The organism is Nocardiopsis terrae, assembly GCF_014651695.1.
Lineage (GTDB): Bacteria > Actinomycetota > Actinomycetes > Streptosporangiales > Streptosporangiaceae > Nocardiopsis > Nocardiopsis terrae.
On sequence record NZ_BMXJ01000003.1, the window covers coordinates 254,674 to 312,344 of the forward strand.

Genomic DNA, 57,671 nt, shown 5'->3' on the forward strand with positions numbered 1-57,671 from the left:
CCGGCACCGGCCTGCGCCCCCTGCTCGCCAAACTCGTCGCACCCTCGGGTCCGCGCAGCGCCAAGGCCCCCAGCGGCGACGACGAGGTCTTCCTGCACACGGTCGGTGTGCCGCCGGAGGAACGGGGCGTGGTCCTGGTGGGCCGTCCCGAACCGCTCGGCATCGCCGACCGCGCCGTCCTGCGCACCGCCACCGCCCTCCTCGACCTGCTCTGCCGCACGGTCGAGGAGGAGCCTCCCGTCCCCGGCCGGCTGCTGACCCGGCTCCTGCTGGACGGCGGCCCGGATGAGGAGACCGCGCCCCTGCTCGCCGCACTCGCGGACGCACGCGCCGACCAGGGGCGGGGGCAGGACCCGCGCGGCACCGGAACCGGGGCCGCGCACCGGGCGCATGCGCACGCACACGGCCGGGGCGGCGAACCCGGCGCCTACCGGGTGCTGCGGGCCCTGCCCCTGGCCCGGGGGCGGAACACCGCTCCGGGGGACCTCCCACTGGGCACACAGCTGGTCGACCGGCCCGGGAACGGCGCGGGCCCCGACGGCGGGCCCCTCGTGCGGGCCGTGCTCACCGACCGGGAGGAGGCGGCCCACCGCGAGCACCTGGATCTGCTCCGAGCGCACGGATGGGTCGCCGTGTTCGGGCCGGCGGTCCCGCCGCAGGAGCTGCCCGAGTCCGACCGGAAGGCGGCCTCTCTTCTGGCCCGTGCCCGTGTGGTGGGAGCACCGATGCTCTGGGCCCGGGACACCGACCCGTTCGAGGCACTGGTGGACCCCGCCGAGGCGCACGGTCTCAGCCGCGACCTCCTGGGGCCGCTGGCCGGTGAGACCAAGGCGGCCCGCACCCTGCGCGCGACCCTGCACGCCTGGCTCGCCCGCCACGGGAACTGGGACCGCGCCGCCGCCGACCTCGGCGTCCACCGAAACAGCGTCCGTTACCGGATCGGCCGGATCGAGCGGGAACTGGGTGCGGACCTGGCCGACGCCGAGCAGCGCATGAGGCTCTGGTTCGCCCTCACCCGGTACGTACAGGAGGGGCCGGGCGCCCCCGGAACGGGGTGAGCGTTCGGACCCGTGCGCGGCGGCGGGGGCCGACCAAAAGGACTTCCCGGGCGTCAGTTCCCACAGGAAACAGAAGAGTTTGTCCGAAAAACCTTCCGAAACGAGCGAGTATCCCGGTTCTGTTGGCCTCGCCGAAGCCGAGGCAGGAAACTTGTGGATACCGGGCGGGGCCCGGGGCCGCGTGACGGGGCCCCGGTCTCCAGGAGGTGACCTCGACCTCAGCGCCACCACTGCCCACGGGCCCGTCCGGGGCCTCCGGCCGCGGGTGCGTCCGCCTGTTCCCACGTGCTGACGGTGACACCTACACCACACAGAAGGAGGTAGGGGTTTCCCCCGTTCGACGACGGGGGCGTCCGCCCCGAACACCAGATGACGTTTCCTCTGTTGGATACGGCCCTGCCCTCCGGGGCGGACGCACGCGAACACGCCGTCCTGCTCCGCCGTGTCCACGACGCGCTGCTCACGGGACGGCCGACACCCGCCCCGCTGCGCCCGGTGATCGAGGACTCCTGGGGGCGGATGCGTCGCTTCGGTATCGACCCGGACAGCGCACCACCGCCGAGGATGGCCCGGCTGGACGAACTCCAGCGCCACCGGGACGCCTCGCCGATCGCGGAGGTCCTCCCGCTGATCCGCCGATCCCTGGTCTCGGTGGCCGACGAGGCCGAACACATCATGCTGGTCACGGACGCCGCCGGCCAGGTGCTGTGGCGGGAGGGCTCCCATCGGATGCGTGCGGTCGGGGACCGGGTCGGCCTGGTCGAGGGCGCCTACTGGAACGAGGGCAGTACCGGGACCAACGCCATCGGGACCGCTCTCGTGGTGGGACGGCCGGTCCAGGTCTACTCGGCCGAACACTACGTCCGGAACCTGCACGCCCTCACCTGCGCCTGCGCCCCCGTGCACGACCCCCGTGACGGGCGCCTGCTCGGAGCCATCGACGTCACCGGACCGGTCTCCACCATCCACCCCGCCACCCTGGCCCTGGTCAACGCGGTCGCCCAACTGGCGGAGGCGCACCTGCAGGGCATCCACCACACCCACCTGGAGCGGCTGCGCTCGGTGGCCGCACCGCTGCTGGCGGGGCTCAGCTGCCCCGCCCTGGTCGTGGACGACACGGGGTGGACCGCGGCCGCGGTCCACATGGAACCGGTCCGGCGGGTGCTCCTGCCCAAACACTGTGAGAGCGGCACCGCCTGGCTCCCCGGACTGGGGGAGTGCGCCCTGGAACCGCTGCCGGGCGGATGGCTGGTCCGCCCCCGACCGGTGGAGGGGGCCGCCCCCTCCACCGTCACCCTGGACCTGGCCCGGCCCGGCACCCCCTCGGTGTCGGTGGCCGGGGACAGCGGTGAGTGGGTCCAGCGACTGTCCCCGCGCCACACCGAGTTGCTCCTGCTGCTGGCGGTGCACCGGGAGGGGCGCTCCGCGGTCCAGCTGTCCCGGGACGTGTTCGGCTCCGACAAACACGTGGTGACGGTGCGGGCCGAGCTCTCCCGGGTCCGGCGCAACCTGGGCGGGGTGATCGAGAGCCGTCCCTACCGGTTCTCCGACGAGGTGCGCGTTCGTGTCCTGGGCCCCGATTCGCCACTGGACCTGCTGCCCGGTTCGCTGGCGCCAGGGGTGCGGGCACTGAGGGACCGCACCCGCCCCGAGGACCTTTTTGATTGCTCTGGGCGATGACTCCGCAACCTGTTGCAACCGTTGCCGCTCCGGTCCGGATGGGATCAACTGGTGGTGCGCGGCCCGCCCATCGGTGGGCGGCTTCCGGGCAAGAGAGGGCACGGCGGCTGTTCACCGGTGCGGGGCGCTCCGCGTCCTTCCTGCCTTGAGGGGGGTAGCGGGGGCGTAACGCGGACGCGCGACGGGCTGGAGCTCCGGAAGGACCGGGGGAACCTCCGGGGCCCCGCGCACATGACGGTACGGCCTGGAGGCACCGGCGCCTCCGGGCCGTACTGTTGCTCCGGCCGGGCTCAGCCCCCGTCGCCTTCCGAGGCCTGCGAGGGCGTCGGTGAGCACTGGAAACAGTCCATGGCGAAGACCTCCTCCCCGTCGACGCGGCCGGTGAAGTCACCGCGCAGGCTGTCGTCGCCCTCCTCACGTTCGGCCAGGGCCCCGCGCCGCAGTCGGCCCTCGAAGCTGACCTGTTCACCGGTACGGCTCTGCCCGGTGCAGAACACCTCCAGGCGGCCGCCCCGAACCCGGGGCGCGCCCTCGGTCGCCTCCTGATCCGCCGCGGTGGCCCGCGCCCCGTCCGCGGTGACCGACTCCCCGCCGCCCTCGGACGGATCCGGGGAGGGGCCGTCGGCGGGCGCGGTGGTGCAGCTGAGCGAGCCGTCCACGGGGTGGCCCTTGCGGGCGAAGGCGCGCTCGGCGCCGGGGCGCAGGATCGTCACGGAGAGGGCGTCGGCGGCCTGCTCCAGCTCCAGCAGAGCGGTGTCGGCCTCCTGCTCCGGTGCCTCCTCGGTCGAGCACGAGGTGAGCGTCGCGCACAGCAGCAGTGCCATCGACGCGGTGACGGCGGTCGAGCGGACTCCCATGGCTTCCCCCCGGGTCGGTTGCGTTCCCCATCCGGAAACGCGGTCCACCGGACCAATGTCGCTGATGGTCTCCAATCGGCCTATGTCCGACTCGGTGTGAAAGTGTGAAAAGTGCTCAATGTTCTGGTCATCCTCCTGTGAGTCGCACCACTCATCGGGGTACCTTGCCCGATGGAACACCCGGTGGCCCCGCGGTCACGGGGCGTTTGACCAGCGGGCGGAAAGCCCCGATCGAACGCGCCCGCACCACCGCTGGGCTACACTCGGGACATTTACCGAACCGTGTTCGAACACGGTTCGCACAAGTCGAACACCCCACCGGAGAGCGCCCGGGGCCCAGCCGTCAACGGGAGCATCCGGTGAACCAGGGGGCCCGACGAGGCGTCGAACCAGGGACCAACGACGATCCCCGGATCGTCCCGTACCGACGGCCCCACAGACCGTCCTTCCTTCGGAGGTGGATCGTGTCCGCTGACCACCGAGAGCAGCAGCCCAGCCAGCAGGGTTCGCGTATCGACCCGCACGTCAGCCGCTACGCACTCCGAGCACAGGGCATGGTCGCATCGGAGGTCAGGGCACTCTTCGCCGTCGCGTCCCGACCGGAGATCGTCTCCCTCGCGGGCGGTATGCCCAACGTCGCGGCACTGCCCCTCGAACAGCTCGGCGACCTGGTCAAGGACGTCGTCTCCGAGGAGGGCGCGACGGCCCTGCAGTACGGGTCGGCCCAGGGGGACCCCGTCCTGCGCGAGCAGATCTGCGACTACATGACGCTCGAGGGCGTCCGGGCCAGCCCCGACGACGTCATCGTCACGGTCGGCTCCCAGCAGGCACTGGACCTGCTCACCCGGGTCTTCGTCGACCCCGGCGACGTCGTCCTCACCGAGGCCCCCACCTACGTCACCGCCATCAACACCTTCGCCGCCTTCCAGGCCGACATCCGCCACGTGGGCCTGGACGATCAGGGCGTCGTCCCCGAGGAGCTGGAGGAGGCGCTCGTCCGCGCCGAACTGGACGGGCGACCGGCCAAGTTCTTCTACACGATCCCCAACTTCCAGAACCCCGCGGGCATCACGATGAGCGCCGAGCGCCGCGCCCGGGTCATGGAGGCCTGCGAGCGCCACGACGTGCTCGTCATCGAGGACAACCCCTACGGCCTGCTCCGCTACGACGGCGAACCCGAACCCACCCTGTACTCCCAGGGCAACGGAAACGTCATCTACCTCGGCTCGTTCTCCAAGACCCTCTCCCCGGGCCTGCGCATCGGCTGGGCCCTGGCCCCCTCGGCCGTGCGCGCCAAGCTGGTCCTGGCCGCGGAGTCCGCGATGCTCAGCCACTCCACGTTCAACCAGCTCGTGGTCCGCCGCTACCTGAAGACCTTCCCCTGGAAGGAACAGATCAAGGCCTTCAACTCCATGTACAGTGAGCGCCGCGACGCGATGCTCGGCTCCCTGGAAGCGATGATGCCCGCGGGGTGCACGTGGACCAGGCCCGAGGGCGGATTCTTCGTGTGGGCCACCCTGCCCGAGGGCATCGACGCCAAGGCGATGCTGCCGCGCGCCGTCAACGAGCGCGTGGCCTACGTGCCCGGCACCGGCTTCTACGCCGACGACCGCGGCCGTGACAGCATGCGCCTGAGCTTCTGCTATCCCACCCCCGAGCAGATCCGTGAGGGCGTGCGACGCCTCGTCACCGCGATCGAGGGCGAGATCGACCTGCGCGACACGTTCGGCCCCGCGATCACCCCGACCACCGAAGGCAGCCAGGCACCCACCCCTGACCTGCCCTGACATCCCCGCGTAAGGCCAAGAGCACCATGACAGCAGCACAGAAGGAGGTCCGCGCCGTGGCTGACCTTGACCGGGTTCTCGTTCTCGCCGGAGGCCTGTCCCCCGAACACGAGGTGAGTGTCCACTCCGGCCGCAGCGTCGCCGAGGCCCTGCGCCGACTCGACGTCGAGGTGCAGGTCGCCGACGTCGGCTCCGGTCTGTTGGACCGGCTCGCCGCCGACCCGCCCCAGGTGGTCTTCCCCGTCCTGCACGGGGCCGCCGGGGAGGACGGCGCGATCCGCGAGGTCCTGGAACTGGTCGGCGCGCCCTACGTGGGCGCCCGCCCCGACGCCTGCCGCCTGGCCTACACCAAGCCCGCGGCCAAGGCCCTGCTCTCCGAGAAGGGCGTGCGCGTGCCGCGCGGCGCCACCCTGCCCAAGTCGGCCTTCCACGACCTGGGCGCTCCCGCGCTGCTGGGCCGTCTCGCCGACCGGATCGGTCTGCCGCTGTTCGTCAAGCCCGACCGCGGCGGTTCCGCCTTCGGCGCGACCCCGGTGGCCTCGGTCAGCGACCTGTCGGCGGCGCTGGTCTCCTGCTTCGCCTACAGCGACTCCGCTCTCGTGGAGGAGCAGGTCCAGGGCACCGAACTGGCCGTCGGCGTCCTCGACACCGGGGAGGGCCCCGTGGCGCTGCCTCCGGTGGAGATCGTCCCGGACGGCGGCGTCTACGACTACGCTGCCCGCTACACCGCGGGCCGCACCGAGTTCTTCTGCCCGGCCCGGCTGGAGGAGCCGGTCCTGGCCGCCGCCACCGAGGTGGCCCTGACCGCCCACCGCACCCTGGGGCTGCGCGACTTCTCCCGGACCGACCTCATCGTGGACGCCGGCGGCGAGCCGATCTTCCTGGAGACCAACGTCGCCCCCGGCCTGACCGAGACCTCCACGTTCCCGATGGCGGCCGCCGCCGCGGGGCTGGACTTCGCCCTCGTGTGCCGCGAACTCGCCCACCAGGCCTACCTGCGCGGTTAGGAGCCGTTCCCGGACACGTCGCAGGTGTGACGGGCCGCGGGGGCACACCCTCACCGGCCGAGCAGGGCGGGCCCCGGGCGCAGGGGAAACCCCGGCCCGGGCCCTGGCACGGATCTTGCGGCCTCCAGGTGTACCGCCGCCCGGTGCGGGTGGCGGGGCGACCCCACTGCCGACCTGGGAGGCGACGATGGACCGGGTGCGATGGCCGCGGGCGTCCGCGTGTACCCCGGCGGGAACGGGACCGCCGGTGGGCAGCCCCCTCTCGATGTTGGAGTCGGAGGCCGTCGCCCTGCTGGTCCGGCTGGAACACGTGCAGCCGTTCTCCCTGAGCGAGACCATGGTCCCGGCTGCCGCGCTCCACCCGCGTGCGCTGTGTCGGCTGGAGTACTTCCTGCACCACGGCCAGGCCCGGCTCCGCCGACGGATCAAGCGCTACCTGTCGTGGCTGCGGTCGGACGCGGGGGAGGCCGACGCCGCCCGTGCCCAGCGGGCCTTCGTCGTCCTGCGCCTGGAGTTCAACACCCTGCTGTCCCAGTTCGACCTGTTCGCCGACGTGGTCACCCAGCGCAGCGAGCACGGAACGGGTGTGTGGCTGGCCGGGTTGGACGTCGCGGCGGCGGACGGGTTGCGGACCGGCACCGTGGCACCGGGGGTGCGGGAGCGCCTGCCCGAGGTCGCGTGCTACCTCGACCGCGGCCCCGGGGCCGCCATCCGCCGCGCCAGGACCCGGCTGCCCGGCGGGGCCGAGAACCCGGTCGCCATCGTGCGCGTCCCCCGCGAGCGGATGATCGGCAGCGGCGTCGCCTCCTCCCTCATGCACGAGGTCGGCCACCAGGGCGACGCCCTGCTCGGACTCAGGGATTCCGTGGCCGGGGAGGTGGCGCTGCACGCGGCGGACGCGCCCGCGCGCGACCGTGCGGTCTGGCGCCTGTGGGAGCGGTGGCTGGGGGAGATCATCCCGGACCTGTGGGCCGTGGCGAGTGTCGGCGTGTGCAGCACGCTCGGCCTCATCCAGGTGGTGAGCCTGCCCAGGGCCTTCGTCTTCCGGTGGGGAACGGACGACCCGCACCCACCGCCCTGGATCCGCGTGCTGCTGAGCGCCGCCGTCGGCGCACGCCTGTACCCCCACCCGCAGTGGGAGCGCCTGCGCCGGACCTGGGTCGAGCTCTACCCCCTCGGCTCCGGCCGACGGGAGGAGTTCGCGCGTTTGGCGGCCACCATCCCCGAACTGGTGGAACTGCTGGCCGGGCACCGGTCGTCCGCGCTGGGCCCACGGACACTGGCCCAGGCGATGGCGCTCACGGACCGGACCCCGCAGCGGCTCGCGGCGATCGCCGAGCGGTGGCGGCGCGACCCCCGCACCGCGGCCCTCCTGTCGCCCTCCCTGGCCTTCGCCGTGGTCGGACAGGCCAAGGCCGACGGGACGGTGGGCCCCCGTGACGAGGGCCGCCTGGTCGAGGGGCTGCTGCGCTCCTGGGCGTTCGGCCGCGCCCTGGGCCGGGAGCGGGCCGCCGCCGACCCGGCCGTGCCCGCCTGCCCCGCGCGGCACGTGAGATGCTCGATACCTGACCGGGGCTGAGGCGTGGAGGTCGCCATGCACCTTGTCATGGGGCAGGTGCCCCTCGCTCGTATGGAGGCGCGCTGCTCACCCGAACAGGTCCTGGCCGCGCAGCTACTCGCGCTGGACGCGACCGGGTTCGAGGCGGCCGTGGCCGCCGAACTCGACGCCAATCCGGCGCTCGAGCGCGTCGACGCCCCCTGCCCGGTGTGCGGCGGCGTCGTTCCGGGGCCGTGCTGCCGACCCGGTCGGCGGCGCGCGGACACGGACCGCACACTCACCTCCGACCCCGGCGAGTACGCCCCCGCCACGGTCACCACCGCCGAGGTCCTCCTGCGCGACCTCTGTGCCGCACTCCCCGGAGCCGAGGCCCGGGTGGCCCGCTACGTGGTGGCGAGCCTGGACGAGCACGGCATCCTTGACACCGGGCCCGCGGAGATCGCCGGAGCCCTGGACGTCGACCGGCGGCGCGTGGACCGGGTGGTCGCCGCACTGCGCTCGCTGACGTGCCCGGGCGCGGCCGCGACGAGCCTCGGTGAGCACCTGCTGCTCGACCTGGCCGCACTCGGGGACTCTCCCCTGGTGGAACTGGCCCGCGAGGTGGTGGCGGAACCGGGCCCGCTCACCCGGGGCGGTGTCCCGGCCGCGGCGCGTGCGCTGGGCAGGGACCCGGCCGAGGTGGCCGCGGCCAGGGACCTCATCCGCACGGCCCTGCACCCCTATCCTGTCCTGGACGTCGACGGGGAGTGCTCCGAGCCGGTGCCGTTCGCGATTCCCGACCTGGCCGTTCTCTCGGACGGTTCCTCCGTCGCGGTGCGGGTCGTGGAGGCCGACCGGGTGCGCCTGGGCCTGGACGAACGCTTCGCGCGGCTCGCGTGCGGTCAGGGCCCGGGAGAGGCCGAGGCCGAGTACGTCCGGGGCGCCGTTGCGGCGGCCCGGACCTTCCTGAACCGGGTCTCACGGCGGTGGGAGACGATGCGCGCGGTGGCGGAGGCCGCCGTGGACCACCAGCGGGAGTTCGTGCTGCACGGGGCCGCGGGCCTGCGCCCGCTGACCAGGGCCGCGTTGGCCGACCGCTTGGGCCTGCACGAGTCCACCGTGGGGCGCGCGGTCAGGGACCGCCGGGTGCTCCTGCCCTCGGGGACGGTGGTTCCGTTCGCGGACTTCTTCCCCACCGCGCCGCGCGTGCGTGAAGAGCTGCGAACCATCCTCGAGGCGGAGCGGCGCCCGCTCACGGACGCCGAACTGGCCGCGGAACTGTCCCGGCGCGGACACAGCGTCGCCCGGCGCACGGTGGTCAAGTACCGCCTCCAGCTCGGGTTCGCCTGCGCCTCCGAGCGCGGCTGAACGGCGGGTCCGCGCCGTCGCGCAGCCCGTTGCGCGTTTTCGCCCCCGCAGCCCGACCCGTGCGCGAGCCGTTGCGCGTTCTGGTCCCCGGGCCCGTGGCACGCCTCTTGCGGCAGTGGAGTGCAAGGGCATCCGTTGCGCGAGGAGGGATCACCGATGCACGACCTCGATCTGATTCGTATGGAGTACGCGGCCCAGACGGAGGAGCCCGACGGCTGGGCTCCGTCCGACACCTCCACCGAGGAGACCGAACTGGCCTACGAGCTCATCACCGTGGAGGACCCCGCCGAACTCGACCAGTTCATCGGCAAGGTCCTCAAGGGCGCGGCGAAGACCGCCGGTCGCGCCCTGCGCTCCGACGTCGGCCGGGCGGCCGGAGGCCTGGTCAGGGACGCGATCGGGAGCGCGGCGCGCAAGGCCATCCCCAACCTGGGCGGAGCCGTCGGCCGAACGGTCGGTCGGCGCCTGGGGTCCGGTAGCGCCGGAGAGCGTATCGGCCGGCGGATCTCCCAGGCCGTGCTGGACCGGGCGGGGCAGGGCGAGATGGAGTTCGGCGGGGTGGACGAGGAGGTCAGCCTGGAGGTCGCCCGCGGCCTGGTGCGCTTCGCCGGTGACACCGCGCGTCTGGCCGCGCAGGCGGGGCAGGGCGAGGACCCCGGGAAGGCGGCGCTGACCGCGGCGCTGAGGGCGGCCCGTGAACAGGGGGCCTTCTCCGGTACCGGACGCTCGCTGTCCGGGGGAGGGGAGCCGGTGGACGAGTTCGGGTTCCCGGAGGACTCCGGTAACGGCGGACAGGACGACGGTTCCGACGAGGACGCCGAAGCCGTTGAGGCCTTCCGCGGCACCGAGGACATGGACGAGGGCGAGGAACTGGAACTGGCGGCCGAGGTGCTGGAGGCCGGCACCGACGCCGACCTCGACGAGTTCCTGGGCAAGATCGCCAAACGCGCGGGCCGGGCCGTGAAGCGGGCCGTGCGCAAGCCCGTCGCCAAGAAGATGGCCGGCGTCCTGAAGGGGGTCGCCAGGAAGGCGCTGCCGATCGCCGGGGGCGCCGCCGGAACGGCGCTCGGCGGGCCCCTGGGCGGTACGGCCGGGGCAGCGCTCGGCTCGGCCGCGGGGAACATGTTCGAGCTGGAACTGGAGGGCCTCTCACCCGAGGACCAGGAGTTCGAGGTGGCCCGCAGGTTCGTGCGCCTGGCCAACGAGGCGGCCGTCCAGGCCGCCCTGACGCCGCCGGACCTGGAACCGGAGGCCGCGGCGCGCCAGGCGCTCGAAGCCGCGGCGGGCCGGTACGCGCCCGGTCTGGTGCGCGCTGAGTCGGAGCTCGCCACCACGCCCCGCTCGGGGCGCTGGGTGCGCCGCGGCCGCAGCATCATCATCACCGGAGTCTGACCGGTACGGACCCGAGAGGGGGTAGCACGATGTCCGACACGACCAGGCGCCTGCTCTGGCTCATCCGCGACGATTCCACGGTGGCGGAGAGCCTGAGCCAGGCCCTGCTGGCAGACATCATCAGCGAGCACGGCGACGAGAAGCCGGCCCGCACGAAGCAGGAGCAGGTCCGGCAGGTGCTCGCGATCGCCGGGGCCGCCGAACCGGTCTTCGACGAGCCCAGGCGCGTGAACTTCACCGAGCCCAGGCGCGTGAAGATCGAGGGCCCGGTCACCACGCAGCGCGAGGAGGACGTGGACACGTCCAACGAACTGCTCTTCGCCAAGATCCGCGAGCGCTCGGCTGCGCTCTCCTACGACGCCTACGACGCCTACCTGAACAGGGTGTTCTCCGAGGAGTACGACTCCGCCGAGGACGGGGGCCCGGGGGGCACGGCACGGTCGCCGTACTTCGGAGCCGACGCCTACGAGCACCTGCGCGAGGCCACGGAGAAGTTCCTCATGTGCGAGGTGGGTACCGCCCGGGAGAGGGCGCGATCCACCGAGGCCGCGAACGAGGAGAGCGTCAAGCGGCTGCGGCACCACGACCTCGCCGACTTCCAGGAGCTCGACGAGAGCTACCGGAAGCGGTACCTGGTCGACCTCGCGCAGGAGAACGGTGTCGATCTCACGGAGGAGAACGGCGCCTCCCGGGGCAAGGTGCTGCCGTACACCGAGCGGATCATCCGGGCCCTCGCCGAGCTTCCGCTCAAGGGCAGCGCCCCGCCCGGGCGCTACGGCATCGTCCGTTCGCGCCTGTCCCCGGACTGCCTGCTGGAGCTCATCTGGTCGTACTGGCAGGAGCAGGGCATGCTCGTGCAGACCATGCAGGCGGTCAGCATGCGCTTCCAGAACCGGGTGGTCGGCCGGGGCAACCCGCTCGCCAACCTGGAGATCGACCCCCTGCGTCCGCTGAACAACCTGATCTGGGGGTACATCCAGGACGAGTCGCGCCGGCTGAGCGTGCTGCGCCGCGCCTACGAGTACGACCACCACTACGGGCTGCGGCTGCGGGGCAAGGCGGTGCCCCAGATGCGCACGGCCGACAGCCGCAGCAGGTTCCTGGAGGCCTTCCACAACCTGATGCACCTGGCGACGGTGTTCTTCAAGGAGGACGACGACACCAACTACCGCGCTGACGGGTTCCCGCTGCTGAACGCGCTCAAGGAACTGCACCTGATCCTGGCGCAGGGAGCGCACAACCAGTTCGGGGACCTGCCCTGGCAGGCACGGCAGGAGATGCTGATCATGCAGTGGCTCCTGGCCCGCCCGGAGATGCGTGACTTCCTGGGCGGGCGGGCCATGGTCCCCTACGCGGAACCCTGGATGGGCCGGGTGGAGACGATGGCCTCCCTGCAGGGGTGGCCGACGGCCGGGGTCTCGCACTTCCGGGACCTGGCCGTCTTCGGCGAGCAGATCCTGCTCTCGGTCCGCTACGACGACTGGGTGGACGCCTCCGACGTCAACAGGGCCTCCAACTGGGCACGGTTCTGGCGGCCGGAGATCCAGGGCTACATCCACGCCTACCGTTCCGCCACCGGTGTGGACCTGTCCGCCGACACCATCCACGCCGAGCAGATGAGGATCCGCTACACCGAACCGTCCGAGCTGTTGGCCCGGCGAGAGGGGCCCCGGGCGGCGTCCTCCGGCTGACACACCCGTCATGGTGCCGACGCGGCCGCGTCGGCACCATGACGGACCGAGGAGTTCCAGATGACCCACCACAGTGCCGGGAGGCGGCCGATCGACGCCCTGCTCGCCGCTGAGGAACCACCGGGCGAGGAGGACTTCCTCTCCTGGTGGCCCTTCCCGTCGGGCTTCACCGTCCAGGACCGCACCCGTTTCGCGAAGTCCACGAAGAAGCGTCCGGCGCCGAGACCGGCCGGTTCCGTCTACGCCCTGGTCCTGCACCAGATGGCGTTCAGCCGCGGTGACGACCTGGCCGGGTACGACACGGTTACGGCGCACTTCGTCATCACCCCGGACGGGAAGGCGGCCAGGCTCCATCCGGTCACCACCTACCTGTTCGCGTCCAACGGGTTCAACTCAGGCAGCGTGGCCGTCGAGTTCGCGGGCAACCTGCCCGACGTCCGGGGCAGGTGCTGGCGGCCGGACAGGTTCGGCTGCCACCAGCTGACCAGGGCCCAGGTGGCGGCTGGCCGAGGACTGCTGCGCCACCTGCGCGGGGAGATCGGCCTGACCCACGTCCTGGCGCACCGGCAGGCCAGCGGAACACGGGAGAACTGTCCCGGGCCCGACATCTGGTACAACGTCGGCCAGTGGGGGGTGGACGCACTGGGTCTGAAGGACGGCGGCCCGGGCTTCCACCTCAAGGGCGCCAACGCCATCCCCGACCGGTGGCGGAACTGGGGTCGCGAGCCCGCCGGGTGAGGGCTCAGGCCTCCGGCGCGCCGGTACCGCCAGCGGCCTGGGCGGAGTGCGAGCGCTGCCACATCTGGAGGGTTCGCACACTCACCCCGAGGCGGTCCGCGGCCCGGCGCAGCCGCCCCGGACGGCCCCGCTCCGTCTCGTCCGCGATCACCAGCGCGATCATCTCGTTCCGGGCCGCCTCGGTGACCTCGGCCAGCGTCACCCCCTGCACCGCGGCGAGCCGCAGGGGCGCGGTCAGGGAGCGGTCGACCGGGTCGGGGTCCTGGCGGGGCCGCTCTGAGGGGGGAACGGCCCCCGCCGTGATCGCCCCGGATCCGGCGTGGCGTGCGGCGATCCGCGCCACCAGCTGTCGGAGTTCGCGGACGTTTCCCGGATAGCGCAGACCCACCAGCATGTCCCGGACGGCCGGGTCGAAGTGCGGACGGGGGTGTCCGGGTATCAGCTGTTCCAGGAAGTGGTCGGCGAGGGGGAGGACGTCGTCGGGGCGCTCGCGCAGCGGCGGCAGGTGGAACCGTGACGCGGCGATGCGGTAGAAGAGGTCGCCGCGGAACCGTCCCTGGCGGATACACTCCTCCAGGTCCTGGTTGGTCGCGCAGACCAGGCGGAACCGCGTGGAGCGCCAGGTGTTCCCGCCGACCCGTTTGTAGGCGCCCTCCTGGATGACCCGGAGGAGTTCGGCCTGCAGGTCCGGTGGGAGTTCACCGACCTCGTCGAGGAAGAGGGTGCCCTGGTCGGCCAGTGCGAAGGCACCGTCACGGGCCGAGAGCGCGCCCGTGAAGCTCCCCTTCTCGTGCCCGAAGAACTCGCTCCCCGCCAGTGTCGGGGTGATCGTCGTGCAGTCCACGAGGACGAGGGGCGTTCGGTCCGACCGCTGGTCGAGGGCGTTGACGAGCCGGGCCGCCAACTCCTTGCCGGTTCCGGTCTCCCCGGTCAGCAGCACCGGGTTGTCCGTGAAGTAGGCGGTCTCGACCACGTCCTCGAGCACCGACCGCCACACCGTGCTGCCTCCGACGAGGTTGTCGCGTACGGCCGAGGAGTCCATCAGCTCCTCCACACGGCGCCAGCGGACCATCCGGGACAGGACGGCGGCGACGTCGGCGTCCCGGCCCTCACCCCAGGCCATGACGTCCTGGGCCCCGCTCCGGAGCAGGGCCCAGGCCTCGGCGGTGCGGACCCCTTCACGGGCCAGGCACAGGGCGAGGACCCGGCCGCCGTGGCGGACCTCGCGCAGGGCCGCCCGGGCTTCCCCGTCCAGCGAGGTGTACAGCAGCACCCCCGGGCCCGGCACACCCGGTTCCCAGGGCCTCGGGTCCAAGCCCCCGGCGGCCAGCGCCGCGCGGACGCCGGACACGTGGGCGCCGGGTCCGGTGACGGCGCGGAACCAGAAGGGTGCGCGAACACTCTCGTCGGGCACCGCAGACTCCCTCCACGGCATTCGGGCGCGGCGTCACAGCACGTTCACGATACGTCCGAGCCGGAGGGGAGGCATCGACGGACACGCTGCCCAGCGGTAGGGTCCCCTACAAACCGACTGTTCGGTATGTGAAAGGGAGTCCCCCATGGAAACGGCCCTGCGGATCTGTCCGCTGTGCGAGGCCACCTGCGGCCTGACCCTGACCATCGACGCGGGGCGGCTCACCGGCGCACGCGGCGACCGTCAGGACGTGTTCAGTGCCGGGTTCGTCTGTCCCAAGGGCGCCACCCTCCCCGCCCTGGACAACGACCCCGACCGGCTGCGGCGGCCCATGATCCGCGACGGGGAGCACTGGCGCGAGGTCGACTGGCCCGAGGCCTTCGCCGCCGTCGACGCCGGACTCACCGGCGTGATCGAACGGCACGGCCGCCAGGCCGTGGCCAGCTACCTGGGCAACCCGAACGTGCACACGCTGGCCGGACAGCTCTACTCGAGCCTGCTCGCGCGCACCATCGCCAGCACCAACGTCTACAGCGCCAGCACGGTCGACCAGATGCCCAAGCACGTCTCCTGCGGGCTGATGTTCGGCGACCCGTACGCCATCCCCGTCCCCGACCTGGACCGCACCGACCACCTGCTGATGCTCGGCGCCAACCCGCTGGAGTCCAACGGCAGCCTGTGCACCGCCCCCGACTTCCCCGGCAGGCTCAAGGCGCTGCGCGCCAGGGGAGGCCGCCTGGTCGTGGTCGACCCCCGCCGCACCCGCACCGCCGACCTCGCCGACGAGCACGTCCCCGTCCGCCCGGGCAGCGACGCCTACCTGCTCTTCGCCATGGTGCACACCCTGGTGGCCGAGAACCTCGCCGACCCCGGGGGCCTCGCCGAACACACCGACGGCCTGGACGAGCTCCGCGCCCTGGCCGAGGCGTTCACCCCCGAGGCGGTCGCCCCGGTGTGCGGGATCGGAGCCGAGCAGATCCGCGGCCTGGCACGCGACCTGGCGGCCGCGCCGAGCGCCGCGGTCTACGGGCGCCTGGGTACGACCGCCGCCCAGTACGGCACGCTGACCAGTTGGCTGGTGGACGTGCTCAACCTGCTCACCGGGAACCTGGACCGGCCCGGCGGTGCGATGTTCCCCCAGCCGGCGCACCGCGGCCCCGTTTCCGGCCGTACCCGGCCCTTCCGGGTCGGACGCTGGCACAGCCGCGTCCGGGGCCTGCCCGAGGCCAAGGGCGAGTTCCCCGCCGTGACCCTGGTGGACGAGATCGCCACCCCCGGCCCCGGGCAGGTCCGGGCCCTGGTCACCGTCGCCGGGAACCCGGTGCTGTCCACCCCGGGCGGGGAGCGCCTCGGCACCGCGCTGCCGGACCTGGAGTTCATGGTGAGTGTGGACCCCTACCTCAACGAGACCACCCGGCACGCGCACGTCATCCTCCCGCCCGCCCCGCCCAGCCGTTCCAGCCACTTCGACCTCGCCTTCAACGAACTCTCGGTGCGCAACAACGTCCGCTACTCGCCCCCGGCCCTGCCGCTGGGCGAAGGAGAGGCCGACGAGGGCGAGATCCTGCGCCGGCTCGTTCAGATCGCCGCCGGCCAGGGCCCCGACGCCGACCCCGACACCGTGGACGAGGCCGAGATCGCGCGGCTGCTGGCCCGGGCCGTGGCCGACCCGGAGTCCCCCGTGCACGGACGCGACCCGGCCGAGCTGGCCGCCCTCCTGCCCCGGGGGAGCTGGGCCGAGCGCCGCGTCGACCTGTTCCTGCGCCTGGGCGCCTACGGCGACGCCTTCGGCGCCCGCCCGGAGGGCCTCACCCTGCGTTCGCTGCTGGACGCGCCGCACGGCATCGACCTCGGGGCGCTGCGCCCCCGGGTGCCCGGGATCCTGGCCACCGCCTCCGGCCGCATCGAGGCCTGCCCGCCGCCGATCGCCGAGGACGTCGCCCGGTTGCGGGACGGACTGGCCGAGCGCCGCGAGTCCCTGGTGCTGGTGGGCCGACGGCACCTGCGCTCCAACAACAGCTGGGGACACAACGTGCCCCGGCTGAACGGCGGCAGCAACACCTGCACCCTGCACGTGCACCCCGAGGACGCCGCCCGCCTGGGCCTGTCGGACGGTGGAACGGCCACGGTACGCAGCGGTGCGGGCGCGGTGCAGGCCCCGGTGGAGTGCACCGACACCGTCGCTCCGGGGGTGGTGAGCCTGCCGCACGGTTGGGGGCACGGCGTACGGGGCACCCGGCTCTCGGTCGCCGCGCAGAACCCGGGCGTGAACGTCAACGCCGTGACCGACCCCTCGGTGGTGGACCCGCTCTCCGGCAACGCCGTCCTGAACGGGATCCCCGTCTCGGTGCTCGCGCACCAGTGACCCGGCCGGCCCCCGGGGCCGGTCACCGGCCGGGCGGGCCGCCACGCCACGGCGGCCCGCCCGGCCCGGAGCCCCGGGGCCGCGCTCCGAGCCCGTGTCACCGGTTCGGAGCCGCCAGGGCCTGTTCGATTACACCCCGGACGGTCGACTGGAGCAAGGGGACCTTGTACCCGGTGGCGGGCAGCGGGGAACAGAGTTCGGCGAGCCCCTCCAGGGCACCGACGACCGCCGCACCGGCCTCCTCGCCCGGGACCGCGCCGACCAGTGCCGCCTCCACCCCGGGAAGGCGCAGCGGGGTACGGGCCACCCCGCCCACCGCCACCGCCGCACGGACCACCGGACCGGTGCCGCCGTCGGCGCACTCCGTCCGGACCACCGCCTCCACCAGGGGCCATTCGGCCCGGGACCGCCCCGCGGCCCGCAGGTGGGCGGCGCGCTCACCCGGTACCGGGGCTGGCAGCGCCACCGCGGTCAGCAGGTCGCCGGGGGCCAGGACGTGGTCACCGGTGGGGTCGGTGCCGTCGTACAGTTCCGCCACACCCAGTTCCGCCGTTTCCGGGGACTGAGCGTCCGCGCCCGGTCCGGACCCGCGCCCCCGTGCGACGTGCACGGTCGCGTCGTAGGCCAGCAGCGCCACCGCCAGCGACGAGGGGTGCGGGGCCACGCACGGTCCCTGGTCCACCACCACACCGCGCAGGTGGTCGCCCGAACGCGCCGGGCACGTCCCGCCCCCGGTCTGGAAGCAGTCGAAGGCCGGGTTGCGCAGGTAGGAACAGCGGTTGCGCTGGAGCAGGTTGCCGCCCACGGTGGCCGTTCCCCGGATCTGCGGGGTGGCCAGGGCCCGGGCCGCGGCGGCCAGCCCCGGGTGGAGCCCGGCCAGGCGGGGATCGGTGCCCAGCTCGGCGACGGTGGTCATCGCGCCGATCCGTACCGCTCCGTCCCCGGCCCAGTGGCAACCGCGCAGACCGGGCACGTCCAACAGGTCCACCAGGGGGCCGGGAGCGATGGCGCCGACCTCCAGGCAGGCGGCCAGGTCGGTGCCCCCGGCACGCGGGAGCGCACCGCCCCCGGCCAGTTCCCGGGAGGCCTCGGCCACGCTCGTGGGGCGGCTGGTGGTCAACTCGGTCTGTCGCACGGTGGTCAACGCTGGTCTCCGATCAGTCGGTCCGGACGCAGGGGAAGGTCGTGTTGCCGGTGCCCGGTGGCGTCGTACACGGCGTTGCCCAGGGCCGCCGCCACACCCACCACCGAGACCTCGCCCAGGCCGATCCCGCCGCCGACCACGTGCTCGAACCCCTCCTGGTGGAAGTACACCTCGGTCTCGGGCACGTCGCCCATCCCCGGGATGCGGTAGTCCTCCAGGTTGTCGGAGAGCACCACGCCCGAGGCGGGGTCGTCGCGCCGCTCCTCGAAGAGCGCGTACCCCACGCCCTGGACCACCGCTCCCTCGCACTGGTTGCGGGCCAGCCGCTCGGAGTAGATGCGCCCGGCGGCGATCCCCGCCCAGCAGCGGGCGGGCCGTACCCGCCCGAGCAGGGTGTCCACCTCCACCTCCATCACGTGTACGGCGCCGCTCATACCGCGCCCCACGGCCAGGTCCGCCATGTCCGGGGTGAGCTGTCCCCAGCGGTCCAGGCCGCGTTCACCGACCACGCTCACCCCTTCTGCGGCGGCGAGCGCCTCCTTGAGGGCGTGCTCGGGGACGGGACCGCTCGCGGGTACGTCGGGGGAGAGCTCGCGCAGGGCCTCGCGCAGCCGGTCGGCGGCGTCGGCGGCGGCCGGCCCCATGGAGGTGGTGGTGCGGCTGCCGAAGGAACCGGTGCCGTGTACCGAGGAGCTCTGTCCGATCTCCACCCGCAGGTTCGCCGCGTCCGTCCCGAGCCGGTCGGCGACCACGTCGCCGAGCACGCTCCGGATACCGGTGCCGATGTCCTGGGTGGCCGAACGCACCACCAGGGTGCCGCCCTCCACCACCAGTTCCACCCGGGCCCGGGGCGCCAGCAGGTAGGGCCAGCCCGCGGCGGCCAGCCCCACCCCGCGCCGGAACCTGCCGGTGCGCTTCCCGCGCGGGCGGTCCCGCCACAGCGGCAGCTCGGCGACCCGCTCGTACAGGGCCCGCCGTTTGGGGTTGCCGTCCCAGCGGCGGCGCAGTGACAGCGGGTCCTCGCCCAGCCGCCGCGCCATGGTGTCCACGGCCTGCTCCAGTGCCCAGGCCATCGGCGGCCCGCCGGGGCCGCGCATGGGTTCGCCCGGCGGTCGGTTGGTCACCACGTCGAAGTCGCGCACCCGTCGGGGCGAGCGGCCGTACATCAGCGCGGCCAGGACGGCGGCGTTGGAGCCCACCGAGACCCCGCCGTCGCCGTAGGAGTCCACGCTCATGGCACGGAGGGAGCCGTCCCGCCCCGCCAGCAGTGCCACCCGGGTGCGGGTCCCGGGCCGGTGGCCGGCGTCGGTCAGCTCCTCGGACCGGTCCAGGGACACCCGTACCGGGACACCGTTCAGCCTGGACAGTTCCACGGCGGCCACCACGTCCGGGGACAGCGAGTTCTTGGCCCCGAATCCGCCGCCGACGTACTCGGTCACCAGGTGCACCCGTTCCCGGGGCAGGTTCCAGCGCTTGGCGGCCCTGTCCGCGATCTTGCTGACCGACTGGGTGGACACGTGCAGGTACAGGTCGCCGTCGGCCCAGGAGGCCACGCTCACGTGCGGCTCCAGCGGGCTGTGCACCTGGGTGGCGGTGGTGTACTCCTCGGCGACCAGGAGCGGGTCCCCCCTGCGGGAGGCGTCGCGCAGCCGGGCCACGGCGGTGGGTCCGCGCCAGCTCAGGACGCCGGGTCCGCGCACGTTGCCGTTCCAGGGGGCCGAGGGGGTGGGTGCCTCGCCGTAGGTGGGCGCGGCGGCGCGCTCCTGTTTCGTGCGGTAGAGCACGGGCGCGTCCGGGGAGCGTGCGGCCTCGGGGTCGGTCACGGCGGGCAGGGGTTCGTGGTCCACCCGCACCGCCTTCGCGAGCGCCTTGGCGGCCGCCCGGGTGGGCGCGGCCACCGCCGCGATCGGCTGGCCGACGTAGCGCACGAGGCGGTCCTCGCCGAGCAGGTCGGCCAGGGGCGCCGGGGCGCCGTCGGGCCCGGCATCGGCGCTGACCTTCAGTACGCGGGCGTGCGGGACGGTGGAGCGCACGATCACCCCCTCCCAGGTTCCGGGCGGGGCGAGGTCGGCGGTGAACCGGGCGCGTCCGGTCACCTTGGCCGGGGCGTCGGCGCGCGGCGGGGCCTGGTCGGCTTCGGTGTCGAACTCGCCGGCGCAGGCGGCGGCCACGGCCGCGAAGATCCCCTCGTAGGCGCCGCAGCGGCACAGGTGTCCGGCCAGGGCATCGGCGACGGTGGCGCGGTCGGGGCGGGTGTCGCCGTGTTCGGCGCGCCAGGCGTCCACGAACACGGAGGCCTCCAGGACGAAGCCCGGGGTGCAGTAGCCGCACTGGAGGCCGTCGTGGGCGGCGAAGGCGCGCTGGACGGGGTGGCGGCCGTCCAGCCCCTCCACCGTGGTGACGTCGCGCCCCGCCAGGTGGTCGGCGGGCAGCAGGCAGGAGGCGGCGGGTGTGCCGTCCACCAGGATGGTGCAGGCCCCGCACACGCCGGAGCCGCAGGCGATCTTGGTGCCGGTCAGGCCGAGCCGGTCGCGGAGGTGTTCGGCGGCGCTGGGGCCGGGGTCGTCGGGTGCGGATGAGGGTGCGCCGTTGACGCGGATGCCCATGGGCGGCTTCCCTTGACGGAGAGTTAAGTTGTCAGCGTCAACTTAGGGGCTGGGAAAGCTCGCTGTCAAAGGTTTTCGCGACGGACCGCCGCAGGGCTGCCCCGCCGCCCGCTCACGCCTCCTCCGCGGTGCTCTCACGGGCGGGGGGAGGGGGAGGCCCGTCGGTCTTCTCTGCGCCGTGGTCCCCGCCGGTGTCCGCGCCGCCGTCCGGGCCGCCCCCAGCACCGCCTTCCGTATCGCCGTGTTCGGCGCCGACGGCGTCGGCGCCACCCTCGGTGGGATCGCCGCAGGGTTCGTGCTCGCAGGTGGCGGGCGCCGTCGGAGGACAGTCCCAGGCGTGCGGATCGGCCTGGCAGTCCGGCGGCCCGGCCTCCTCGGGCGAGGTGGCCGGGCCGCCCCCGCGGGTGCCCGTGCTCTCACTCGTGCTCTCACCCGCGCCTTCGCCGGTGCCGGCCGTGGACTCCCCGGTGACCGGCTCCGGTTCTCCGTTCGGGCTGTCCTGGACCGTCCGGACCGGTGGGGTCGACCCGGCGGGCGCCACCTCGGAAAGGGGACCCAGGAAGGTCCACAGCAGCAGCCCGCCGAGTACGGCCAGCACCACCAGGGCGCCCGCGGTGATCCACCCGGCCGGGCCCCGTCGCCGGGGGCCCGCCTCCACGGCGCCCCGCACGTGAGCGCCCCGGGTTTCGGTGACGCCGCCACCGGTCTCACCGGCCCCCTCCGCCCCACCGGCCCCGTCGTTCTTCGGGCCCCGCACCTGCGCGCCCGGCCGCCGCCCGTCGTCCTCCGCGGCGGCCCGGCCGATACGCGCCCTGCCCTCGTCCACCGCCGTGCTCACCCGGGTCAGCAGCAGGGTGGCTTCCGGCGGGGCCGCCTGCTCTTCACCCCGCCCGATCAGCATGACCAGGACCTCCAACGCGGTGGGGCGGGCCGTCGGATCCTTGGCCAGACACGCCCGCAGCACCGGAAGCAGCCGCTCGGGCACACCCTCCAGCTCCGGTTCGCACTTCAGTACGCGGTCGATCACCGCCATCGTGTCCTGCCCGGGGAAGGCCTGGCGTCCCGTGGCGGCGTAGGCCATCACCGCGGCCCACGAGAACACGTCGCCCGCCGGGCCCGCCGGAGCACCCCGGATCTGCTCCGGGGACATGTAGGCCGGGGTCCCGGTCACCGTGGTGGTCTGCCGGGTGGCGTCGACCAGACGCGCTATACCGAAGTCGATCACCCGGGGGCCGTCCGGGCCCAGGATGACGTTGCCCGGTTTGAGGTCCCGGTGCACCACCCCGGCCTCGTGCACCGCGCTGAGCGCCGTGGCCGTGGCGATGGCCAGGCGGTCCAGCGCGGGGCCGGTGCGGGGCCCCTCGCCGCGCACCGCGGAGCCCAGGGTGGGGCCCGGCACGTACTCGCTGGCGATGAAGGGCGTCTCGGCGTCCATGTCCGCGTGCACGACCGCCGCGGTGCAGAACGGGGCGACCCTGCGCGCGGCCGCCAACTCCTTGGCGAAACGCTCCCTCTGCCGGCCCTCACCCGGCCAGGTCCCGCTCAGTACCTTGACGGCGACCGGGGAGCCGTCCGCCGCGTGTGCGAGGTAGACCGTGCCCTGGCCGCCGCTGTCGATGCGGGCCCGCACGGTGTAGGGGCCGATGTGTGAGGGATCCGAAGGCAGTAACGGAACAGGCATGGTGGACGTCCTGTCAGAGGGGAAGCCGCCGGCCGCGTCCTCCTGTGCTGACTGGGACGGTCGGGAGGCCGTCCGCGGGCCTCGCCGCCGGGCCACAGTGTGCTTACCGCCGGCCCCGGACACCCGGGGAGCCCGGACCGCGTTCTCCGGTGGTCCGGGCTCCCCGGCCGCGGTTGCGGCTACAAACCGAGCGCGTGCATCGCGAAGTGGAAGGCGAACACCGCGCTCAGGACCCACATCAGCCAGCCGACCTCGCGGAACCTGCCCTGCGCGGACTTGATCAGGGTGTGCGAGATGATCCCGATCCCGATACCGCTGGCGATGTCGTAGGCGAACGGCATCATCGCGATGGTCAGGAAGGCGGGGATGGACACCGAGATGTCCGACCACGCGATCTGGCCCACGTGCATCATCATCATGGCGCCGACCAGCACCATCGCCACGGACGCCGCCTCGGCGGGCACCATGCCGAAGACCGGGGCGAAGAAGACCGCGCTGAGGAAGAGCAGGCCGGTGACCACGCTGGCCAGACCGGTCCGCGCGCCCTCGCTCACCCCCGCGGTGGACTCCACGAACACCAGCGTCGCCGAGGAACTGGTCAGACCGCCGGTCACCGCCCCGGCGCCGTCGGTGACCAGGATCTGGTTGACCCGGGGCATCTGCCCGTCCGCGTCGGCGATGTTCGCCTTGGTGCCGATCGCCAGGATGGTGCCCAGCGCGTCGAAGAACCCGGCCAGCACCAGGGTGAACAGGATGACCCCGGCGGTGGTGGGCCCGGCGGAGGTCCAGGCGCCGAACATGTCCACCTGGAACAGCAGGCCGAAGTCGGGTGTGGACACGGGGCTGGAGGGCAGTTCGGGGACGCCGCCGCCCCAGGCGTCGGCGTCCAGCCGCATCACGAAGTGCACGAGCACCGCGAACACGGTCGCCCCGACGATGCCGTAGAAGATCGCGCCGGGCACGTTGCGCGCCAGCAGCACACTGGCCAGGACGAGTCCGGCCACGAACACCAGGATCGGCCAGCCGTTCAGGTGTCCGCCGCCGCCCGCGGAGCCGAGCTGCAGCAGGCTGCCGCCCTCGCCCGCGCTGACGAAACCGGCGTTGGTCAGGCCGATCAGCGACACGAACAGGCCGATACCGACACCGATGGCCAGCTTGAGGTTGTGCGGGAGCGCGTTCATCACCGCGGTGCGCACCCCGGTGACCACCATCAGGATGATGGCGACGCCCTGCCAGACGACCAGGCCCATCACCTCGGGCCAGGCCATCACCGGCGCCGCCTGGTAGGCCACCACGGCCATCACGCCGAGGGCGGCCGCGCAGGCGATCGGCGCCCGGCCGACCACGCCCATCATGATGGTGACCAGCCCGGCGGCCAGGGCGGTCATGGTGGTCAGCTGCCCGGCCGAGAGCTGGTCACCGTTCACGTCGGTCACGCCGCTGAGGATGATCGGGTTCAGGACGATGATGTAGGCCATCGCCATGAACGTGGTCAGGCCGCCGCGGACCTCCTGCCCGAAGGTGGAGCCCCGCTCGGTGACGAAGAAGAAGCGGTCGAGCCAGGATCGATCCGTACCGGCCCGCGGTTGCGGCCGCGAACCGGTGTCGTTGAGTTTGGTCACGTCCCCTCCTGGAGGGATATGAGCACAGCGTTAATAGCCGTGTGTGGGGGGTTTGCTACGGAAAGTAGTCAAACTTGGTTGGCGCCGGGACGGCACTGTCCTGGCGACCCGCCCCGGGGCCGAGGGCGTCGGGGGTCCGGGGCGGGCGTCTTCGGGCGTGTCCGGCGAGCACACGCGCCGCCGTTCGGCGAGCGGTCTCCGCGGAACGCGCAGGGGGAGGGGCGACGGGCACTGGCGCCGCCCCTCCGGCCCGGGTGTCAGCCGGCGCTGCGGCCGGGATTCACAGGTCGATGCCCACGATGTCCTCCGGCCGCACCGGGGCGTGCGTCAGCGGACGCTTGGTCGCGTCGCGCACCGCGGCCACGATCGCCGGGGTCGAGGACAGCGTCGGCGGCTCGCCCGCGCCCCGCAGCCCGTACGGGGCGTGCGGGTCGGGGTGTTCGAGCACGTCGATGCGCATCGGCGGCATGTCCAGGATGGTCGGGATCAGGTAGTCGGTGAAGGACGGGTTGCGGATCTCGCTGTCCTTGACCTGGATCTCCTCCATCAGAGCCAGCCCCAGCCCCTGGGCGGAACCGCCCTGGATCTGCCCGGCCAGCTGCTGCGGGTGCAGGACCTTGCCCACGTCCTGGACCGCGTCCAGGGCCACCACCTTCACCAGGCCCAGATCCACGTCCACGTCCACCACGGCGCGGTGCACGCACATCCCGAACTGGGTGTGCGAGGCGCCCTGGCCGAGGGTGGGGTCGAGCATCTCGGTGGGACGGTGGTGGTGCTCGCGGGTCTCCTCGACGACGGTGCCGCCGCTGGCGGAGTCGCCCAGCAGATCAGCCAGGGACACCAGCGCCCCGGCGCTCCGGGACACGACCTTGCCGCCGGTCAGGGACAGCTCGGCGTCGGGTACCGACTCCGGGATGATCCCGCGCTCGCGCGCCAGCGCGAACACCGACTCGCGTACCGCCTCACAGGCCATCTTGACGGCGCCGCCGGTCATGTACGACTGCCGGGAGGCCGAGGACGAACCGGCCGAACCCACCTGGGTGTCGGAGGGGGCGATGGCCACCTTCTCCACACCCAGCTCGGTCCGCGCGATCTGGCCCTTGACCGTCACCAGCCCCTGGCCGACCTCCGCCGCGGCCGTGTGCACCAGCACCACCGGCTCGCCGGCCACGATCTCCATCCGGACCCGGGCGGTGGAGTAGTCGTCGAAGCCCTCCGAGAAGCACAGGTTCTTGAGGCCGACCCCGTAACCCACGCCGCGCACCACGCCCTCGCCGCGGGTGGTCCCGGCCACGCCGCCCGGCAGGGTGCGCTGGTCGGCGGGGTCTTCCAACGCGGTCCGCTCCACCGGCATCGGCAGGTCACGGCACCGCTCCAGCATCTCCGCCATCGGCAGCGGCATGTCGATCTCCTGGCCGGTGATGATCCGCGAGCCCTGCGACATGGCGTTGCGCACCCGCAGCTCCACCGGGTGCATCCCCAGCTTCTCAGCGAGCTTGTCCATCTGGGACTCGTAGCCGAAGCAGGCCTGCACCGCGCCGAAACCGCGCATGGCGCCGCACGGCGGGTTGGTGGTGTACACGCCGTAGGCGTCCACCAGCACGTTCGGGACCTCGTAGGGGCCGATGCCCAGCGAGGAGGCCACCCCCACCACCGCGGGCGTCGCCGAGGCGTAGGCCCCGCCGTCCACGACGATCTCCAGCGTGGCGTACAGCAGCGTCCCGTCGGCCCTGGCGCCGTGCTCGAAGCGCATCTTGGCCGGGTGCCGGTGCACGTGGCCGTAGAAGGACTCCTCGCGGTTGTACACGAACTTCACCGGCTTGCCGGTGCGCAGCGCCAGCATGCACGCGTGGATCTGCATCGACAGGTCCTCGCGGGCGCCGAAGGCGCCGCCCACCCCGGCCAGGGTCAGCCGCACCTTGTCCTGGGGAAGCCCCAGGGCCGGGCCGATCTGCTTCTGGTCCACGTGCAGCCACTGCGTGGCCACGTACAGGTCCACACCGCCGTCCTCGGCGGGCACGGCCATCCCCGACTCCGGGCCGAGGAAGGCCTGGTCCTGCATGCCGACCTCGTACTCGGTCTCCACGACGGCATCGGCCCGGGCGCGCAGGCGCTCCAGCACCTCCTGCTGGCCCTCGCCCGACTCGGCCACGCCGACGAAGTCGCCGGTACGGATCGGCTGGTGGCGCACCCGGTTGCCGCGCTGGTGGTACTCCTCGTGGACGGGCAGGGTGCCCTCCTCGTGGACCAGCGGATACTCGGGGTCGTGGGCGGCCCGCAGCGAGTCGCTCACCGGGGGCAGGACCTCGTAGTCGACCCTGATGCGCTCCATCGCCCGGCGCGCCGTCTCGGGGTGGTCGGCGGCCACCACGGCCACCGCCTCGCCCTTGTACCGCACCTTGTCGAAGGCGAGTACCGGCTGGTCCTGGAACTCCAGGCCGTAGCGCTTCTCACCGGGCACGTCCTCGTGGGTGAGCACCGCCTCCACACCGGGCAGCTTCAGGGCCTCGGTGATGTCGATGCCCAGGATCCTGGCGTGCGGATGGGGGCTGCGCAGGGTCGCGCCCCACAGCATGCCCTCCATCCACAGGTCCGAGGAGTAGGCGAACTCGCCGGTGACCTTCAGTGTTCCGTCGGGACGGCGCGGGCTGGCGCCCAGCCCGTCCCTGGTGGTGCTGGACAGGTCCGTGGTCACGGTCCGGGTCGTCGCCTTCATCAGCGACTCACCTCCTGGATGAGGGATCGGTGCGCCGCACGGCCCCGGGCGGCAGCGGTCTCGGCGGAAAGGGTGCGCAGCTCGCCGCGGTCGACGACGGTGTTCCCGCCGACCAGGAGCCGCTCCAGCGGCGGGACGGGACCGAAGGTCAGCGCCACCACCGGGTCGGCGATCACGTCGTAGCCGAAGCCGTCCACACGCCACAGGGCCACGTCGCCGACCTTGCCCGCCGACAGCGAACCCAGCTCCGCGTCCCGGCCCAGCACCCGGGCTCCGCCCAGGGTGGCCAACTCCAGGGACTGGCGTGCGCTCAGCGCCTGCGGCCCCTTGCGGGCCCGCGCCATCATCAGCGCCTGGTGCATCTCGCCGGCCATCAGCGTCAGTTCGCTGGAGGCCGGGCCGTCCACGCCCAGTCCCACCCGGGCACCGGCTTCGAGCAGCTCGGTCACCCGGCAGATCCCCGCGCCCAGACGGGCGTTCGAGGTCGGGCAGTGGGCGATACCGGTGCCGGTCGCCGCGATCCGGCCGATCGCCGCGTCCGACAGGTGCACGGCGTGCGCGAACCACACGTCCTCGCCGAGCCAGCCGAGCTTCTCGGCGTACTCCACGGGGGTGCACCCGAACTCGGCCAGGCACTGCTCCTCCTCGTCGACGGTCTCGGCGAGGTGGGTGTGCAGCCGGACGCCCTTCTCCCTGGCCAGGGCGGCACCCTCGACCATGAGCTCCCGGGAGACCGAGAACGGCGAGCACGGCGCCACCGCGACCCGGGTCATGGAGTCGAAGGAGGCGTCGTGGTGGGCGTCGATCGCCGCTGCGGTGCCGGCGAGCGCTCCCTCCAGGGTCTCGACCACGCTGTCCGGCGGCAGACCGCCCTGGCTCTTGCCCCGGTCCATCGACCCGCGGGCCAGGTCCAGGCGGATACCGACCTCACGGGCGGCCTCGACCTCGGCGGCGGCGATGTCACCGCGGCCGGAGGGGAAGATGTAGTGGTGGTCGGAGGCGGTCGTGCACCCCGACAGCGCCAGGTGGGCCAGCCCCGCCGAGGTCGTCCCCGACACCACCCCGGCGTCGAGGCGGTGCCAGATCTCGTAGGAACCCACCAGCCACTCGAAGAGGGTCCCGTCGGCGAACAGCCCCTGGGTGGCCCACTGGTACAGGTGGTTGTGCGTGTTGACCAGGCCCGGCGTGGCCACGCAGCCGCGCCCGTCGACCCGCTCGGCCCCCTCCTCGACCCGCGGGGCGGGGCCGGGGCCCACCGCGGTGATCCGCCCGTCGCGCACCACCACGTGGCCGTCGGCGTACTCCGGGCCGTCCACGGTCACGACGTGGGCGCCCTCGATGACCACGGTCCGGCTCATGAGCTGCTCCCGGCGGCCTCGGCGCGCCGTGCCGCTGCCAGGTGCACGGCGTCGATGATCTTCTCGTACCCGGTGCAGCGGCACAGGTTGCCCGCCAGGGCCTCCCGGATCTCTGCGTCGCCGGGCGCCTGCCCGCCCGCGCCCACCGTACGCTCCAGCAGGTCGTCGGTCTGCACCAGCAGGCCGGGTGTGCAGAACCCGCACTGCACGGCGCCCGCCTCGACGAACGCCTCCTGGACGGTGCCCAGCGCGCGGTCACCGCCCTTGCCGGACCCCTCGGCCAGGCTCTCGACGGTGCGTACCTCGCGCCCCTCGGCCTGCCCGGCGGCGATCATGCACGAACACGCGGTCACACCGTCGAAGTAGACCGTGCACGAACCGCACTCGCCCTGCTCGCAGGCGTTCTTGCTGCCCGGCAGCCCCAGGCGCTCACGCAGTACGTACAGCAGGCTCTCGCCCGGCCACACGTTGTCGGCCGTGACGTCCTCGCCGTTGACGTTGAAACTCACGCGCATCGCGTGGCTCCCTTCCGGTAGTCGGTGACGGACCAGCTCAGCGCGCGGCGGGCCATGACCGACAGGGCGTGCCTGCGGTACTCGGCGGTTCCGCGCTGGTCGTCGATGGGGCGGGCGGCGGCGGCCACGAGCTCGCCGAACCGGCGGACCACGGGCTCCGCGAGCGGACGGCCGTCCTCCCAGTCGAACTCGGCCTCCAGGAACTCCTCGGCCGCCTCCGAACGCAGCGGCGTCGGCCCGGCCGAACCGATCCCGGTGCCCACCGCACGCCTCTCGGCGTCCAGCGCCAGGCTGAAGGAGGTCACCGCGATCACCATCGCGTTGCGGGTGCCGATCTTGGCGAACTGCTGCGGGCCCGGGGCCCGGGGCAGCAGCACCGCGGTGATCAGCTCGTCCTCACGCAGCGCGGTGGTGCGGAAGGACAGGTAGAAGTCGCGGGCCCGGACCCGGCGGGTGCCGCGCACGGAGGCGAGCTCGATCACGGCGTCCGTGGCCAGCAGCGGCGGGTGGGACTCGCCCGCGGGGGAGGCCCCGCCGAGGTTGCCGCCGACCGTGCCCCGGTTGCGGATCTGCGGGGAGGCCACCGAACGCGAGGCCTTGGCCAGCGCGGGCGCACTCCCGGACAGGTGCTCGATGATCCGGGTGTAGGGAACCCCGGCGCCCAGACGGGTGTGGTCGCCGTCCACCCCCCACTCGGTCAGCTCCGGGACCCGTGTCAGGTCGATCAGCGCCGAGGGCCGGCGCTTGTCGAAGTTCATTTCCACCATCACGTCGGTACCGCCCATGATGGGCACGCCGTCGGGGTGGGCGCTCCTGGCCTCTAGGGCCTCCACCAGCGTGGATGGCCTCACGAATTCCATGCTCGTCCTCGTCCTGCGCAGTGCGGTCTGGTCGCCTGGGTGTGTCGTGACCCCTCGTTGGTCGGGGCGATCATGTGAAGTACAGCACTCGCCGGCTGCGCCCGACCAGCCAGTGATGACATGAAGTGATCATGGAACGAACGGTCACCGTTGGGCGTTTCCTACAAGTGTCGTCGTTGCTGACAGCGAGGACCATCGGACCTGGTGCCGCGCGTCCCCGTCCCCGTGCACACTGTCCTGATACGAAGACACCAGCGGTGGGGTTCGGCCCACCCGACCTACAGAGGGAAGTCCATGCAGATCAGTGAGCTGCTCGCCGTCAAGCGACTGCACCTGCGGTTCCTGGCGGGCGCTGAGCACGCCCACCGCGACATCCGGTGGGCCTACACCACTGACCTGCTGGAACCCGCCCGCTACCTGCGCGGCGGAGAGCTCGTCCTCACCGGCATGATGTGGCGTACCCGCCCCGAGGACTCCGAGACCTTCGTGGCGTCGCTGGTCGGCGCCGGGGCCCTGGCCGTGGGGGCCGGCACCGCCCTGGGCGAGGTTCCCCAGGACCTGGTCGCGGCCTGCGAGGCCCACGACGTCCCCCTCGTCGAGATCCCCCCGGAGACCTCCTTCGGCGTGGTCACCGAGGAGGTGCTGCGCTCCCTCACCCAGCGCCGCTTCACCACCATCGCCGAGACACGGGACCGGCACCGCCGGGTCATGGCCGAGGTCGCCTCCGGAGCGAACTTCCCCGAGGCCTTCGCCTCCGCCGCCGAGCAGGCCGGGCTCACCGCCTGGGTGATCTCCTCCAGCGGCAGACAGGTGGCCTCCTCCGGCGCCCCGCTGCCCGCCGAGGACCGGGAGAACATCGCGGCCAAGGCTCTGACCTGGTCGGCCTTTCCACACACCACCCGCGTCTCCTCCGGTGGGGAGGGGCGCACCCTGACCGTCCTGCCGATCAGCACCAAGGAGTCGCACCCGCTCGCCAGTTGGCTGCTGGTCTGTACCGGCGACCACGCCGCCTGGGCCGAGGAGGAGCACGAGTCCGTCGCCGAACTCGTCTCCGTCGGGGTCCTGGCGCGCAGCCGTGACGAGGAGCGCTCCCTGACCACCGCCCGCCACCTGGAGGGCCTGCCCCGCCTGCTGGCGGCCCAGCGCTTCGACGAGGTCACCGCCCTCATGCGCGGCACCGGCGACGGCGAGGAACCCGAGGACCGCGCGCACGTCGTGGTCAGTGCCATGATGCTCCCCGAGCCGCGCGTACCCGACCTGGCGCGCCGGGTGGTCGCCGAACTCGTCGCCGACCATCCGGGCGCCTTCGTCACCGGTGAGAACGACACCCTCGCCGTGATCCCGGTCGAGGGCTCCGACCACCAGGCCCGGGCCCGCGCCGAGACCATCCGCGCCGAACTGGTCCAACGCGCCCGGGTACTGGACGGCGGCCTGCTCGACTACCGGCTCGCCGTCGGGCTGAGCTCGGCGGCCACGGGCGTGCCCGAGCTGCGCGGGGCCGCCGTGGAGGCCCGCCACGCCCGCCGCCTGGCCGAGCTGCGCGGCGGCCGTTCCCGGGTGATCGCGGGTGCCGAGATCGACTCGCACGAACTCCTGTTGGCCTCGGTGCCGGAGGAGGTGCAGACCTCCTACCGCGAACGGCTGCTGGGGCCCCTGGTCGACTACGACCGCGACCACCGCTCGGAGCTCGTGGACACCCTGGAGCAGTTCCTGTCCTATTCGGGTTCCTGGCAGCGCTGCGCCGCCGCCATGCACGTGCACGTCAACACCCTGCGCTACCGGATCGGCCGCGTCGAGGAGCTCACCGGCCGCGACCTGAGCAGCCTCGAACACCGCGTCGACCTGTTCCTGGCCCTGAAACTGCGCGACTGAGCACCGGGGGCCGGGTGCCGCAGCGGTGGCGGAACCCGTTCTGTCACCGTCTGCCGTTAGGGTCCGGCCCGTGAGCACCGACCTTCTCGCTGCGGCCGAGACCACCGACGCCGACCTGTCCGAACTCGACCTGCGTGAGGCGCTGGCCCGGGACCCGGGCGCCCCGCGCGTCCTGACCCGCTGCGACCTGAGCGGGTCCGACCTGCGCGACGCCCATCTGGTGGACGCGCGGTTGGTCGACTGCCGTCTGGACGGGGCGCGCCTGGAGCGCGCGGTCCTGGAGGGCGCGGTGTTCACCGGGGGAGGGGCCTCGGGGGCGAACCTCTCGCACACCGACTGCACCGACACCCGTTTCGAGCGCATGGACCTGGCCAACACCCGCTGGCAGGGCGCCCTGCTGACCGACACCGCCTTCACCGGGTGCCGGCTGACCGGCGCCGGGCTGACCTCGCTGCGGGGGATCGGTTACACCTTCTCCCAGTGCAACCTGATGCTGGCACGCTGCAAGGGGCTGGTCCTGCGCGGCCAGGTCCTGGAGGGGCTGCGGATGGACGAGGCGGACCTGGCCTCGGCCGACCTGCGCGAGACCGTGTGGGCGGAGTCGCGGCTGCGCGGCGCCAACCTGGTGCACGCGAAGTTCGCCGGGGCCGACCTGCGCGGCGCGGACCTGGGGGAGTTCGAACTGCAGCAGGCCGGGTTCCTGCGCGGGGCCACCATCAGCCCCGCCCAGGCCGGGATGATCCTGGGCTCCCTGGGCATCACCGTCGCGGAGTAGGCGCAGGGGTCGCCCCGGGCAGGGAGGCCGTGCGCGGACACCGGGCCGGGGAGCCGTATGAGGGCGCCCCGACCCGATCGCCCCCGCCCCCTGGCCGCCATTAAAAATCTACGTCGTAAAGGTGTGACTCCGATTCGCCGAATCCCAACCCCGGACGAACACGCGGGCGCACACCACCGCCCCGGCCAGGAGGTGGTTCAGGCCTTCTACCACGGCGGACGGGAGAAGGCCTCGGCGGCGTAGGCCGAGAAGTCACGCGGCTCACGGCCCAGGGCCTCACGAACGCCGGGGGAGACCTTCGACTCCAGACCGCGGCGGATGGCCGAGAGCGCCGCGACCAGCTCCCGGGCGCCCTCCTCGGGCCAGCCCTGGGCCAGGAGGTCGGCCACGTACTCCTCCGCCGACACCGGCTCGTAGCGGATCGGGTTGCCCAGGACCTCGGAGATCTCCGCCAGGGCCTCGGCCAGGGTCAGCGCTCGGGGTCCGCTCAGCTCGTAGGTGCGCCCGTGGTGGCCGGGCTCGGTCAGTGCGGCCGCGGCCACGGCGGCGATGTCGTCGACGTCGATCCAGGCGGCCGCGCCCTCACCGACGGGCAGGCGCATGACCCCCGTGCGCGCCCCGTCCGTCAGGAATCCCTCGCTCAAGTTCTGCGCGAACCAGCCGGGGCGCAGCACCGTCCACTCCAGCCCGCTGGCCCTCACCGCCTCCTCGGCCCGCAGGTGCGAGGGAGCGCCCTCCACCCCCTCGAAGTAGTCCGGCTGGTCGACCCCGCGCGCCGACAGCTGGACCACCCGCTCCACCCCGTGGGCCACCGCACGCTCCACGAACTCCGGAACGCGCGGATCGGAGTCGTCCTGCACCAGGTACACCGAACCGGCGCCCGCCAGCATCGTGTCCCAGGTGGCCGGTTCGGCCCAGTCGAACCTCCACTCGGAGGAACGCGAGGCCGCCCGCACCGGTACCCCTCGCTCGCGCAGTTGTGCCAGGATCCGGCTGCCGGTCATTCCCGTCGCGCCGGTCACCAGGACCGGCCGTGTCATGTTCGTCGTCTCCGTCATGGCTCCGAGTCAACAGCCCCTGGCTGAGACGATCCATGGTCCAGAAGCTCACCTGGATGTCCGAGCGTCTACGCTTGCGGACATGGACGCACTCGCCGACCTCCTGGACGGGGTCCGCGCCCGAGGGGCGCTGTTCAGCCGGTCCGTCATGTCCCCGCCCTGGGCGCTGCGTTTCGCCCCCGGTTCACCCCTGACCCTGGTCACCATGGTGCGCGGCAGGGCCTGGCTCGTCCCCGAACACGACACCCCCGTGCCCCTGGCCGCAGGGGACACGGTGCTCCTGCGCGCGCCCGGCCCGCACACCGTCGCCAACCCGGCCGAGGCCCCCGTCAGCTGCACGGTCCTGGACGGGAACCGGTGCCTGGGCCCGGACGGCGACCCCCTGCAGGAGGAGGCGACCCTGGGCCTGCGCACCTACGGTGACTCCCTGGACGCCCCCGACCTGCTGCTGAGCGGCTCCTACGATGTCACCGGCGACCTCAGCAGACGCCTGTTCGCCGCCCTGCCCCCGACCCTGGTCGTCCCGGCCGACGAGTGCCACGACCGGCTGGGGGCGATGATCGAGGCCGAGATCGGCTGCCCGGCCCCCGGCCAGCAACTGGTCCTGGACCGCCTGCTGGACCTGGCCCTGATTACCAAACTGCGCGTCTGGTTCTCCCTGCCGGGTACGCAGCCGCCCGCCTGGTACACCGCCATGGCCGACCCGGTGGTGGGGCAGGCACTGCGCCTGCTGCACAACCAGCCCGCCCACCCCTGGACCGTGGCCGCCCTGGCCGAGCGCTGCGGGGTCTCCCGGGCCACCCTGGCCCGCGACTTCCGCGCCCTGGCGGGGACACCGCCCATGTCCTACCTGGCTGAGTGGCGGGTCAGCCTCGCCGCCGACCTGCTCCGCGACACCGACACCACCGTCGAGGTCATCGCCCGCCGGGTCGGCTACGCCAACGCGTTCGCGCTCAGCACCGCCTTCAAGCGCCTGCGCGGCACCACACCCACAGCACACCGGCGCGCGACGGCCCCGGCCGAGCTCAACCCGCCAGCACCCGGCGCAGCCACGGAAGACGCTGTTCCCGTGCGGACCGGCTGAGCACCGCCTCCGGAGCGAAACCGTCGAAGGAGTGGAAACCGCCCGGCCACACGTGCAGTTCCGCGGAGCCGCCCGCCCGCCAGATCCGGGAGGCGTACTCCACGACCTCGTCGCGGAAGGTCTCGGCCGAACCCACGTCCAGGAACGCCGGAGGCAGCCCGGACAGGTCCCGCGCCCGTGCCGGGGCGGCGTAGGGGGACACCTCCGGGCCCCCTGCGCGCTCGCCCAGCAGGGCGCCCCAGCCGGTGGTGTTGGAGACCCGGTCCCACACGCCCAGCCCGGCCATCTGGTGGCCGGAGACCGAGTCGTTGCGGTCGTCCAGCATCGGGCAGAGCAGTAGCTGCCCGAGCGCGGAGGGGCCGCCACGGTCCCGGGCGAGCAGGCAGGTGGCGGCCGCCAGTCCGCCACCGGCGCTGCTCCCGCCGACCACCAGCCGGTCCGGATCCGCCCCGAACCCGGCGGCGTTGGCGGTCCACCACACCAGGCCGGTGTAGCAGTCCTCGACCGGTGCGGGGTGGGGGTGTTCGGGGGCGAGCCGGTAGTCCACCGAGACCAGGGCCAGGTCCAGTTCGCGGGCGTACTCCAGCAGCCCCGGGATCTCCCGGCCGCGGTGGGTTCCGGCGACCATCCCGCCGCCGTGGATCCAGTACAGGGTCCCGGTGGCCCCAGTGGCCTGCTTCGGCCGCCACACCAGCAGCGGGACCTCGGTGCCGTCCGCACCCCGGGCGGTGTGCTCCTCCTCGACGAACGCCCCGCCGGTCAGGTCCTCGTCGGGGGCGGGTGCCCGCTTGGCGCCCTCCGCTCTCAGGACCGGGATCATCTCGGGGGTGATCGAGGAGGGGACCTGTTCGCCGAGCACGGCCAGCGCGGCGGCGAGTTCGGGGTCGAAGGGGGGACGCGGCTGAGGGGAAACGGACACGGGGGCCTCCGGGGGTGGGGTGGCGTTGCGCTCCCATCATGCTCCAGCGCCCGCCTCTCCCTCCAGTGCCCGTCAGCCCTCCAGCGCCTGCGCCACCGCCGCCTGGACCCGGGGGATCCGGGCGGCCCCGCCCTCCATCCGCCAAAGCGAGTCCTGTAGGACCCGGACCAGGGTCCACGCGCGCGCCCGCTCCCGGTCCAACCCCGCCGCCTCGGTCAACAGGTCGAACCGCCGCCGCGTCTCCCGGACCGCGTCCCCGGTGGCCCCGGCCTCCTCCCACCGATTGCGCAGCGCGGGCAACAGCTCGAAGCACGGGTCTCCCACCAGCGGTTTGGGGTCGATCGCCAGCCACCGGCCCCGCCCCGATCCGGGAAGCGGCGCCAGCACGTTCCCGTAGTGCAGGTCCCAGTGCAGCAACCGGTCACCCGGTTCGGCCGCCAGTTCCCGGGCCAGCCCCGCCCACCGGTCCAGGCGGGCACGGCAGGCGGCCCCGGCCCGCTCCCGGACGGCCGGTCCTGCGGCGCGTTCGGCCAGGCGCCGGGTGATGCCGCCCAGCTCGCGCACCCCCTCGGGCCCCCGGTGCGCGCCCAGCCGGGCCAGCAGGGCGCCGATCACCTCCAGCGCCTCGTCGATCCCCGTCCGCTCCAACCGCTGTTCGGGGTCCAGCGCCTCCAACAGCATCGCCCCGGTCCGGGGGTCGTGGTCGAGCAGCCGGACCGCGCCGTCGCCGTCCCAGGCGCGCAGCGCGGCGGGTTCACCCCCGGTCTCCTCGTCCCACGGCTGGAGCTTGAGCACGGCCGCGCGTCCGTCGGCGCGTTCCACCGGGACGGCCAGGGCCACGGCGCCGTGCATCGGGTAGCCGGTCGGCCGCAGGCCCCACCGGTCGCACTGGCGGGCGGCCAGTCCCGGCAGCGCCTCGGCCCAGTCGGGGCCGAAGAAGCCGGTGACGCTCTCGGCGAGGCCCGGTGGAACGGGGAGCGGGGGAGTGGGGCCGGTCAACCTGCGGGTCTCCTTCGTTCCTGACGCGGGGCGGTACGGGAGGGGCCGCCCCGGCTCTGGGTCCGTCGGCCGCGGCTGAGCGCCTCGACCATCCCGCCCAGGGCGGGCTTGGGGGCGTAGTCCTCGTCGAAGGGCAGCGCGGCGGTGTATCCGGGGAACCACTCGGGGATCCAGGAGTGCGAGTCGGCCACGCCCCACACCGACACCCCCACGCAGCGGGACACCGCCAGGCAGGACTCGATGACGTACTGGTACTCCTCCGCCTGCTCGGCGAGCTGCTCCTCGCCGACCGGTTCGGGGATGCGCACGTCCAGCTCGCTGATCTCCACGTCCAGGCCCAGGTCGGCGAAGCGCTGCATGTTCTCGGCCAGGTCCGGGGGGACGTTGCCGTGGACGAAGTGCCCCTGGAAGCCGATGCCGTGCAGCGGTGCTCCCTGCTCCAACAGGTCGGAGGCGAGTGCGTACAGGGCGTCGGCCTTCTCCCCGCCGCCCTCGACCCCGAACTCGTTGATGTACAGCTTCGCCTGGGGATCCACCTCGTGGGCCGTCCGCAGGGCCTCGGCGATGTAGTCCTCGCCCAGGGTCTGCAGCCACAGGTTCTCACGCAGTTCGGGGGTGTCGTCCTCGAAGGGTTCGTTGATCACGTCCCAGGAGCCGATCCGGCCCTCGTAGCGGCCCAGCAGCGCCTCCGTGTGCTCGCGCATGACCGTGCGCAGCTCACCGGCGTCGAAGGACCCCCGGGCCAGCCAGTCGGGCTGCTGGTTGTGCCAGAGCAGTGTGTGCCCGCGTACGGAGAGCCCGTTGTCCTCGGCGAAGTCCACCACGGCGTCGGGGCCGCCCCAGTCGAACTCGTACCGCTCGGGTTGGACGTACTGCCACTTCATGGTGTTCTCGGCGGTGACCGACGTGTAGTGGTCGGTGACCAGGTCCTGGTATCCGGGGTCGTGCGTGAGCGGGTTGACCGCCACCGCCACGCCCAGTTCGATCCCGTGCGCCTCGGCCAAGGCCGGAAGCTCACTCCCGGGTTCCTCGCCCGGTCCGGGCAGGACCAGGACCACGATCGCCACCACCAGGAAGATGACCACGCACACCGCCCCCGCCGACAGTAGGACACCCCGTCCGCGTGTGGCCGAACGCCAGCCGTTCCGGACAGCTTCTCGCACCCCTGCGCCCCCGCCCTCTACCTGTACCCGGTGGTGACCGGGAAGGCGGACAGGGACCGTACCGTGATGGTCGCGCGCCGGTCGGGTGCCGCGGCCGGACCCAGCCCCGGGGCCCGCCGGGCCAGGGCCCGTAGCGCGATCTCGCCCTCCAGCCGGGCCAGCGGCGCCCCCAGGCAGTAGTGGATCCCGCTGGAGAAGGCCAGGTGCTCACCGGAGTCGGCCCGGGTGATGTCGAACCGGTCGGGGTCCTCGAAGTGCCGCGGGTCGCGGTTGGCCGACCCGATCAGGCACATGACCTGTTCACCGGCCCTGACCCGCTCGCCCTGCACGTCGGTGTCCCGGTGCGCCCAGCGCCCGGTGAGCTGGACCGGCGCGTCGTAGCGCAGGACCTCCTCCACCGCCCCGGTGACCAGGTCGGGGTCGGCGACCAGCCGATCCCACTGTTCCCGGTGGCGCAGCAGCGCCATCACCCCGTTCCCGATCAGGTTCACCGTGGTCTCGAATCCGGCGAGCAGCAGCAGACGGCACATCGAACCCAGTTCGGCCGGGGTCAACTCCCCCTCGTCGGCCTGCCCGACCAGGGTGGAGACCACGTCCTCGCGCGGGTCGGTGCGGCGTTCGGCCATCACGCGTTCGAACAACAGCTCCAATTCTGCCGTCGCGTCCCGGATCTGGTGCAGTTGGCGCGCCGAGCGGGCGCCGTCCAGTGCCTGGCCGAGCACGTAGCCGATACGGACGAAGTCGGCGTTGTCGCGTTCGGGGACGCCCAGGAGCCTGCTGATGACCGTGATGGGCAGGGGCTGGGCGAAGTCGCGCATGAGGTCGAACTCGCCGCGGGCCAGGGCCGTGTCCAGGAGTTCGGTGGTGATCTCCGTGATCTGCGCCCGGTACCGGGCCATGTTGCGGGGGCTGAACGCGGGCCGGGCGAGTTTGCGCAGCCGGGTGTGGTCGGGCGGGTCCATCTGCAGGAAGGAGAGGTCGACGGTGTTGAACTGTGCGGGGGGTTCGGTGTACCCGGGCGGGACCACGCCGAAGTCGCGGGAACGCAGCACCTGGTCGACGGCGGCGCGCGTGGTGGCGGTCCGGAAGGGCAGCCGGCTGGAGACCAGCGGGCCCTGTTCGCGCAGCCTCCGGTAGGTGGGATAGGGGTTCTCCCGCCAGGGCCAGTGCAGGAGGCGGCTGGGGTGGTCCCCGCCCTGGGCGGTGAGCCATGACACGCCGTTGGCCACCCGCAGTCGGGTGTCGGTACGGAGGGTGTCGAGAATCTGCATGGCTGTGGAGTCCTCTCGGTGACGTCTTCGACCCTAGGCGCGGCACCGCCACCGATACCGGCGTACCGCGGAGTTGGCCGTCTGTGGCCAGGTGGGAACTCCGGCGCCGGGCCCGGGCGCCGCGTCCCCGCTCCGGGGCTCCGCCGGGGGCCGCGCGAACCCCGCGGCACCGGCGGGGCCGCGCGCGGTGACGGTGGTCCGGGCGGGGGTGCCAAGCCCTAGACTGGGGCCCCGTTCGGTAGGAAGACGCCGCAGAGCCGGAGGTTGAGGACGTTGGGGCCGCTAGAGAGCACTGATCCGGAGCGGGTCGGTCGGTACCGGCTGATCGGGCGCCTGGGCGCCGGGGGCATGGGTCAGGTGTTCTTCGGCCGCTCGGCCGGCGGCCGAGCGGTCGCGATCAAGCGCATCCATCCACACCTTGCCACGGATCCCTCCTTCCGTCAGCGGTTTGCCCGCGAGGTCACCGCCGCCCGTCAGGTCAGCGGGGCCTTCACCGCACCGGTCATCGACGCCGGTCCCGACGACGAGGTGCCCTGGCTGGTCACCTCCTACGTGCCTTCGCTGCCGCTGGACGAGGCGCTCCAGGCACACGGGCCGCTGCCGGAGGCGAGCCTGCGGGTACTGGCGGCGGGCCTGGCCGAGGCGTTGGCCGAGATCCACCGGGTCGGGCTGATCCACCGTGACCTCAAACCGGGCAACGTGCTGTTGGCCGAGGACGGGCCGCGGGTGATCGACTTCGGTATCGCGCGGGCCACCGACGGCACCGCGGCCACACAGTCGGTGATCGGCACGCCGGGGTTCATGAGCCCCGAACAGGTGCAGGGCGCGGAGCTCACGCCCGCCAGCGACCTGTTCGCCTACGGTGCGGTGCTCGCCTTCGCGGCGGCCGGCACCGGGCCCTTCGGCGAGGGCAACATGCCCACGATGGTCATGCGCATCATCAGCCGGGAGCCGGACCTGTCCGGTGTTCCGGAGTCGTTGCGTCACCTGGTCGCGGCCTGTCTGGCCAAGGAGGCCCGGGGGCGGCCGGGGCCGGGGGAGATCCTGGACTACCTGGGTGACGTGCACGTCGGTCCGTCCTGGCTGCCTCCGGCGGTGATGACGGGTGTGCACGAACAGGTGGCCAAGGTCAACAAGGCGTTGGCGACCTCGGCGGGGGAGCCCGGTGCGACCGGCGGCCACCAGCGCACCGAGGTGCTCGGCTCCGGTGGTGCGGCGGCACTGGGCGGTGCCGCCGGGGCGGCGGCCGGAGCAGCGGCGGCGGGCGCCCTCGGTGACGACCAGGCCACCCGGGTGGTGCCGCCGTCCGGCCACGGCACCCAGGACCCGGCGAACGGTGCGACCTCGGTGCTCGGCGGCCAGCAGCAGGGCGCCTCCCACCAGCCCACCGCTCAGTTTCCGGGAACGCAGGCCGGGGCGCAGGTTCCGGGAACACAGGTCCCCGGGCAACCGGGCCAGGTCCCGCCCACGGCCCAGTACCAGCCGACGCAGCACCAGCCCGGCCAGTACCAGCAACCCCGGCAGTACGGTCAGGGGCGCCCCGTCGACGACGACCCCTACGCCGACCTGTACGGCGGGCCCCGCGGGCAGCGGGCCGATCCGCGTCAACAGCAGCATCAGCAGCAGGAGCAGTACCGGAGGGCCGAGGAACAGCGCCAGCGGCAACTGGAGCAGCAGCGCCACCAGCAGGAGCAGCAGCGCCGCGCCCAGGAACAGCAGCAGGAGCAGCGGCGCCGCCAGGAGGCGGAGCGGGCCCACCGCGAGCGGATGCGTGCCGAGCAGGAGGCGGCCCGGAGGGCCCAGGCGGAGGCGCGCCGTGCCGATCAGCCGGGCCTGTGGAGTTTCGTCAAGCTACTGCCGCTGCTGATCATCCCGCTGATCCAGATCCCGCTCGGTTACGGCGCGGCGCTGGCGTGGTCGTGGTTCACCACCGAGGCCGACGTGTGGACCGGGGCGGCCTACTACTTCGAGCCGTGGAGCATGGACTCGTTCTGGCACGCCACGATGCTGGGGTACTTCATCCTGAACAACCTGGTGTCGGCGGAGTTCCTGGTGCGCTCGCTGCGGACCTCGTTCGTGACCGGTGCGGTGCTGGCGCTGGGGGCCGTCGCCGCCACCAACGGTTTGCTGTACAGCTTCGGTTTCTGGGGCTGACCGGCCCCGGTGGGGATCAGGGGCGGGCCCGGCCGGGCCCGCCCCGTCGTGTCGGGGGCGGTGGTACCTCGGGTGCGCGGCCCCGGGGCCGTCGAGGAGGACCCCAGTGCCACCGCCGATGCGCTACCCCGCGCCGGCGCACGGTCCGGAAGCCGTCGCCGACGGACACGCTGCGGGCCCGGCCCCGCCCCTGAGCTACCGGTCCAGCCGGGCGGTGCCCGACGCGGCCCCGCAGATACTGCTGCGCGGCAGGACCCGTTTCCGGTGCCGTGGTGGCGCACACGTGCGCCCGGAGCGCGGTCGGGGGCGGATCAGTGCGGTCGGCGGTGGCGTCCGCGGGGCCGGAGACACAATGAGCGCTTCCCACCCGCCTCACCACGAGGAGAGCCGAACATGGAGAGCGCACTGACCGCAGCGGAGAAGGTCCTGGCCCCGCTGCCCGAACTGTCCCCCGACGTGGAGGAGATGTACGAGGACCTGCACCGCCACCCCGAACTGGGCTTCCAGGAGGTCCGAACCGCGGGTATCGCCGCGAGGAGCCTGCGCGCGTGCGGCTACGGGGTCCACGAGGGGGTGGGAGGCACGGGTGTGGTCGGGCTGCTGCGCAACGGTGAGGGCCCGGTGGTGCTCCTGCGCGCCGACATGGACGGCCTTCCCGTGGCCGAGGACACCGGTCTGGACTACGCGGCCACGGACGCCACCGGTGTCCGCGAGGGCCGTCGGGTCCCGGTCATGCACGCGTGCGGCCACGACGTCCACGTGGCGTGCCTGGTCGGGGCCGCGCGGCTGCTCGCCCGGTCGCGGGACCACTGGTCGGGGACGGTGGTGGCGCTGTTCCAGCCGGCGGAGGAACTCGGAACCGGCGCACGCGCCATGGTGGAGGACGGGCTCTACGAACGGGTACCGCGCCCGGACGCCGTCCTGGCCCAGCACGTCTCCCCGCTCGCAGCCGGACACGCCGCGTACTGTCCGGGCGAGTCCATGGCCGCTTCCGACGAGGTGCGCATCACCTTCCACGGGGTCGGCGGGCACGGTTCCCGCCCGGAGGCCGCCAACGACCCGGTACTGACGGCCGCGGCCTTCGTACTGCGCGTGCAGATGGTCGTCTCCCGGGAGATCCCAGCCCGGGAGCGGGCGGTCCTGACCGTCGGTTCCATCACCGCGGGCGAGGCGGCCAACGTCATCCCCGAAACCGCCGAGGTGGCACTGAACGTGCGGAGCTTCGATCCGGCCGTGCGCGAACGGATCCTGGCGTCGGTCGAGCGCATCGCCCGGGCGGAGTCCGACGCGGCCGGAGCCCCCCGGCACCCGGACGTCCGCCACACGGGCGGTTTCCCCCTCACCCGCAACGACGACGTACTGATGGAGAAGGTCAACGCCGCGCTGCGGGCCCGGCTGGGGGAGGACCGGGTCCACGAGATCGGTCCCGTCACCGGCAGCGAGGACGTGCAGTACATCGCCGACGCCGCCGGGGCGCCCCTCTACTACTGGTGGCTGGGGGGATGGGAGCCCGAGGAGTTCCTGCGCGCCTACCGGGCCGGCACCGCCGACCGCGACATCCCCGCCAACCACTCTCCCCGGTTCGCGCCCGTGCGTCGGCCAACGCTCGACACCGGAGTGGCCGCGATGGCGGTCGCGGCCCTGTCCTGCCTGGCATCGGCCGACTAGCGTCCCGTACGGCCGCCGCCCGTGGCCCGGGCACCGCTCCGGCCGCGGGCGGCGGCCGCGGAAGGCCCCTAGAGGCCCGACACCGGGTCCGCCCACAGGTCCATGGGCACGTGGCCGGCGGCGCGGCCCGCCCTGTCCAGAAGCCGCCCCGTCCGTTTGACCGAGCGCAGGCTCACCGCCCGGTCCACGACGCCGACCCCGGGGTGGGCGACCGCGACCCGGTGCTCCCAGTCGGCGAGGTCCTCCAGGCGGTGCAGCCAGACGATCGCGACCGCCGACGCCCCGCCGGCCACGTGGGCCGACATCCGCGTCTCGGGCATCGCGGCCAGGCCGGCGCACACGTCGCCGATCCGCTCCACCGGTACGTCCAGCCACAGTGACACGTGCACGGGCCAACCCGCCTCGCGGGCGGCGGTGTCGCACCGGATGGTCAACCGCCCCGACCGCACCAGTTCCGGAATCCTGCGCCTGAGCGTGCTGGAGGGGACCCCCGTCCTGCGGGAGAGCTCGGAGTAGGGCATCCGTCCGTCCTCGCCCAGGGCGAGGATGAGCTCCCGGTGCGGTGCCAGGGAGGGCGGCTGCCCGTTCGTCTCCGTCTGCTCCTCGCCGATCCTCCTGCGCTGGAGCGGGTCGAGGCTGTCCAGACGCCAGGAACCGGCGTCGCGCGCCATGCGCACGATCATCGTGGTCCGCACCCACTGCACGCCGAACACGCGGGGCAGCACGTCGAGGACGAAGGAGGCCAACGACGGCTGGGTGACCGCGGCGACGGTCACCAGCAGGTCCCGGCCTCCACTGACGACCTCCACGCTCACCGCGTGCGGATACCGGGCGATCCTTCCCGCGGCCTCCTCGGCCTGGCCGGCGGCGCAGCCGACCTCCACCAGCGCCATCCCGCCCCACGACAGCTGGGAGGGGCCCACGTAGCAGGTGATCCACGCGAATCCCTCGGCCGTGAGCTGCGCCCACCGGCGCGAGAGCGTGGAGGCGTCGACTCCGAGGGGCTCGGCCAGCTCGGTCCACGACGCGCGTGGGGAGAGTTGCATGGCGTTGACCATCATGAGGTCCAGTTCGTCCATTCGGCCCATCCGTGCAGTGTCGAACCCGATATGACCTTTTCGTGAATAAATGCACCTTACCCAGTGACCGTGGTCATGCTTGGGGCGTCCACCCCACCGGGGAATGGACACGCAGTACAAGGCGGGGGCATTCCACACAGGAGGCATTGTGACTCGACCAACGCGCAGATGGACGGCGCTCGGCATGGTTCTGGCCACCGCGGCCCTCACGTCCTGCACCACCGGCTCGGAGGGCGCCGCCGACACGTCCCGGGTACGCGTCGCCGTCACGGCGGACGCCACATCGTTCGATCCCGCGCGGGGAAACGTCGCCGCCGACTACCAGTTCGCACGCCTGACCCACGACACCCTGGTCCGGTCGAACCCCGAGGGGGAGACGGTCCCTGGACTGGCCGCGTCGTGGGAGGAGAGCCCCACCGAAGTGGAGTTCACCCTCAGGGAGGGGGTCACCTGCTCCGACGGAACGGCACTGGACGCCGACACGGTGGCGGCGGCCCTGGAGTACCTCGCCTCCCCCGACACCGGCTCATCGATCACCGGCAACGTCTTCGGACCCGGCGAGCCCGAGATCTCCTCCGACACCGACGCGGGAACCGTCACCGTCACCCTGGAGAGCCCCTGGTCGGGCCTCCTGCCGGGGCTGTCCTCCGCACAGGCCGGGATCCCGTGCACCACCGACCCCGAGGAACTGGCCTCGGGCGGAGCCCCGGGAACCGGGGCCTACACCCTCACCGACTCCCAACGGGGATCGGAGTACACCTTCTCCCTGCGTGAGGACTACGACTGGGCACCGGACTTCGGTACCCGGGGCTCGTTCCCCGAGACCATCACCTTCCAGGTGATCGAGAACGAGAGCACCGTCGCCAACCAGATGGAGACCGGCCAGATCGACTACGCCGCCTTCACCGGCGCCGACAGCGCCCGTTTCGACCCCGGGGAGTACACCGTCGTCTCCCGACCGACGGTGTTCATGTTCCTGGTGTTCAACGAACGCGAGGGCAGGCCCGGGGCCGACCCGCGGGTGCGGGAGGCGGTCGCCCGGAGCGTGGAACCGGATGCCTTCCGCAACGCGGTCACCAGCGAGGCCGGAACCCTGCTCAACACCGTGGTCCCCGCGGACTTCCGGTGCGCCCTGGACGACGCGTCACTGCTGACGGAGACCGACCCCGACGCCGCGGCCGGGATCCTCGGCGACGTGGAGATGAGCCTGGTCGGCACGAACGCGATCGCCGGCGGATCCGGCAACGAGTACGTCCGCGCCGCGCTCGCCGAAGCCGGCGCACAGATCGACCTGCGCAACGTGGACAACGCCACCTGGGGGACCGAGGTCCTGGGCGCCGAGGGCGACTGGGACGTCACGGTGATGGCCGCACTGAATCCCAGCGGCACCCTCACTCCCACGATGTCCCTGCTCACCGGGCCGCCGCCACCGGACGGCCGCAACTTCGGCGCGGTCGACAGCCCCGGTCTGACCGAAGGCTTCCAAAGCGCGATGTCGTCCGTGGACACCGGGGAGCAGTGCGCCGCGTGGCAGGACGCGCAGCGGGCGATGCTGGAGGGACACCACGCGGTCCCGCTGTCCTCGGTGGACGTCAGCTGGGTGATGGCCGAGCACGTGAGCGCGACGGTCTTCCCCACCGGTGTCGAGATCTCCACCCTGCGGATCACGGACTGAGGTCGCCGATGTCCCCCCTGTCCACCGCACGCGCCAGGCCCGGCCGGATCTGGGCCCGCTTCCTCCTGCGCCGCCTTCTCGGCCTGGGCGCCGTCCTCGTCGTCCTGGTCACCGCCACCTTCCTGATCCTGCAACTGGTGCCCGGGGACCCCGCCCGCGCGGCGATCAGCGTCGACGCCTCCCCCGAGGAGGTCGCGGCGATGCGCCACTCCCTGGGGCTGGACCGGCCCCTGGCCGAGCAGTTCGCCTCCTACGTCGGCGGCCTGCTCACCGGTGACCTCGGCACCTCCTTCCAGACCGGTGAGGCGGTCTCGCGGATCATCGCCACGCGCCTGCCCTTCACCGCGCAACTGGCCGTGTTCTCGGTGCTGGTCGCACTCCTGATCGCGGTCCCGGCGGGTGTCGTGGTCGCCGTGGCGTGCCGTGGCGGGCGCCGCCGTCCCCTCGACACGGCCTTCACCACCACGGCCTCCGTCGTCGGCTGCACACCCGAGTACATCGCGGGCACGCTCCTGGTCCTGCTGTTCGCCGTCACCCTGGGCTGGCTGCCGGCGGCGGGCGCCGCCACCCCGGCCTCGCTCCTGCTGCCCGTGGCGGCGATCGCGCTCTCGCCCGCGGCGGCGCTGGCCCGCATCGTGCGGCGGGAGACCGCCGTCGTGCTGGAGGAGGACTACCTGCGCACGGCCCGTGCCAAGCGCCTGGGCGGCTGGGCGCTGTACGCGCGGCACACGCTGCCGAACCTGCTGACCTCGACCCTGACCATGGGAGGGCTGCTCCTGGCCGGGCTGATGGGCGGCACCGTGATCGTGGAGTCGGTCTTCGCCTGGCCCGGGCTCGGGAGCCGGGTGGTGCAGGCGATCCTCGTCCGCGACTTCCCCGTCATCCAGGGCATCGTCCTGGTGATCGGACTCATGGCCGCCGTCATCAACCTCCTGGTCGACGTCTGCCTCGGCGTACTCGACCCCCGCACACTCACCGGAAAGACCGAGGAGGCGAGTTCGTCGTGACCTCTCCCCCGCGCAACCCCACCCTTCTCCGAAGGCCCGGCCTCGTCGTCGGAACGGCGGGCCTGCTGGCCGTCCTGGTCCTGGCCGTCCTGGGGCCCTGGGTCTGGGGCGACCAGGCCGCGCAGCTCAGCGACAGCACCCGGGCCGCGCCCGGGGCCGACCACTGGCTGGGCACCGACGCGCTGGGACGCGACGTGCTGGCCCGCACGCTCACCGCCACCCGGCTCACCCTGCAGACGACCGCCCTGGCCACCGCCCTGGCCGCGAGCGTCGGCCTGCTGCTGGGCGGGACGATCTGGCTGAGCGGACCGCGCGTGCGGACTGCCGGGCTGAGGATCATCGACGTCCTGGTCGCCTACCCCGCCCTGATCCTCTCGCTCCTGGTGGCCGCGGTGGTCGGCCCCGGTCCCACGGCGTCGGTCCTCGCGGTCGGCGTGGCGGGCAGTCCGGCCTTCGCCCGGCTCACCGCCAACCTCGCCGGTTCGGTCGCCGCGCGGGACTACGTCACCAGCGCCCGCATGCTCGGCGTCCCCAAGCACCGCCTGTTCCTGAGGCACATGCTGCCCAACATGGCCGAACCGCTGCTGGTCCTGGTCTCGGTGGCCTTCGGCACCATCCTCGTGACCCTGTCCGGCCTGTCCTTCCTCGGCCTGGGCGCTCAGCCGCCGCACTTCGACTGGGGGTCGCTGCTCTCCGAGGGGCTCCGGGAACTGCACACCAACCCCAGCCAGGCCCTGGGACCGGCTCTGGCCATCGTCCTCACCGGGACCTGCGCCGGGCTGGTGGGCGACGCCGTGGCGGCCGGCGCCGACGCGCGCTCGTCCGGCGTCCGCGTCCTCGCACGCTCCACGGACGAGACCTCCGCTCCGGCCGCCGGCACCGGGGCGGACAGCGGAGCGGGGGTGCTCGGCGTGCGTTCGCTGACGGTGTCCGACGCCTTCGGGACCCGGCTCGTCGACGGTGTCTCCTTCGACGTGGGCCCCGGGGAGATCGTCGGGGTGGTCGGGGAGTCCGGATCCGGCAAGACGCTCACCGCGATGGCGGTGGCGCGGCTGCTCCCGACCGGGCTGCGCACCAGCGCCGAGGTGATGCGCCTGGGCGACCTCGACCTGCACGGACGCCCCGAGGCGCGACGACTGGCCCTGGACCTGGGCGTGGTCTTCCAGGACCCCCTGTCCTCGCTCAACCCCGCGCTGCGGATGGGCACCCAGCTCACCGAGGTCCTGCGCACCCATGCGCGTGCGACACCGCAGGAGGCGCACGAGCGGGTGCGGCGCAGTCTGGTCCGTATGCGCGTCGCCGACCCCGACGAGCTCATGCGGAGCTATCCCCACCAGCTGTCCGGCGGGATGCGCCAGCGCGCCATGATCGCCGCGGCGCTGGCCGCCGCACCGAAGCTGATCATCGCCGACGAGCCCACCACGGCACTGGACATGACGGTCCAGGCCGACGTCCTGCGCCTGCTGCGGGAGGCCGGCCGCGGCGGGGAGACGGCCGTCCTGCTGATTTCGCACGACATCGCGGTCGTCTCCTCGGTGTGCGACCGGGCCCTGGTGATGTACTCGGGCCGCGTGGTGGAGTCCCTCGACACGTCCGCGCTGCGCGGAGGGGAGGCGGCTCACCCCTACACCCGTGCCCTGCTCAGCGCGACCCCCGCCGCCGCCCTGGCCCTGGCCCCGACCGGCGGCGGGGCACCGCCCGACCGCCTGGCCACCATCCCGGGACGCCCTCCCCGCCCCGGGCTGCGGCCGGCGGGGTGCGCGTTCGCGCCCCGGTGCTCACACGCCCTGGACCTGTGCCACGACTCGGTGCCCGCACCGGTCGGGACCGGGACGGGTACGGCCGCGTGCTTCGCACCGGTCACCGCCCCGCACGACAACGCCCCGGAGGATGCGCGATGACCGCCACGGAGTCCGATCGGACCGCCCGCCCCGCCCTGCTCCGAGCCGAGGGCGTCACCGTGGGCTACGGCTCCCGCTCGGTGGCGGTCCCGGTCCTGCGATCGGTCGACCTCGAACTGCGGCACGGGCGCACCCTCGGGCTGGTCGGCGAGTCGGGGTCGGGCAAGTCGACCCTGGCCCGCACCCTGGTGGGCCTGCTGCGGCCCTCTGCCGGACGGGTACTGCACGAGGGCCGCGACCTCGCCTCGGCGGACAGGGGGGAGGTGGCCGCGCTCAGGCGCTCGGTCCAGCTCATCCCCCAGGACCCCTACGCCTCGCTGAATCCCCGGATGACCGTGGGGGCGGCCATCGCCGAGGCCGTTGATCCGCGCCGTGCGTCGCTGCGCAGGCACCGGTCCGAGGTCGAGCGCTGGCTGGGGCTCGTGGCGCTGGACCCCGACGCGGCGGACCGCCATCCGCACGCGTTCTCCGGGGGCCAGCGCCAGCGGATCGCCGTGGCCCGCGCACTGGCCGCCCGCCCCCGGGTGGTGATCGCCGACGAGATCACCTCCGCCCTGGACTGCTCGGTCCAGGCCGAGGTCCTCAACGTGCTGGCCGACCTGCGCGCGGAGCTCGACCTGACGATGCTGTTCATCTCGCACGACCTGAGCGTGGTGCGCCTGGTCAGTGACGACGTCGCCGTGCTCTACCTGGGGCGCGTGGTGGAACGGGGAGAGGTGCACGAGGTCCTGGGCCAAGCCCCAGCCCACCCCTACACCCGGCTGCTCCTGGACAGCGTCCCGGACGGACGGGAGCTGCCGCGCCCCTCCGAAGCCGCGGCCGAGCCCCTCACCCCGCACCGGGCGGTACCGCGCGGCTGAGGCGGAGCCCGTCTTCTCCTACGGCCCCGGTCGGCCCCGGAGTCAGCTGCGGGCGCCGCTGGGCAGTTCCCGGCTGATCTCCCGCACCCGGTGGTGGACCGGCCGGGTGGGGGACAGGGCCGAACAGGTGGTGGGGCACTCCTGCCCTTCGACCGTCTCCACGGTCACCGAGTACAGGCCGCCTCCGTGCCCCAGGGTGAGCCGGACCCCGTCGGCGGTCTCCTCCTCGGACAGGTGGGTCAGCGCGTTGACGCCCACCGGGACGCCGAGCCAGGCGCGGAGCGCGGCCTCGGCGGCCTGGGCGGGGGAGGAGTCGGTGCAGCGGCCCCGGTAGTTCTCGGGCAGGACCAGGCCCCGTTCGAAGGCGTCCACGGTGCGGGCCGCCGACTCCGGCTCCAGCCGGCCGAAGTACACGCCCTGGGGCAGGGCCACCAGGTTGGCGGCGAAGCGGTCGCCGCCAACGTGCGTGGTCTCCCACACCTCGGCGCGGCCCGCCGCGCCCAGGGCCGAGGCGACCGGGCGGCCCAGCATCGCGCAGCAGGGGTCCTTCTTGGCGTGGGTGCACACCAGGTAGAGGTTGTGGTCCACCGGGGTGCCGAAGGAGGGCGGTTCGGGGCGTTCGACGGCGGTGACGTCGAAGGCCAGGAGTTCGGCCAGGTCGTGGAAGTCCACCCGCCGTGCCCAGGGACGGGTGCGGCTGGTGTGGACGAAGTAGGCGCGCAGCGGGCCGTCGCCGCGGGTGCGTTCGCTGGCTCCGGGGCGTTTGATCAGCTGGGGTTTGACGTCGTGCCCGGTGATGCGCTCGGCCAGCCGGGAGACCACGGCCTTGTCCAGGCCGGGGCTGGTGAAGGCCGGGTGGCGCCAGGGGCCGTTGTGCTCGACCAGGAGCCAGCCGCCGGTGCGCCCCGCAGTGCCCGCGATCTGTTCGTCGGTGTAGCGCGCCAGGGCGGAACAACCCCGGCGACCGTCGGGGGCGGTGGGAAGCCGCACGGGACCACGTCCAATCGGATGGTGCTCACTGCTGTGCTGTGCGCACGCGGGAACCCCGCCGGGGGATCCCCTCCGCGTGGCAGGTTGGTTAGGCTACCCTATCCTGCCCTGGGGGTCGGCGGTGTGGTCGGGGCCCCGTTTTCGTGTCGGTCTTCACGGTGTTCCGGAAGTCTGTCTCCCCCTTGGCCTCTGTTGGTTCTGCCCTGCCGGAGGGGCCCTGCCCGGGCCGTTCGATCCCTCGCTGCACATGGCGCACGGCCCCGACTCGTCCTTGACCCGGTGGTCGCGAGCACTTAGGTTCACTATAAGAACTAGTGTTCGCAAAGCGTACGCATGTGGGTGTTCGTCTTCGCCCCGCCCCCGATGCGCCCCGCCAGGAGAACCGCCCGCACAGCCACCCCGCCCCGCGACACCACACCCGCCAAGGAGCCGCACCGTGAGCCTGTTCGCCGCCGAGGAGTACACGTCCGCCGTCTTCACCGGGGCGTGGACCCCGGCCAGCGGAGGTGACGCCGAGGTCGTCTCACCCTCCTCCGGCGCGGTCCTGGGCCGCACCGGTATCGCCGACGCCCAGGACGTGCGCGAGGCCGCCGCGCGCGCCGCCACGGCCCAGCGCGACTGGGCCGCCACCTCCTTCGAGGAGCGCGCAGCCGTCATGCGCCGTGCCGGGGACCTGCTGGAGGCCCATCAGGAGGAGGTCGTCGGCTGGCTGCGCCGCGAGGGCGGGGCAGCCGCCGGGATGGCGGGCTTCCAGGTGCACGTGGCCGCGGGGGAGTGCTTCGAGGCCGCCGCACTGGCCTCCCAGCCGCACGGCGAGATCCTGCGCACCGCCAAGCCCCGCCTCAGCTTCTCCCGCCAGGTCCCGGCGGGCGTGGTCGGGGTCATCGCCCCGTTCAACGTCCCCCTCATCCTGGGCATCCGCTCCGTCGCCCCGGCCCTGGCCCTGGGCAACGCCGTCCTCCTCAAACCCGACCCGCGCACCGCGATCTGCGGCGGTGCCGTCCTGGCCGAGGTCTTCCGGCAGGCCGGGGTCCCCGAGGGGGTGCTGCAGGTACTGCCCGGCGGGGCCGAGGCCGGCCAGGCCCTGGTCGCCGACCCGCACGTGCGCGTCATCTCCTTCACCGGCTCCACCCCGGCCGGACGCAAGGTCGGCGAGGCCGCGGCCCGCCACCTCAAGCGCGCCCACCTGGAACTGGGCGGCAACTCCCCGCTGGTCGTCCTGGACGACGCCGCCGTGGACCAGGCCGCCTCCATCGGCGCCTGGGGCTCCTTCCTGCACCAGGGCCAGATCTGCATGACCGCCGGCCGCCACCTGGTGCACGAGTCGGTCGCCGACGCCTACGTGGAGCGGCTCGCGGCCAAGGCCGACGCCCTGACCGTGGGCAGCGCCGAGGATGACGGCGCCGCGCTGGGGCCGATCATCGACGCCGGCCAGCGCGACAGGATCCACCACCTGGTCACCAGCAGCGTCGCCTCCGGAGCGCAGCTGCGCGCGGGCGGCACCTACCAGGACCTGTACTACCGGCCCACCGTCCTGGACCGGGTGGCCCCGGACACCCCCGCCTACGCCGAGGAGGTGTTCGGCCCGGTCGCCCCGGTGGTGCGCTTCTCCTCCGTGGACGAACTGGTGGAGCTGGCCAACTCCACCGAGTACGGCCTGTCCCTGGGCGTGGTCACCACCAACCCGATGCGCGGCATGGAGATCGCCGACCGTATCCCCAGCGGCATCGTGCACATCAACGACCAGACCGTCGACGACGAGGCGGTGGCCCCCTTCGGCGGGGTGGGTTTCTCGGGTACCGGGGCGAGATTCGGCGGCACCCGCGCCAACCTGGAGGCCTTCACCGAAACCCAGTGGATCACCATGCAGGCCGACCCGGCCCGCTACCCGTTCTGATCCCGCCGACCCGACCGGCCGGGAACACGACCGGCCGGGAAACCGAGGGGCACGGGAGATGCCCGGCAGTACGCCCCGTGCCCCTCAGTCCCACGAGTTGAACAGCAGCTCGCCCACCGTGTCCGGACGCCAGTGCCGGATCTGTGCGTGCTCGGCCCGCGAGAGCGCGCCCAGGTCCGCCTCGGAGACGGGCGTGCCCAGCTCGTCGGCCGTCAGGCAGCCGAAGCCCAGGACCTCGAAAGCCTCCGACCACCCCGGCGGGTCGGTGAAGACCGGCACCGGTCCGCCGGGCACCACCGGTGCGTCGGCGAAGGCGACCAACCTCAGGTGCGGGTGGCACAGAACCACGTGCTCGCGTGCGCCGCACCTGATCGTCGCCGAGAGGAAGCCGGCCGCCCCCGCGCCGCCCGGTCCGCCAACCGTTCCGCCTGCCCGGCGAGCGGCCTCCCAGCACGCGCCGCGGAAGGCGGCCGGGTCCGTCCGCGGGAGCTCCGCTTCGCCACGGTCCCGGAACCCGGTCGCCCCGCGTTCGAGTCGCACCGGCACGACCCCCGTCCCGCACTGTTCCGATCTTGGTCGGCCTTCTCACCCCGCCGGGCTAGGCGGAGATGCCGCCGTCGCTGTTGAGCAGCTGCCCGTTGATCCAGCCGCCCTGGGGCGAGCACAGGAAGTCGACCAGGTGCGCGGTGTCGCGCGGGGTGCCCAGGCGCCCCAGCGGGGTGTGTTCGGTGCAGTGCTCGCGCACCCGGTCGGGCATCCAGCCGGTGTCCACCGGGCCCGGGTTGATCACGTTGGCGCTCACCCCCAGGTGGGCCAGCTCGCGCGCCGCGGCCAGCACGATCCGGTCCAGGGCGCCCTTGCTGGCCCCGTAGGGCAGGTTGTCCACCACGTGGTCGCTGGTCAGGGCGATGATCCGGCCGCTGCCGTGCTCCCCGGTGAAACGCAGCCCGAACTCGCGCACCAGCAGCCACGGGGCGCGCGCGTTGACGGCGAAGTGCCGGTCGAAGCTTTCCACCGTGGTGTCGAGCAGTCCTGAGTCCAACGACTCGCAGTGGCACATCACCAGGGCGCGCACCGGACCCAACCGCTGTTCGACCTCGTCGAAGACGCGCGCGGGGGAGGCCGGGTCGGCCAGGTCGGCCTCGACGGCGACGGTGGCCGCGCCGCGTTCGGCCAGGTCGGCGCCGAGGGTGTCGACGGCCTCGGCCTGCACGCCCCAGGGCATGCGCTCGTCGTAGGGCGTCCACTGTGTGCGGGCCACGTCCCAGCCGGAGTCGGCCAGACGGCGTGTGATCGCGGCACCGATGCCGACGGTGCGCCCCACCCCGGTGACCAGGGCGACGGGACGGGCGGACGCCTCGGGGGCGGGGGCCGCGGCGGGGTTCGGGTGAGCGTTCATGGGCACTCATCCTGGCCGCGGCGGCGCCCGCCCACAAAGGGTTTTCCACCCCCGGGTCCGGGGACGTCGCGGGTCGAGGGCCGGGACGAAACGGAGCCGGAGGATTTGTACCATCAGGCGCATGCCAAGTGAACGCCTGTGGTCCCTCACCCCCGTCGAACAGCGCCTCGACTCCTGGGCGCGTCGGCGCCTGGAGGCCCTGCACGGCCAGGGGAGGGTGCGCGGGTTCCTGCTGGAGTTCGCCGTGTTCACGGTCAAACAGGCCTGGGCCTGCGTCTTCGGCGCCGCGATGCTGGTACTGCTGGTCACCACCCACCTGTGGTACCCCGAGGCAGCAGCGCTCTCCCGCAGCGACGCACTGGTGATCGGAGCGGTGGCCATCCAGGCGCTCATGCTCCTGCTGCGCCTGGAGAGCGGCCGCGAGCTGTGGGTGATCGTGCTGTTCCACCTGGTCGGCACAGTCATGGAGATCTTCAAGACCTCCGTGGGCTCCTGGCACTACGGCGGCGACGGCCTGCTGTGGATCGCCGGGGTGCCGCTGTACACCGGGTTCATGTACGCCGCGGTCGGCTCCTACATGGTCCGGGTCTTCCGCCTGTTCGACCTGCACTTCGACCGCTACCCGGCCCGCTGGGCGACCGCCCTGCTCGGCGCGGCCGTCTACGCCAACTTCTTCGGCCACCACTACGTCTTCGACGCCCGCTGGGTCCTGCTGGCCGTGATCGTGGTGCTCTACGCCCGCTGCACCATGCAGTTCCGCATCCACCGGGCCCGGCCCTGGCGGAGGATGCCCATCCTGGCGGCGTTCACCGGGGTGGCCTTCTTCATCTGGATCGCGGAGAACATCGCCACCGCCGCGGGAGCCTGGATCTACCCCAACCAGGCGGACGGGTGGGAACTCGTGTCGCTGTCCAAGCTCGTCTCCTGGTTCCTGCTGATGATCATCTCCGTGGTCCTGGTGACCTTCGTGTACCGGCCGCGGCCGTTGGCGGACACCGCCGAGGTGGTGCGCGGGCCGGGCCACGAACTCAGCCGGTGAGGTCGGGGATGACCTTCGGTCCCACCCGGCGCACGTAGTCGCGGAACAGGGCCACCGCCGGGGGCTCGTAGCCGCCGCCCGACCCCTGCTTGGGCCAGACCACCCCCACCGGCCGCTCCGCGTCCCCGTCGCGGACCGGCAGCTCCACCGTCCCGCCCAGCGGCCCCCGGGGGCGGGCGGGCAGCACCGACACCCCCAGCCCCGCCGCCACCAGGCCGCGCGCCGTGGCGATGTCGTCGGCCTCGAAGGCCACCCGGGGGGTGAACCCCGCCCGGTCGCTGAGCCGGTCGGTCAGGTGACGCACCCCGCGCCCCGGCTTGAGCAGGATGAACTCGTCGCGCACCGAGGCCAGCGACACGGGCCCCCGCGCGGCGAGGGGGTGGTGTTCGGGCACCACCAGGCGCAGGTGCTGGGTGTGCAGGACCGCCGACACCAATCCCTGCCCCGAGGGCAGCGGTGAGGTCAGCGCCAGGTCCGCGCCGCCCGCGGACAGGCGCTGGAGGGACTGTGCCCACGCCTCCTGGGTCAGGGTGAACCGCACCCCCGGGTGCTCGGCCCGGAAACCCCGCAGCAGCACCGGTACCACCTCCACGCCCAGGGTGGGCAGGAACGTCAGCGCCACCCGGCCCTCCTCGGCCCCGGTGAGTTCGGCCACCCCCTGGCGCAGGTCGTCCAGCGCGCGCTCCACGTGCGGCAACAGCACACGACCGGCCCGGGTCAGCCGGATCCCCCGCCCGGTGCGCTCCACCAGCGCCATCCCCAACTCCTCCTGCAACCGGGCCAGAGCCCTGCTCAGCGTGGGTTGGGGCATGTCCAGCGACTCCGCCGCGTGGGTGACGTGCTCGGTCCCGGCGACCGCGGAGATCATCCGCAAACGGGGGGCCAGGATCCCGACCAACGCGTCCACATCAGAAACATCCATGCGAAACAGTATGCAACAACGTGAAATCATGCATTGGACGTATGAAAGGACGCTTTCTAGCGTTGAGGCATGACCGTGACCAGCACATCCACCAGCCGTGACCCGCGCCCCCGTGCAGGCACGGCCGCCTACCGGCGCACGGTCACCGCCCTCGTGGCCGCCGCCGTGGCCACCTTCGCGCAACTGTGGTCGGTCCAGCCGATCCTGCCCGCCATCGCCGAGGGGTTCGGTGCCTCCGCCGGACAGGCCGCACTCACCGTCTCGCTGGCCACCGGCGGCCTGGCCGGGTGCACCCTGCTCTGGAGCGGGATCGCCGACCGCGTCGGTAGGGCGCGCGTCATCACGCTCTCCCTGCTCCTGGCCATCCTCCTGGGCGCCGCGGCGCCCCTGGCCACCGAACTGTGGGTCCTGCTGCTGCTCCGCACCCTGCAGGGCGCGTCCCTGGGCGGGGTCTCCGCCGCGGCCGTGGCCTACCTGGCCGAGGAGATCCACCCCGCCGACGCGCCCAGGGCCACCGGCCTGTACATCGCCGGAAACCCCCTGGGCGGCATGGCCGGGCGGCTGCTGGCCGGATTCGCCGCCGACCTCGGCGGCTGGCAGTGGGGGGTGGCCGCCAACACCCTCCTCGGCCTGGTCAGCCTGGCCGTGTTCGTGCTGGTACTGCCCCGCCGACGCGGAACGGTCTCCCCCGCCCGCAGCAGCGGCGGCCCGGCGGAACCGGGGATGGGGCAGCGTCTGCGCGCCGCGCTCACCACCCGTGGCCTGCCCGCCCTCTACGCCCAGGCGCTGCTGCTCATGGGTGCCTTCATGGCTGTGTACAACGTGCTGGGGTTCCGGCTGACCGACGCGCCCTTCGGCCTGTCCCAGGCGGTCGCCTCGCTGTTGTTCCTGTCCTACACCGCCGGGATGCTGGGATCGGGCATGGCCGGTTCGGCCACCCTGCGGTGGGGAAGGTACGGGGTTCTCACCACCGCCACCCTGATGCTGTTTCTCGGGCTGGGCGGCCTGTTCACCACCTCGGTGGTCTTCCTGCTGGCCACCCTGCTCGTGCTGACCTTCGCGTTCTTCTGTGCCCACGCCACCGCTTCCGCGTGGGTGGGTTCCCAGGCAGTGACCGGCCGCGCCCAGGCCACGGCCCTCTACACGCTCGCCTACTACCTGGGTGCCAGCCTGTTCGGGTGGCTCGGCGGGGTGGTCTACGACGCGGTGGGCTGGAACGGCACCGTGGCCCTGGCTCTGACGCTGACCGCCCTGGCCGGACTCATCGCGCTGCGTCTGCGCCGCCTGCCCGCCCCGGACCGTGCCTGAGTGCTTCGGGGGAGGTCCCGGTGGGTCGGCTCGTACCGAGGAAGGAGTTGTAGCCTTCCGGGCCTTCGGATGTTCGTATGCTTGGGAGTACGGGCTGCCCGAGTGAGATCACGCGAAGATAACACTCTGCGTCGTCGCAGGTCATTAACTGTAAGCCCCGCGCACGCGGGGATGGACCGACCAGCGCCATGACGGCCGCAGCTTCGCTGTGGTAAGCCCCGCGCACGCGGGGATGGACCGCTGGAGGACTCCGACGGCGACCGCACCACCGCGTAAGCCCCGCGCACGCGGGGATGGACCTCCACTCCTCCCTCTTGATTTGGTGGGTGTAACGTAAGCCCCGCGCACGCGGGGATGGACCGGTGTCGCGCGCCCCGAGTTCGAGGTCGGTGATGTAAGCCCCGCGCACGCGGGGATGGACCGACGCCGTCGTCGGTGGCGTGCTCGACCTGCTGGTAAGCCCCGCGCACGCGGGGATGGACCGCTTCTCCCACATCACGGCCTGTGGTCGCGTCCGTAAGCCCCGCGCACGCGGGGATGGACCGTAGATCGTGTCCTTCATGACGCCCAGGGGAGCGTAAGCCCCGCGCACGCGGGGATGGACCGCCTTCCGGCCCCCCGAAGAAACCGCAGGCTCCGTAAGCCCCGCGCACGCGGGGATGGACCTGGGATTCGGCCAGGGCGGCCCTGGCCAGGTCAGTAAGCCCCGCGCACGCGGGGATGGACCGGAACTGGCCAGGATCACCCGCGAGGACCAGGCGTAAGCCCCGCGCACGCGGGGATGGACCGACGAAGCGGTCGCATCGGGCGGTGCCGATTCCGTAAGCCCCGCGCACGCGGGGATGGACCGGTCAACCCCCTGAAAATCTGACCTGCTTCTTCACCTCCACCACCTTCCCCGCTCTGCTCGTTACCGTGGTCGTATGCCTACCGAGCTGCGCAACGCCCCCACCCCCACCGAGGTCATCGCCGCGTGGATCCCACATGACGCCCGCTGGAACGCACAGGCCCGTCAGGCAGCTCGGGCCGGGGTCGAAGCGCTGCGCCGGTACGTGACCGGGCTGATCACCCACCACCGCGACGGCGGTCTTCTGGTGGACGACGACTTCGACCTGCGCAGCATCGCTGCCGTCGTCGAGGACCTGGAGGAAGGCGGGCTCTTCCGGGTGAGGTGGGACCAGGCGCAGGACGCCCTGCTCGTTCCGGACAGGGCCGGGGTCCGGTAACTGGAAGCG

General features: G+C 73.1%; 43 protein-coding genes and 1 CRISPR repeat array (1 of these 44 running past the window's edge). Of the genes, 23 read left to right on the forward strand and 20 right to left on the reverse strand.

Going from position 1 to position 57,671, the window contains the following annotated elements:
* Both IE195_RS08980 and IE195_RS08985 read left to right on the forward strand, forming a co-directional pair.
* On the forward strand, positions 1–1,058 hold the 3' portion of the coding sequence (locus IE195_RS08980) for a PucR family transcriptional regulator (protein ID WP_191269540.1). 589 nt of this gene lie to the left of the window's left edge; only the last 1,058 of its 1,647 coding nucleotides appear in the window; its start codon lies beyond the left edge, outside the window; the stop codon is at positions 1,056–1,058.
* A gap of 369 nt (positions 1,059–1,427) precedes the next feature.
* Positions 1,428–2,738, forward strand: a complete 1,311-nt coding sequence (locus IE195_RS08985; RefSeq protein ID WP_191269544.1) for a GAF domain-containing protein — start codon at positions 1,428–1,430, stop codon at positions 2,736–2,738.
* Positions 2,739–3,028: 290 nt separating this feature from the next.
* Here IE195_RS08985 and IE195_RS08990 read toward each other — a convergent pair whose 3' ends face one another.
* A complete protein-coding gene (locus IE195_RS08990; protein WP_191269546.1) occupies positions 3,029–3,595 on the reverse strand; it encodes a hypothetical protein in 567 nt (188 codons plus the stop codon).
* A gap of 554 nt (positions 3,596–4,149) precedes the next feature.
* Here IE195_RS08990 and IE195_RS08995 point away from each other — a divergent pair.
* From IE195_RS08995 to IE195_RS09025, 7 genes are all read left to right on the forward strand, one after another.
* The gene (locus IE195_RS08995) at positions 4,150–5,382 is read left to right on the forward strand and encodes an aminotransferase-like domain-containing protein (protein WP_191270474.1); all 1,233 of its coding nucleotides are present in this window, start codon (positions 4,150–4,152) and stop codon (positions 5,380–5,382) included.
* 56 nt (positions 5,383–5,438) lie between these two features.
* Entirely contained in the window at positions 5,439–6,389 is a 951-nt protein-coding gene (locus IE195_RS09000; protein ID WP_191269548.1) for a D-alanine--D-alanine ligase family protein, read from the forward strand.
* 247 nt (positions 6,390–6,636) lie between these two features.
* Entirely contained in the window at positions 6,637–7,968 is a 1,332-nt protein-coding gene (locus IE195_RS09005) for a hypothetical protein (RefSeq protein WP_191269550.1), read from the forward strand.
* A gap of 15 nt (positions 7,969–7,983) precedes the next feature.
* The gene (locus IE195_RS09010) at positions 7,984–9,294 is read left to right on the forward strand and encodes an RNA polymerase factor sigma-54 (RefSeq protein WP_191269552.1); all 1,311 of its coding nucleotides are present in this window, start codon (positions 7,984–7,986) and stop codon (positions 9,292–9,294) included.
* 156 nt (positions 9,295–9,450) lie between these two features.
* Complete coding sequence (locus tag IE195_RS09015; protein WP_191269554.1) at positions 9,451–10,686, forward strand: hypothetical protein; 1,236 nt, start codon at positions 9,451–9,453, stop codon at positions 10,684–10,686.
* Positions 10,687–10,715: 29 nt separating this feature from the next.
* Positions 10,716–12,377 carry a hypothetical protein gene (locus IE195_RS09020; RefSeq protein ID WP_191269556.1) on the forward strand — a complete coding sequence of 554 codons (1,662 nt, stop codon included), beginning with the start codon at positions 10,716–10,718 and terminating at the stop codon, positions 12,375–12,377.
* A 60-nt stretch (positions 12,378–12,437) separates the two neighbouring features.
* A complete protein-coding gene (locus IE195_RS09025; protein WP_191269558.1) occupies positions 12,438–13,115 on the forward strand; it encodes a peptidoglycan recognition protein family protein in 678 nt (225 codons plus the stop codon).
* Positions 13,116–13,119: 4 nt separating this feature from the next.
* On the opposite strand, the gene IE195_RS09030 is transcribed toward IE195_RS09025, so the two are convergent.
* Complete coding sequence (locus IE195_RS09030; protein ID WP_191269560.1) at positions 13,120–14,529, reverse strand: sigma 54-interacting transcriptional regulator; 1,410 nt, start codon at positions 14,527–14,529, stop codon at positions 13,120–13,122.
* A 145-nt stretch (positions 14,530–14,674) separates the two neighbouring features.
* Here IE195_RS09030 and IE195_RS09035 point away from each other — a divergent pair, with 145 nt between their 5' ends.
* A complete protein-coding gene (locus IE195_RS09035; protein ID WP_191269562.1) occupies positions 14,675–16,894 on the forward strand; it encodes a molybdopterin-dependent oxidoreductase in 2,220 nt (739 codons plus the stop codon).
* A gap of 97 nt (positions 16,895–16,991) precedes the next feature.
* On the opposite strand, the gene IE195_RS09040 is transcribed toward IE195_RS09035, so the two are convergent.
* The 8 genes from IE195_RS09040 to IE195_RS09075 all read right to left on the reverse strand — a co-directional run bounded on the left by IE195_RS09040 (position 16,992) and on the right by IE195_RS09075 (position 29,396).
* Complete coding sequence (locus IE195_RS09040) at positions 16,992–18,038, reverse strand: FAD binding domain-containing protein (protein WP_225942440.1); 1,047 nt, start codon at positions 18,036–18,038, stop codon at positions 16,992–16,994.
* Complete coding sequence (locus IE195_RS09045) at positions 18,035–20,644, reverse strand: molybdopterin-dependent oxidoreductase (protein ID WP_191269564.1); 2,610 nt, start codon at positions 20,642–20,644, stop codon at positions 18,035–18,037. Before IE195_RS09045 ends, IE195_RS09040 begins: the two co-directional genes overlap by 4 nt.
* Positions 20,645–20,756: 112 nt before the next feature.
* Positions 20,757–22,325 (reverse strand): serine/threonine-protein kinase, encoded by a 1,569-nt coding sequence (locus IE195_RS09050; protein ID WP_191269566.1) that lies wholly within the window; start codon positions 22,323–22,325, stop codon positions 20,757–20,759.
* Between the two features lie 179 nt (positions 22,326–22,504).
* Complete coding sequence (locus IE195_RS09055) at positions 22,505–23,947, reverse strand: NCS2 family permease (protein WP_191269568.1); 1,443 nt, start codon at positions 23,945–23,947, stop codon at positions 22,505–22,507.
* 280 nt (positions 23,948–24,227) lie between these two features.
* Positions 24,228–26,663, reverse strand: coding sequence for a xanthine dehydrogenase subunit D (gene pucD, locus IE195_RS09060; RefSeq protein WP_191269571.1), 2,436 nt, complete (start codon positions 26,661–26,663; stop codon positions 24,228–24,230).
* Positions 26,663–28,021, reverse strand: a complete 1,359-nt coding sequence (locus IE195_RS09065) for an 8-oxoguanine deaminase (protein WP_191269573.1) — start codon at positions 28,019–28,021, stop codon at positions 26,663–26,665. Before IE195_RS09065 ends, pucD begins: the two co-directional genes overlap by 1 nt.
* Positions 28,018–28,536 carry a (2Fe-2S)-binding protein gene (locus tag IE195_RS09070; RefSeq protein WP_191269575.1) on the reverse strand — a complete coding sequence of 173 codons (519 nt, stop codon included), beginning with the start codon at positions 28,534–28,536 and terminating at the stop codon, positions 28,018–28,020. The genes IE195_RS09065 and IE195_RS09070 overlap by 4 nt, the downstream gene beginning before the upstream one ends.
* Positions 28,527–29,396, reverse strand: a complete 870-nt coding sequence (locus IE195_RS09075; protein ID WP_191269577.1) for an FAD binding domain-containing protein — start codon at positions 29,394–29,396, stop codon at positions 28,527–28,529. Before IE195_RS09075 ends, IE195_RS09070 begins: the two co-directional genes overlap by 10 nt.
* A 294-nt stretch (positions 29,397–29,690) precedes the next feature.
* Between IE195_RS09075 and IE195_RS09080 the strand changes: the two genes are divergently transcribed.
* Together IE195_RS09080 and IE195_RS09085 are read left to right on the forward strand one after the other, a co-directional pair.
* Positions 29,691–31,268 carry a PucR family transcriptional regulator gene (locus tag IE195_RS09080; RefSeq protein ID WP_191269579.1) on the forward strand — a complete coding sequence of 526 codons (1,578 nt, stop codon included), beginning with the start codon at positions 29,691–29,693 and terminating at the stop codon, positions 31,266–31,268.
* Positions 31,269–31,338: 70 nt separating this feature from the next.
* Positions 31,339–32,043: a pentapeptide repeat-containing protein gene (locus IE195_RS09085; protein ID WP_191269581.1), complete on the forward strand. Its 705-nt coding sequence runs from the start codon at positions 31,339–31,341 to the stop codon at positions 32,041–32,043.
* A gap of 206 nt (positions 32,044–32,249) precedes the next feature.
* Here the strand turns inward: IE195_RS09085 and IE195_RS09090 are convergent, their stop codons facing one another.
* Entirely contained in the window at positions 32,250–33,101 is an 852-nt protein-coding gene (locus IE195_RS09090) for an NAD(P)H-binding protein (protein ID WP_225942439.1), read from the reverse strand.
* Between the two features lie 82 nt (positions 33,102–33,183).
* Between IE195_RS09090 and IE195_RS09095 the strand changes: the two genes are divergently transcribed.
* Entirely contained in the window at positions 33,184–34,185 is a 1,002-nt protein-coding gene (locus IE195_RS09095; protein ID WP_191269583.1) for an AraC family transcriptional regulator, read from the forward strand.
* On the opposite strand, the gene IE195_RS09100 is transcribed toward IE195_RS09095, so the two are convergent.
* The 4 genes from IE195_RS09100 to IE195_RS09115 all read right to left on the reverse strand — a co-directional run bounded on the left by IE195_RS09100 (position 34,127) and on the right by IE195_RS09115 (position 38,537).
* Positions 34,127–35,104, reverse strand: coding sequence for an alpha/beta hydrolase (locus tag IE195_RS09100; protein WP_191269585.1), 978 nt, complete (start codon positions 35,102–35,104; stop codon positions 34,127–34,129). The two genes, IE195_RS09095 and IE195_RS09100, sit on opposite strands and share 59 nt — an antisense overlap.
* 72 nt (positions 35,105–35,176) lie before the next feature.
* Positions 35,177–36,103, reverse strand: coding sequence for an aminoglycoside phosphotransferase family protein (locus IE195_RS09105; protein WP_191269587.1), 927 nt, complete (start codon positions 36,101–36,103; stop codon positions 35,177–35,179).
* A complete protein-coding gene (locus tag IE195_RS09110) occupies positions 36,100–37,266 on the reverse strand; it encodes an endo-1,4-beta-xylanase (RefSeq protein ID WP_191269589.1) in 1,167 nt (388 codons plus the stop codon). Before IE195_RS09110 ends, IE195_RS09105 begins: the two co-directional genes overlap by 4 nt.
* A 17-nt stretch (positions 37,267–37,283) precedes the next feature.
* A complete protein-coding gene (locus tag IE195_RS09115) occupies positions 37,284–38,537 on the reverse strand; it encodes a cytochrome P450 (protein ID WP_191269591.1) in 1,254 nt (417 codons plus the stop codon).
* A gap of 273 nt (positions 38,538–38,810) precedes the next feature.
* Between IE195_RS09115 and IE195_RS09120 the strand changes: the two genes are divergently transcribed.
* Together IE195_RS09120 and IE195_RS09125 are read left to right on the forward strand one after the other, a co-directional pair.
* Positions 38,811–40,691: a serine/threonine protein kinase gene (locus IE195_RS09120; RefSeq protein WP_191269593.1), complete on the forward strand. Its 1,881-nt coding sequence runs from the start codon at positions 38,811–38,813 to the stop codon at positions 40,689–40,691.
* Positions 40,692–41,084: 393 nt separating this feature from the next.
* Positions 41,085–42,359: an amidohydrolase gene (locus tag IE195_RS09125; protein WP_191269595.1), complete on the forward strand. Its 1,275-nt coding sequence runs from the start codon at positions 41,085–41,087 to the stop codon at positions 42,357–42,359.
* Between the two features lie 68 nt (positions 42,360–42,427).
* On the opposite strand, the gene IE195_RS09130 is transcribed toward IE195_RS09125, so the two are convergent.
* The gene (locus tag IE195_RS09130; protein WP_191269597.1) at positions 42,428–43,447 is read right to left on the reverse strand and encodes an Lrp/AsnC family transcriptional regulator; all 1,020 of its coding nucleotides are present in this window, start codon (positions 43,445–43,447) and stop codon (positions 42,428–42,430) included.
* Positions 43,448–43,586: 139 nt separating this feature from the next.
* On the opposite strand from IE195_RS09130, the gene IE195_RS09135 reads away from it, so the two are divergent.
* The 4 genes from IE195_RS09135 to IE195_RS09150 are packed head-to-tail and all read left to right on the forward strand — an operon-like array spanning position 43,587 to position 48,881.
* Positions 43,587–45,113, forward strand: coding sequence for an ABC transporter substrate-binding protein (locus IE195_RS09135; RefSeq protein ID WP_191269599.1), 1,527 nt, complete (start codon positions 43,587–43,589; stop codon positions 45,111–45,113).
* A gap of 8 nt (positions 45,114–45,121) precedes the next feature.
* Complete coding sequence (locus IE195_RS09140; protein WP_191269601.1) at positions 45,122–46,120, forward strand: ABC transporter permease; 999 nt, start codon at positions 45,122–45,124, stop codon at positions 46,118–46,120.
* Positions 46,117–48,021 (forward strand): dipeptide/oligopeptide/nickel ABC transporter permease/ATP-binding protein, encoded by a 1,905-nt coding sequence (locus IE195_RS09145; protein ID WP_229826142.1) that lies wholly within the window; start codon positions 46,117–46,119, stop codon positions 48,019–48,021. The genes IE195_RS09140 and IE195_RS09145 overlap by 4 nt, the downstream gene beginning before the upstream one ends.
* Positions 48,018–48,881, forward strand: coding sequence for an ATP-binding cassette domain-containing protein (locus tag IE195_RS09150; protein WP_191269603.1), 864 nt, complete (start codon positions 48,018–48,020; stop codon positions 48,879–48,881). Before IE195_RS09145 ends, IE195_RS09150 begins: the two co-directional genes overlap by 4 nt.
* A 42-nt stretch (positions 48,882–48,923) precedes the next feature.
* Here IE195_RS09150 and IE195_RS09155 read toward each other — a convergent pair whose 3' ends face one another.
* Positions 48,924–49,871 carry a ferredoxin family protein gene (locus tag IE195_RS09155; RefSeq protein WP_191269605.1) on the reverse strand — a complete coding sequence of 316 codons (948 nt, stop codon included), beginning with the start codon at positions 49,869–49,871 and terminating at the stop codon, positions 48,924–48,926.
* A gap of 436 nt (positions 49,872–50,307) precedes the next feature.
* On the opposite strand from IE195_RS09155, the gene IE195_RS09160 reads away from it, so the two are divergent.
* Positions 50,308–51,768 (forward strand): benzaldehyde dehydrogenase, encoded by a 1,461-nt coding sequence (locus tag IE195_RS09160; RefSeq protein WP_191269607.1) that lies wholly within the window; start codon positions 50,308–50,310, stop codon positions 51,766–51,768.
* A gap of 84 nt (positions 51,769–51,852) precedes the next feature.
* Here the strand turns inward: IE195_RS09160 and IE195_RS09165 are convergent, their stop codons facing one another.
* Entirely contained in the window at positions 51,853–52,116 is a 264-nt protein-coding gene (locus IE195_RS09165; protein ID WP_191269609.1) for a hypothetical protein, read from the reverse strand.
* 250 nt (positions 52,117–52,366) lie between these two features.
* Positions 52,367–53,167: an SDR family oxidoreductase gene (locus tag IE195_RS09170; RefSeq protein ID WP_191269610.1), complete on the reverse strand. Its 801-nt coding sequence runs from the start codon at positions 53,165–53,167 to the stop codon at positions 52,367–52,369.
* A 121-nt stretch (positions 53,168–53,288) separates the two neighbouring features.
* Here IE195_RS09170 and IE195_RS09175 point away from each other — a divergent pair, with 121 nt between their 5' ends.
* Positions 53,289–54,206: a DUF817 domain-containing protein gene (locus IE195_RS09175; protein ID WP_191269612.1), complete on the forward strand. Its 918-nt coding sequence runs from the start codon at positions 53,289–53,291 to the stop codon at positions 54,204–54,206.
* Here IE195_RS09175 and IE195_RS09180 read toward each other — a convergent pair.
* Positions 54,196–55,128 carry a LysR family transcriptional regulator gene (locus IE195_RS09180; RefSeq protein WP_191269614.1) on the reverse strand — a complete coding sequence of 311 codons (933 nt, stop codon included), beginning with the start codon at positions 55,126–55,128 and terminating at the stop codon, positions 54,196–54,198. The two genes, IE195_RS09175 and IE195_RS09180, sit on opposite strands and share 11 nt — an antisense overlap.
* Positions 55,129–55,197: 69 nt before the next feature.
* On the opposite strand from IE195_RS09180, the gene IE195_RS09185 reads away from it, so the two are divergent.
* Both IE195_RS09185 and IE195_RS09190 read left to right on the forward strand, forming a co-directional pair.
* Positions 55,198–56,436, forward strand: coding sequence for an MFS transporter (locus tag IE195_RS09185; RefSeq protein WP_191269616.1), 1,239 nt, complete (start codon positions 55,198–55,200; stop codon positions 56,434–56,436).
* A gap of 150 nt (positions 56,437–56,586) precedes the next feature.
* Positions 56,587–57,286: direct repeats of the CRISPR family, unit length 29 nt; unit sequence GTAAGCCCCGCGCACGCGGGGATGGACCG.
* Between the two features lie 73 nt (positions 57,287–57,359).
* Positions 57,360–57,662, forward strand: a complete 303-nt coding sequence (locus tag IE195_RS09190) for a hypothetical protein (protein WP_191269618.1) — start codon at positions 57,360–57,362, stop codon at positions 57,660–57,662.
* The last annotated feature ends 9 nt before the right edge of the window (positions 57,663–57,671 follow it).

Coding starts and splice junctions, on each gene's coding strand:
- IE195_RS08985 (WP_191269544.1), top strand. CDS start 1,428: ATGACGTTTCCTCTGTTGGATACGGCCCTGCCCTCCGGGGCGGACGCA.
- IE195_RS08990 (WP_191269546.1), bottom strand. CDS start 3,595: ATGGGAGTCCGCTCGACCGCCGTCACCGCGTCGATGGCACTGCTGCTG.
- IE195_RS08995 (WP_191270474.1), top strand. CDS start 4,150: ATGGTCGCATCGGAGGTCAGGGCACTCTTCGCCGTCGCGTCCCGACCG.
- IE195_RS09010 (WP_191269552.1), top strand. CDS start 7,984: ATGCACCTTGTCATGGGGCAGGTGCCCCTCGCTCGTATGGAGGCGCGC.
- IE195_RS09015 (WP_191269554.1), top strand. CDS start 9,451: ATGCACGACCTCGATCTGATTCGTATGGAGTACGCGGCCCAGACGGAG.
- IE195_RS09020 (WP_191269556.1), top strand. CDS start 10,716: ATGTCCGACACGACCAGGCGCCTGCTCTGGCTCATCCGCGACGATTCC.
- IE195_RS09025 (WP_191269558.1), top strand. CDS start 12,438: ATGACCCACCACAGTGCCGGGAGGCGGCCGATCGACGCCCTGCTCGCC.
- IE195_RS09035 (WP_191269562.1), top strand. CDS start 14,675: ATGGAAACGGCCCTGCGGATCTGTCCGCTGTGCGAGGCCACCTGCGGC.
- IE195_RS09045 (WP_191269564.1), bottom strand. CDS start 20,644: ATGGGCATCCGCGTCAACGGCGCACCCTCATCCGCACCCGACGACCCC.
- IE195_RS09050 (WP_191269566.1), bottom strand. CDS start 22,325: ATGCCTGTTCCGTTACTGCCTTCGGATCCCTCACACATCGGCCCCTAC.
- pucD (WP_191269571.1), bottom strand. CDS start 26,663: ATGAAGGCGACGACCCGGACCGTGACCACGGACCTGTCCAGCACCACC.
- IE195_RS09065 (WP_191269573.1), bottom strand. CDS start 28,021: ATGAGCCGGACCGTGGTCATCGAGGGCGCCCACGTCGTGACCGTGGAC.
- IE195_RS09070 (WP_191269575.1), bottom strand. CDS start 28,536: ATGCGCGTGAGTTTCAACGTCAACGGCGAGGACGTCACGGCCGACAAC.
- IE195_RS09075 (WP_191269577.1), bottom strand. CDS start 29,396: ATGGAATTCGTGAGGCCATCCACGCTGGTGGAGGCCCTAGAGGCCAGG.
- IE195_RS09080 (WP_191269579.1), top strand. CDS start 29,691: ATGCAGATCAGTGAGCTGCTCGCCGTCAAGCGACTGCACCTGCGGTTC.
- IE195_RS09090 (WP_225942439.1), bottom strand. CDS start 33,101: ATGACGGAGACGACGAACATGACACGGCCGGTCCTGGTGACCGGCGCG.
- IE195_RS09095 (WP_191269583.1), top strand. CDS start 33,184: ATGGACGCACTCGCCGACCTCCTGGACGGGGTCCGCGCCCGAGGGGCG.
- IE195_RS09115 (WP_191269591.1), bottom strand. CDS start 38,537: ATGCAGATTCTCGACACCCTCCGTACCGACACCCGACTGCGGGTGGCC.
- IE195_RS09125 (WP_191269595.1), top strand. CDS start 41,085: ATGGAGAGCGCACTGACCGCAGCGGAGAAGGTCCTGGCCCCGCTGCCC.
- IE195_RS09130 (WP_191269597.1), bottom strand. CDS start 43,447: ATGGGCCGAATGGACGAACTGGACCTCATGATGGTCAACGCCATGCAA.
- IE195_RS09140 (WP_191269601.1), top strand. CDS start 45,122: ATGTCCCCCCTGTCCACCGCACGCGCCAGGCCCGGCCGGATCTGGGCC.
- IE195_RS09150 (WP_191269603.1), top strand. CDS start 48,018: ATGACCGCCACGGAGTCCGATCGGACCGCCCGCCCCGCCCTGCTCCGA.
- IE195_RS09170 (WP_191269610.1), bottom strand. CDS start 53,167: ATGAACGCTCACCCGAACCCCGCCGCGGCCCCCGCCCCCGAGGCGTCC.
- IE195_RS09175 (WP_191269612.1), top strand. CDS start 53,289: ATGCCAAGTGAACGCCTGTGGTCCCTCACCCCCGTCGAACAGCGCCTC.
- IE195_RS09180 (WP_191269614.1), bottom strand. CDS start 55,128: ATGGATGTTTCTGATGTGGACGCGTTGGTCGGGATCCTGGCCCCCCGT.
- IE195_RS09185 (WP_191269616.1), top strand. CDS start 55,198: ATGACCGTGACCAGCACATCCACCAGCCGTGACCCGCGCCCCCGTGCA.
- IE195_RS09190 (WP_191269618.1), top strand. CDS start 57,360: ATGCCTACCGAGCTGCGCAACGCCCCCACCCCCACCGAGGTCATCGCC.